Genomic DNA, 57,671 nt, shown 5'->3' with positions numbered 1-57,671 from the left:
ATCGAGCTTGACGCAAATAAACGCTGTTTGAACATATTGAACGAAATAATCGGCTCGGCCGCTCTCGTCTCGATGAACAGAAATACGGCGAACAAGACGGCGAACCCGGAGAATAAGCCGATAATGACGAAGGAATCCCAAGCATACTGGTTGCCGCCAAGCTCCAGGGCGAACATGAGGCATACGACGGCGCCGACGAGCGTAAACGCTCCGCCCCAGTCGATGCGCTGCTTGGAATGTTCCACCGATTCCTTATAGAAGAAGACGATGAACACGAAAGAAACGATGCCGATCGGCACATTAATGTAAAATACCCAATGCCAACTGATCGAGTCGGTAATAAACGCACCCAACAGCGGTCCGAATATGCTTGAAGTGCCGAATACCGCGCCGAACAGGCCGGACATTTTGCCGCGTTTCTCCGGAGGGAAGATGTCGAATACGATCGTAAACGCGATTGGCATGAGAGCGCCGCCGCCTATCCCTTGAATCGCCCGGAATATGCTGAGCTGCACGATGTTTTGCGAAAGTCCGCATAAAGCCGAGCCGATTAAAAATACGATTAAACCGAATATAAAAAATCGTTTGCGTCCGTACATGTCGGACAGTTTGCCGAAAATCGGCGTCCCCGCCATGACGGCGACCATATAAGCGGAAGTGACCCACACGAATTTATCGAGCCCTCCGAGATCGGATACGATCGTGCCCATCGCTGTCGCGACGATCGTATTGTCCATCGCAGCCATCAAAATGCCGAGCATTAAGCCCGCGACGACGAAGCCGATTTTACTGTTGTTAGAAACCATAGCTTATGTACTCCTTTTCCAAAAAATGAATTCAAATTTGAATAGAAAATAACATGAAATTATTATATTCAAATTTGAATAAAAAGCAAGCGATTTTTTTGCCGCCCCGCTCAATGCTTTTATTTTTCCGTATTTTCTTTCATAATAGATGTTGTGCGGTAAAAAGTGATTTAGCAATGTATGACATGACAGGTTGCATTAAAAAGGAGGATACATATGCCAACACATTTGCAGGATACGACAACGCTTCATAACGGAGTGAAGATGCCTTGGCTTGGCTTGGGCGTTTATAAGGTTCAAGAAGGGGAAGAGGTTGTAAGCTCGGTGAAGGCGGCGATCCGCAACGGATATCGCAGCATCGACACGGCGGCCGTTTACGGGAACGAGGAAGGAGTCGGACAAGCGATTCGCGAGTCCATTGCGGAACTCGGGATCAAACGCGAAGATTTGTTCGTTACTTCGAAATTGTGGAATGCGGATCAAGGGTTCGATACCGCCCTGCAAGCGTATGAGGTCAGCCTGAAGAAGCTTGGGCTCGATTATCTCGACTTGTATTTAATCCATTGGCCGGTAAAGGGCAAATATAAAGAGTCGTGGAAGGCGCTTGAAAGCATTTATAAGGAAGGGAAGGTACGGGCGATCGGCGTCAGCAATTTCCAAATCCATCATTTGGACGATCTGATGCAAGACGCGGAATTGAAGCCAGTCGTCAACCAGGTTGAGTTTCATCCGCTGCTCACGCAGAAGGAATTGCTCGATTATTGCAAACGGGCCGAAATCCAATTGGAGGCGTGGTCTCCGCTTGCGCAAGGGCAAATTATCGATAACGAGCTGCTTCGCGGGATTGCCGCGAAATACGGCAAATCCGTCGCCCAAATCGTGTTGCGCTGGGATTTGCAGCATGGCGTTGTGACGATACCGAAATCCGTCAAGGAACAGCGGATCGTCGAAAATGCCGATGTATTCGATTTCGAATTAAGCGACGACGATATGAGCGCAATCGACGCGTTGAACGAAAATCGCCGCATCGGCCCGGATCCCGATCATTTCAACTTTTAATGGATATTTTCGACATCGCCCGCCTTGCGGGCGTTTCGCGCAAGACGGTCCAGCGGGTGTTGAACGGCGCGCCGAACGTTTCCGCACAAACGCGGGACAAAGTGCGCAAGATTATGGAAGAACATCATTACGAGCCGAACGCGGCCGCGCGTCGGCTGTCCGCCCGCAAAACGAATACGATCGGCATCTTTATCGTACAGGATGAAAGAAATTACAAATTGTATTCCGACGATTTGTTTTACGGCGCCGTGATCGGCTCCATGATTAGCCGCTGCGCGGAACACGGCTATAATGCGCTCGTTTCGATTCACGACATTTCGAATACCGATTCGTTAATAAGTCTGTACAAGCAAAAAAGCATCGACGCCGGCATGCTGGTCGGCTGGTTCGATTTGCAGGCGGTCGTCGACAGAATTGCCGGGGCGGGGTTTCATGTCGGCGTCTTCGACCAGAACACGATTCGCCCCGGAAACGACGGCATCCCCGTGCCAATATTGGACAATTACCGGAGCGCTTATGAAGCGGCGCAATATTTATTGGATATGGGCCATCGCGACCTTGGCATCGTGACCGGAGACATGAATAACCGAAGCGCTGCCGAACGGTTGCACGGATTTGCGGACGCTTTGCGGAAGCGTGGAATAGATTTGCCCGAATCGCGCATATATTACGGCAAATATACCGAAGAAGACGGCGCCGCGGCGGCGGAACGGTGGATCGCGGCGAATGAGCTCCCGCAAGCTTTGTTCTGTTCCAACGACTTAACGGCATACGGCGTTCTCAAAACATTGGCCCGTCATGGGGTTGCCGTACCGCGGCAAGTTTCGGTAATCGGATTCGACGACTTGCTTGTGTCGCAATATATGCACCCGCCGCTCACGACGATGAGAGTGCCCCGGGTCGAAATGGCGGTTTATATAACGGATGCCATGATCGACCGGATTGAAAACCGGGAAACCGCCCGATCGTCCCCTCAATTTACGGCCGAGCTCGTCGTTCGCGATTCCTGTTGCGGCCGCTAACGCATAACGAACCTTCATTGACAACGATGAGCGGTTCGTTATATATTTTAATTGCAATTGTCCCACGTGGGACAATTGCAAAAGATTCTTTAAGGGAGGGGAATTGCTTGGTAAAGCGGTATTTTAGGAAATATGCAATGTCGTTGCTCGCGTGTTTGCTTCTTTTTACGACGCTGCCGCAGGGAATGGGCTTGGCTGACGGATTAGAGGCAAGCCGATTCAAAGATTTGCCTGCGAATCATTGGGCGGGCGACGCGATGCGCCGTTGGACGGAGCTAGGCGTTATTCAGGGGTATGGCGATGGAACCGTACGCCCAAATGAAAACGTTTCCCGTGCGCAATTCGCCGCGATCATGAACCGGATGCTTGGCCTGCAAGGGGCAACGACGGAACCGATTGCGGATGCGCCGTCTGCAACGTGGTATGGCCGGGAAATGGCGAAGGCTGTGAAGGCCGGATATTTGATGCTGGACGGGGAACGCAAATCGGATCCGCACAAGTCTTTGAGCAGAGCGGAGGCGGCGCTTGCATTCGAAATATTGTTCAATTTCGGCCACGCGAAACATGAAAGCGGATACATGTTTACGGATGTCGGGTCGCTGAATCCGCAAACGGTAGAAGCGATCGGCGCATTGGCCGCAAGCGGTTATGTGCAAGGCTACGGCGACGGGACATTCCGGCCGGACCGGGCGATGACGAGAGCGGAATTGGTTGCTATCGTCGACCGGATGATCGGATTGCTGGCGAATGAAGCGGGAGAACGTACAGGGGGGGACGTTGCAAGCAATGCGATCGTGGCCCGCGCAGGAGTTATTTTGAAAGATAGTGTCATCGACGGCAATCTGTATATTACGGAAGGGATCGGAACAGGGGAAGTGACTTTGCAACGGATAACGGTAAAAGGAACAACCTATATTAATGGCGGGCGAGTCGTAAATTTGAACGATTCCCGGCTGAGTGGTGTCGAGGTGAACGCGACGGACGGCAAAGAGAGAACGCTGCATATCGCGGGCCATATCGGCAAGCTCGTATTGAACGGCAAGACGAAGGTGGTCTTGGCGGACGGCGCCGTCGTTTCCGAACTCATCGTGAATGAACAGGCGCAAGGGACGATCATTGAAGGAAGCGGGAACATCGACAGTTTAATCAATCATGCGCAACACGTATATTGGAACGGGAAAGCTGTTACGAGCGGGCAGAACGAATCGCCCGGGAAGACGCCAGGCGCCGCAAGCAGCGGATCAGGCAGCTCCGGGAGCTCCGGCGGATCGGGAGGAGGCGGAGGAGGCTCGCCGCAACGCCCGATGTGGACTCTCGTATGGAGCGACGAGTTCGAGGGCGCTGAAATCGACCGCGGCAAATGGACGTTTGACATCGGAAACGGCGAAGGCGGATGGGGCAATAACGAACTGGAATACTATACGGATCGCCCCGAAAACGTGAAGGTCGAAAACGGCGCTTTAGTCATAACCGCCAGGAAGGAAGCGTACGAAGGCTTCGACTATACGTCGACGCGCATTAAGACGAAAGGCAAGTACAGCCAGAAGTACGGCAAATTCGAAATTCGCGCCAAGGCGCCCGCGGGCAAAGGATATTGGCCGGCGATCTGGATGATGCCGGAACACGACGCTTACGGAACCTGGGCTTCTTCCGGCGAAATCGACATTATGGAAGGCTGGGGAAGCATGCCGCATAAGGTCGGGGGCACGATTCATTACGGGGGAAACTGGCCGAATAATACGTATTCGGGCAAGGAGTACGAGTTCCCGAACGGCGGCACGATCGAAGATTACCATGTATACAGTATCGAGTGGGAACCGGGCGAAATCCGGTGGTATGTCGACGGGCAATTGTATTCGACGCAAAACGATTGGTACAGCAGAAGCTTGTATCAACCGGCCAACAATACGTATCCGGCGCCGTTCGACCAGCCGTTCCATCTCATTATGAATTTGGCAATCGGCGGACATTTCGACGGCAATCCCGACGACTCTACGTTATTTCCGAAAACGATGGAAATCGATTATGTGCGCATGTACGAGTTGACGGGAAGGCCATACCGCGAACCGAAGCCGCCTGTCATTCCGAAGGAGGATTTGCCGCCAAACGCCAAAATGCCGCTGCCGGACGGGAATTTGGTCTATAACGGCAGCTTCGACGAGGACGAACCGGATGTTCCGAACCTCGACGACGTTCCCAATACGGACTATTGGAGACTCTTCCGAGGGGAAGGCGGTGCGGGAAGCGTTCAGATCGACCGAATTGGAGACGCCAACTATTTGAAAATGAATATCGCCTCGCCCGGCACGCAACCTTATTCCGTACAACTGCTGCAGGATGTTTCCGTCGCCAAAGGACGGTATTATCAATTGAGCTTTGACGCGAAGACGACTTCGGCGCGGGACATCGGCGTGAAAGTGACGGGAGGCGAGGCTAGAGGATTTGCCGCATATTCCCCTTCTTCCACGTTGTCGTTAACCGGCGAATTCAACCGGTACGAACTGCAATTTCAGATGAAGCAAGATACGGACATCGCCGCCCGCATCGAATTCAATGCCGGCTTGAACGGCGACCCGGTCTGGATCGGCAACGTCAGAATGGAAGAAATCGACGGCATCGAGTATGACCGCGACGCCCCGAAAACGCCGCTGAGCGGCGACGGCAATCATATTTACAACGGCACGTTCGATCAGGGCGATCCGGATCGCATGACGTACTGGCATGTGTATGCCGATTCCGGGGCGGAAGCGACGGCAAGCGTGAGCGAAGCGGAGCGCAGATTGAGACTGAACATCGCGAATCCGGGCGACGGCTCGAAGCAAAGCGTCCGCTTGTCGCAGAAGGGATTATATTTGATCGAAGGGCAGGATTATAAGTTAACGTTCGACGCAAGCGCGACTACCGACAGAACGATCGAAATCGAGCTCGCAAGCAAGGACGGCATGACATCGTACGGCAAACAAACCGTCGCGCTTGATCCTTCCTTTGCGCCTAGAACGGCCTCTTTCTCCATGCCGAATGCAACGGACCGCGAGGCGCAAATCGTATTTCATCTGGGCGGCGCCAAAGGAACGGTCACGATGGACAATATCAAACTGATCCGTACGAGCGCATATTACGATCCGGAACTTGAATTTTATCCGCTCGTTAACGGCGGGTTCGACCGCGGTCTGGAATCGTGGGAGGTAATCGCGGTGGACGGCGCCATCGCCGGTTCCGTTGTGGATGGGGAAGCGAAGCTGCAAATCGCAAACAGAGGGTCTGCGCCTCATGGCAATCTGATGATTCAATCAGGATTGAAGCTGGCGTCCGGTATCGACTATATTCTTGAGTTCGACGCGCGTTCCACCGCGAACCGGAAAATGCAAGTTACGGTGGAGAATGCGGGATACTTCCGTTATTTCGATCAAATCGTCGATCTCACGAAGGACATGAAGCGTTATCGGTTCGAGTTCCGCATGACCCGGGACGAAACGGTCGACTTGAAGTTTTTGCTGGGTAAAATTGCGGGAGACCCGGACTTGAACGCGCATGATTTATTTCTCGACAATGTCGTGCTTGAAGTGAAAGACGCGCCGGTCCAACGGCCGCCGGCTTTATATGCGGAACCTGCTTCCGCAGGCCGGCCGATTGCAATTACGTTTGCGGATCGGGAAGAGTGGCGTCAGGCGGTTACCAAGGTGAAAATTAACGGCACGGCGCTGCAAACCGGCGAATATCAATTGCAGGAAGGCGTGCTTACGTTCGCCGCGGATTGTTTCCCCGAGCCGGGAACGTATACGGTTGCGGTCGAAGCGGAAGGGTATGCGCATGCGAGAGTGAAACAGACGATTATCGCGGAGAGCGGCAACTTGATTCGCAACGGCGATTGGTCCGGCGGGAACGAGCATTGGAGCCATTGGGCAGGGAACGGCGGAGCGTCCGTATTTACCGTGGAAGACGGAGCGGCTAAACTCGATATTACTGCGATAGGAACGGAAAATTGGACGACGCAATTGTTCCAGGAAGGCATTCCTTTGCAGGCGGGCAAAACGTATGAGCTCCGTTTCAAAGCGTGGTCGACCGCCGATCGTCCGATTCGCGTCGAATTTACAAACACGTCTCCCGTACAGGATGCGAAGTTTGATATCACCGGCGATCGCCAACTCGTCTATACCCGTCAATTTACCGCCGCGCAGAACGTTTCTTTGAAGCTGAATTTCTGCGTAGGCAATGTCGTGAACGGGGCGAAGGCGACTCCTGACGAGCGGCATGCGGTTTATTTTGACGATGTGGAATTAACGGAGGTTGACGGTGGCGGAACGAATCCGGATCCCGTAGAAGGCTGGATCGAGGTCGGGGACAATGCGATTGAGAACGGAACGTTCGACAGCGGGCTGGACGGATGGAAAACGCATAACCAAGGCGACTATGAAGAATGGGCCGGAGACGCGAACATTACGGCGGACAATGGCCAAGCGAAGGTGGAGATCGCCGCGGAAGGCTGGGATTGGTGGCATATTCAATTCTATCAGGAGCCTGTCAGCGTCACGAGCGGCACCTACAAAATCGCGTTCGACATGCGCTCCGACTATAGCCGGCCGATCTATGTCGAATTGGTGGATTCCGGCGCGCCGAAGCAAACCTTTACTGTCGATCAAACGATGAAAACGTACGAGGCCATCATCCGCGTCGGCAATGACGGCTCGTACAAATTCATGTTCGGCTTCGGCAGAAACGATTCGGATGCGGTGCTTCCCGTTCCTTACAACATTGATATCGATAATATCAAGCTCGTGAGAGTCGAGAGGGACGGAAGCGGCATTTAGCATTCAATGCATCAATCAAAAAGCCATCATAGGGTAGATATTCTCCCTAGGATGGCTTTTCTAATTTATTCTCGCCCTTTTGTCGATATCCCTCTCGTTCAGAAGGCCGGGCTCCGGGGATCATGCCATGAGCGAGCGGGATACCGATAAAGGACGACATTACAGGAAGGCAAATCCGGGATCCAAGGAGGCCAAAACGCTCGCTGCGAGTATCTTGCCGGGAGGTTCCGGCCATTAACTTACCCGCAGCTAGCCTCGTGTTAAACTCATACCGCGCCGTGCGCCGTTTCCGCGCGACCGCCACCGCCCCCCCGCGTTTCGCGCATGACGGTACAGCTCCTCGTAATATCCGCGCCTAGCGAGCAATTGCTCATGCGTGCCCTGCTCCGCGATATGCCCGTTCTTCATCACGATAATGCGGTCGGCTTGCATTACGGTGGAAAGCCGGTGCGCGATCACGATCGTCGTCCGTCCCGCAGACACGGATTGCAGGGCGTTCTGTACCCATTGTTCCGTCTGCGAGTCCAAATTCGCCGTCGCTTCGTCTAAAATTAATATTTTCGGCTGAAATACGACGATTCTCGCAAAGGAAATCAACTGCCGCTCGCCTGCGGACAGTCCGCTTCCCCGCTCGGACAAAACCGTGTCATATTGGCGGGACAAGCGCATAATCATCGGATGGGCCCCGACGAATTCGCACGCTTCGATCACTTTTTCCCTCGATATGTCCTCCCGGAACAGGCGCACATTATCGACGATCGAGCCGGAGAACAGAAACGGCTCCTGCTGGATCAAGCCCACGATCCGGTGCAGCGTCTCCTGCGGAATACGCCGGATATCCGTACCGTCGATTTCGATGCTGCCCCGATTCACATCGTAGAACCGGTTCAGCAAGCCGATCAACGTGCTCTTGCCCGCTCCCGTCGCGCCGACGACGCCCACCATTTCTCCGGCCTCGAGATGCAAATCGAGCTGCCGGATGACCGGACGGTCTTCCCGATATCCGAACCGGATTCGGTTAAAATCGATTTTCCCCCGAACATGTTCCGGACGAACGTCAATCGTTTCTTCGGGATTCGGATCCTTCACTTCCGGCGAGACGCTTAAAATATTCCATATCCGGTCCATCGACACGATCGTCGATTGGAACGTATTCCATTGCATCGTAATTTGGTTGATCGGTTGAAAAAATTGGCGGATATAGCTGATGAACGCGTATAACACCCCAAAATGAATCTGTTCATGAAATACCGCCATCCCGCCTAACCATACCATAAGCACAAGGGCCACATTTCCCAAAATATCGAAGGTGCGGTTGAAGAATACATGGGCGCGTATTTCCCGGATATTGGCCTCCCAGTAGTTTTTATTTTGCACCGCGAAACGTTTGACTTGCTCGTCCTCTTGATGGAACGATTGGATGAGCCCCATGCCGGATAAGTTTTCGGCGACAAACGCGATCAGCCGCGATAGCCGGCTTCTCGCCTGTTGATACGTTTGGCGCAAATATTTGCGAAACAAGAAGGCGATCGTTGCGATAACCGGAAGCACAAGCAGACAATACCAAGCCAAAGTGGCGTCCAGATGAAACATGAACGCGATGATAAGCACAAGCATCATCCCGTCGCGAATTAAACTGAGAAGGACCTGGGTGAAAAATTGGCTGATCGTCTCCGTATCGCTGGATACGTTCGTCACCAGGCTGCCGATATGAAACCGGTCGAAAAAAGACATCGACAGCTTTGAGATATGGGCGAACAACTCTTTTCGTATGCGGGCGACGATATTTTGCCCCGCATATTGCAGCAAATTGTTTTGCAAATAAGTAAACAGGAAGCTGACGGCGGAAAGCCCCAAATAAACGGCCGCAATGACGATCAAAAATTTCATTTCCGCATTGCCCGCGGCAAGATGATCGTCAATGGCGATTTTCACGAGATAAGGCTGAAGCAGCTCCGCCGATATGCCAAGGATAGAGCAAAGGAAAATCGCCAGAAACGTCAAGCGATGCGGCTTGGCATACGACAATACCGCTTTGAAGGAGGCGGCCCGCCCGCTGCCGGGCGCATGCGGGGCCGAATCGCCGCCGGTTCGGTTAAGATTCGGCATGCTGCAAGCCCTCCTCTTGAATTCGGTGCAAGGAAGCGTAGATGCCGCCCGTTTCCATAATCAGTTGCTCATGCGTGCCGCGTTGCACAATTCGGCCTTCGTCCAAGACGATAATTTCATCCGCATGCTTTACGGCGCTAATGCGGTGCGAGATGATGATCGTCGTTTTATTTTTCCGTTCTTTCTTGAGATTGGCGATAATGTTGCTTTCCGTTACCGCATCCACCGCGCTCATGCTGTCGTCCAGAATGAGTACCGGCGCTTTTTTCATCAGTCCCCGCGCCAAGCTCGTGCGCTGGCGCTGCCCGCCGGACAAGGTGACGCCCCGCTCGCCCAGCTTCGTGTCAAAGCCTTCCGGAAATTGAATGACATTATCGTAGATCATCGCCTGCTTCGCGCCCTTTTCGATTTCGCTTAGCGGAGCATCGCGGTCGCTGAACGCAATGTTGTCCCGGATCGAAGTGCTGAACAGAAATCCGTCCTGCGGCACGTAGGCGAGCTTGGAGCGAAGGCTTTCCAACGTAATGTCGCGAATATCTTGGCCGTCGATCCGAATCGTATTCCGGGGCGGCTCGTAAATGCGCAGCAGCAGCTTGACCAGCGTCGTTTTGCCGCTGCCCGTTTTGCCGACGATGCCGAGAGTGCGGCCTGGGCGTATGGCAAGATCGATATCGCGCAGCGAAGGCCCATTCGCGTTCGGATAAGCGAACGACATGCTTCTGAAGCGGATTTCGCCGACTTTCTCAAGCGGCGTAGCCATCTCCGACTCGCGCACGTCCGGCACTTCGGACAGCAGCCGGTTCACCCGTTCAAGCGACGCGCGCGAACGCTGCATCATGTTGATGACGTTGCCGATTTGCTGCAGCGGGCCCATAATGATGCGCAAATACAGAGTCAGCGCGACGAAGTTGCCTAGCGTGATCGTATGTTGAATCGTCATATATCCGCCTACGAGCAAAGAGGCGATCAACGATAACGCGCCGAGAAACGGCAGCATAGCTTGGAAAACGGAAGACAGCCGCACCAGACGAAGCTGCGCGTCGCGAACCCCGTCCACCGGCCCGGCGAACCGGCGTTTGGCGATCTCTTCGGCGGCGAACGTTTTCGTCACGCGGATTCCGCCGAGTTGTTCTTCCGCCGATTCCGTCATCGTGGCCAGCGCTTCCTGCACGTTCATGGACCGTCTGCGGATTTGCGGACCGAAATAGACGACAAGAAACGGAATGACCAGCAGCGGACAAATGCTGATCGCGATTAACGAGCCCGGAATGGAGCTTAACGCCATCATGACGATGCATGAAAGAAGCAGAAACAGCGCGTTCGTCATTTGATTGACGCCGTTCGAAATCGATTCCCGCACCGACGTGACGTCGTTCATCACGTAACTGAGCAATTTGCCGGTTCCTTGTTTGGAGAAATAATGCTCGCTTAAATCGGTAAATTTCCGGAACAGCTTTTGTCTCGTTTGAAATTCGAACTTGCGCCCGAGCCTCATGACCGTATACTGTCCCAGGCCGAACAATACGCCGTACGAAACGCCGATCGCCAGCAGCAGCAAGCTGTACTTGACGATCGAGGACCGGTCGGCGGTTCCGTCCTTCAAAGCGTCGGTAAATTGGCCGAGGACGCGGGGGAGGGCGGCTTGGTCGACGTTCGACGCGATAATAAGAGTTACCGCTAATAAGTAATAAGGCCAGTTCGCTTTGACATAACTGATAAGCAAGCCCCGATCGTTCAACAGCATCATCCCCTTTTCACGTATTTACGGGCATTGCGCCGGCAACCGTTAGTTTTGCGCAGACGGTTCCTTGCTTCGAATGCGCAGCGACGAGAAGAACAGGGCGAGCAGGCAAATCGCCATCGCCGTCCAGAACACCCAATGAAGCGCGCTTAATACGGCTTGCGGATCGGCGGCGGGGTCCGCGCCGGAGATGGTTCCGCTTTGATATAAACGGGTGGAGTAGAGCGACACGGACAAGGCGATGCCGAGCACCATGCCGATATTCCGGACCAAAGCGTTTAATCCGCCGGCGGTTCCCAGTTTGGACCGGGGAACGGCTTCCATGACGCTCGAGTTATTGGGCGATTGGAATAATCCCGCTCCAAGCCCGAACAGGGCAAGATGCAGTCCGACCGTCCAGACGCTTTCTTGCGTAGTTAACGTGTTGAGCAGCGCGAAGGCTGCGGCATTGACGGCAAGCCCCGTTGTCGTTAACCAAATATAGCCGATCTTATCGGACAGCCATCCCGACAGCGGGGCAATAACGGCCATCGTGAGCGGATACAGCATCATCGCGTAACCTGTCTTCTCCGGCGAATAATGAAGCACATTTTGCATATAGAACGGCATCATCACATTCGTGCAGAAAAGGGCGACGAACGACAACAATGCGGCCATATTGCCGAAGGCAAACGCACGGATGCGGTATAGCCCGAAATCGAGCATCGGATAGCGCGTTTTCTTTTCCCATAGATAAAACCAGCCGAGCACCGCCAATGCCCCGAGGCCGAGCACCCATGTAGCCGGAGAGGACCAGCCCCAATCTTGGCCGTTCGATACCGTAAACAGGAAGGCGACGATGCCGACGATAAACAGGACGGAGCCGCGGAAATCGAAAGGTTCCTGCGCTCTCTTGCCCGAATGCCGCGGCAAAATGAACCATCCCGCGATCATGCCGGCGATGCCGATCGGAACGTTGATCCAGAAGATGGACGGCCACCCCAGGCTGCCGACGAGAATGCCGCCGATGGCCGGGCCGGTTAGCGATCCGAGAGACACGACGGTGCCGACGATGCCCAACGCTCGGCCTCGTCCCCCGCCCGCGAACAATTCCGCTACGATCGCCTGACTGTTGGACATTAAACAAGCGGCTCCCGCCGCCTGCACGATTCTTGCCGCGATTAACAGAGCCAGCGTATCCGATAAACCGCAAAGAGCCGATCCCGCCGTGAAAATCAAAAAGCCGAAATTGTAAATCCGGCTTCTTCCGAGCAAATCGGATATTTTCCCCATGATGGGCAGCAAGGCGCAAATGGTGAGCAAATAGGAGGTCAAAACCCATTGCACGACATGTACCGGACTTTGCAGCTCTTCGGCAATGGTAGGCAGCGCCACATTGGCAATGCTCCCGTCCAGAGTTGCCATAAAGGTGCCTACGGAAACATTCGCCAATACAAGCCAACGATTTACCCGTTTTGGTGCTGCGTTATCTTCCACGATCACTGCTGCAATCTCCTTTACCTTTGTTTCCTCGTTCCACACAATATCCATATTATAGCACGGAAAACAAGGCGAATTCGGGGGAGGGGGAGCAATGGTTCGGAATTGGAAGTTATCGTAAGATTTGGAGTGAAATGAAGAGGTGACTTTGCATAGAACGGAAAGGAAGCGGGATTATGGGCGATTATCGGTCGAAAATCTTTTTTTCTTAAAATCTCGGCTTTTTTCTTCATCGGGAGGCATGTCCTATTCTCAAGCGAATATAGTCATGTTACAATAGGCGGCGAGTAGAATTGCAGCGGAGAAAGGCGGAGAGGGAATATGCCGATTTTGAAAAACGATTGGGCGGAGTGGCTGGACGAAGAATTCCAAAAGCCGTATTACGCCGAATTAAGAAGCTTCTTGAAACAAGAGTATTCGACGCAAACGATATATCCGAATATGCATGATATTTACAACGCGCTTCATTATACGCCTTTCGCGGCGGTGAAGGCCGTTATTCTCGGACAAGACCCGTATCACGGCGCCGGGCAAGCGCATGGCCTCAGCTTCTCGGTGAAGCCGGGCGTGGCGACGCCTCCGTCGCTGTTGAATATGTTCAAAGAATTGCGCGACGATCTCGGCTGCTACATCCCGAATAACGGCTATTTGCGCCATTGGGCGGAACAGGGAGTGCTGATGCTCAATACGGTGCTGACGGTAAGGGAGAGCAGCCCGAATTCCCATAAAGGGATGGGCTGGGAACAGTTTACGGACCGCGTCATTCAAACGTTGAATCATAAGGAAGAACCGGTCGTCTTCTTATTATGGGGGAGTCATGCCGGCAACAAGATGCAGCTGATCGACCGAACGAAGCATCTGGTGCTGCGGGCGCCGCATCCGAGCCCTTTGTCCGCGCACCGCGGATTTTTCGGGTGCAAGCATTTCTCCCGGGTGAATGCATGGCTGCGGGAGCAGGGCCGGGAGGAGATCGATTGGCAAATCCCGAATTTGTAGTTTTCTGCCGGATTCGCCGATTGATAAGCGACCGAACTGCAATCGTCTTGAAGCAAGAATACGGCGGTTGCAGTTCGACAACAAATTTGAACGTTGCATTAGCCTCATTCCGCTTACCGGATATTTCGCATGCGCCGGTATTCATCCTCCAGAATGCTCATCATTATCGAGTCGTGATATTTATGATCATAGAACAGCGCCTCCCGCTGCACGCCCTCCTGCTTGAATCCCAATTTCTCGTAAACATGCTTGGCCCGGCCGTTATAGTCGAATACGTTCAGTTCGATCCGGTGCAAATTGAGGATGCCGAAGCCGTAATCAAGCATCAAGTGTAACGCTTCGCTCCCGTATCCTTTTCCTTGATGGCCGCTCCCGTCAATGGCGATGCGGATATTGGCGTTGCGGTTCGTCGCGTCGATATCCTGCAAAGCGATGTCGCCGATGACCTCGTCCGTTTCGCATAGCGCAATCAACAGGAGAACGGTGGAAGAATCATGCGTCTTTCCTTCGATATATTGACGGATCTGTTCTTTTGTGAAATGCTTCTTCGTTCCGGTCAACCTCCGCGTTTCCGGATGAAACAGCATACGGAAATAAAGTTCCGTATCGTCCAGGCCGATTGGCCGCAAGTAGACTTTGTCGCCTTCCAACAACTTTACGGCTTGCGATTGCATGTGTGTGAACCTCCTTAGTTTTGTATAGCCTACTATAGCCGATCATTGTATACTTGAAAATATGCAGTTTTGCAAAAATGAAAAGGACAGATTGGCAGGTGCGAATGCGATGCTCATTCCAAAACTGGACGGGAGCAGTCCGGTCCCTCAATATGTACAATTATACGAGCATATCAAACAGGAGATCGTCTCCGGCAGGCTGGAGGAGAACGACCGCCTGCCGTCGGTCCGCAAACTCGCCGATTTTCTTGACTTGAGCACGACGCCGATCGAACTCGCTTATCAACAGCTCGTTGCCGAAGGATTCGTCGAGAGCGAACAAAGGCGCGGGCTTTACGTCCGAAAGCTGCCCGAGCCTTATGCGCGCCTTGGAAATGACGACGGACCGGATGACGGATATAACGGGAAACAAGCCTTTCCGACCCGGGACAATAAGGTGTACGAATATGATTTCCATCTGTCCCAAAACGATTTTACGCACTTCCCGTTCCAAACATGGCGCAAACTGTTCCGACAAGCGCTGTCCCCGGAACGCTCCGGGTTGCTGTTCTATGGAGATCCGCAAGGCGAGCCCGGATTGCGGCAGGAAATCGCCAAGTACCTTCATCGCTTCCGAGGCGTCGCATGCTCGCCCGAACAAATTGTAATCGGGGCGGATCAGCATCTGCTATTGAATTTTTTGAGCATGATGCTGAAAGACCGGTCGGGGGAAATCGCGTTCGAAAACCCCGGATACGTTCTGTTTTCGTCTACGTTTCGGAAGCACGGCTACCGGATCGTTCCCATCTCGCTTGAGGAGGACGGCATCGATATTCGTGAACTGAATGCCAGCCGCGCCAAGCTTGTGAGCGTTTCACCGTCGCATCAGTTTCCGCGAGGCATGATCATGCCGATTTCGAAACGGCTGCAGTTGCTGGAATGGGCGGATGAAACGGGCGGATATATCATTGAGGACGATTACGACGGCGAATTCCGGTACCACGGCAGGCCGATTCCGTCTTTACAGGGATTACGGCGAAACGGAAACGTCATTTATTTGGGAGGATTCTCGCAAGTGCTGGCGCCTGCATTGTGTGTCAATTACATGGTTCTTCCCTATTCGCTGGTCGAAGATTATCAGAGGCTGCAATACGATCTTTTATTCGAGCAGTCTTCATCTCCTTTGCACCAGACGACGCTCCAGCTTTTTATGGAGAAAGGCTTGTTGGAAAAACATATCCGCAAAATGCGCAACGTTTACCGGAAAAAGCACGATCTGTTGATCGATTCGATTCGGACGCACTTTGGGGAGAAAGCGAACGTCATCGGCAAGGATGCGGGATTCCACATTTTATTGGAGGTCGACAGCCCCAAGCCGGAGGAGCAAATGGTGCGGGAAGCGAAAGAAGCGGGCATAAGAGTCGCTTCGGCGGCGTTTACCTGGCTTAGCCCTCCCGCGACGGCGCGAAAAGAATTTTTTATCGGCTTCGGCGGCATTCCGCTGGAGCGGATTGACGCGGGAATCAAGCTTTTGAGCGGAATTTGGCTGTAAAATATGTTTTTTCCTAAAAAAAGAAGGTTCACATGTTTATTAATTTTATTGTATAATAATGTATACGCAACATTTTTTCGCTCTGTGAAAGTAAAATCTGAGTAAGCGCTTTATTTCGCAACGGAACGAATCCGACGCTTCGCCCAAACGATTTGTCGCATCGTTGAAGTGTCGCTCACAAACTTTTAGGAGGGGATAGTATGTATGAATTGAAGGATCGCGATTTCATTTTTGCTTTTACCGGCCCGGACGGCGTTGGTCGCAAAACGGTAGCGCATTCGATTGGATCGACATTGGAAATAAAGAGAGTCATATCATACACAACGAGAAAGCCTCGTCCTAGCGAATTGAACGAGCAAGATTATCATTTCGTGACATTGGAGCAATTTAAGGAAGCGGAAGCGAACGGAGAATTCCTGGAGAGCGTTGAAATTAACGGGAATTGGTACGGGATTAATAAGCGCGATATCGAAGAAGCGTTCAAGCAGAACGGATCGTTTTATCTGGTAGTTAATCCGCACGGGGCGGAGATTCTGAAGCAAATGTACGGAGAACATGTCGTGCGGCTGTTCATCTTTGCGGACCGCGATACGGTCGTGCAAAGGCAGCGCCGGCAAGGCTTGTCGGAACAAGAAGTGGCGGATCATCTGACGCATTACGACGCCGATATGGCTTATAAAGAACAATGCGAGCATGCTTTCCCGAACTACGAATTGGCGCATACCGTCTTTCGGGGAACGAACATATTGGAAACGTATTTGAATCGGGATTTAATCGAAGAAGATTGATAGGAACGGCCTTAACTTGAACGATCGAGTTAAGGCCGTTGTTATTTATCTCTCATTCCCCGAACCTAAATAAAGCGTACCGCTCCGCATTTTTCAGGCTTGCCCATATGTCCGGGCTTTCCGCTCCCACATGCCAGTAGGCGAATCCCGCGATTCCGTATTCCGATGCCATCGCGGATTTGGCGGACAAGGAGCGGCCGTCCTCCAGCCATAAGCGGTGTTCGACGCTGCCGACCTTATATCCGGCGACATATTGCCCGAGCGTAGAGTTCCATACGGACTTGGCCCGCGTTGCCCGCATCAATTCATTTTGCCCCTCGAGCGTCATATCCGTCGCCTTCACTCCTTCTGGTTGCAAGGCCCAATCGCGCGTATAGAAAGGGAGCGCCAGTATCGTTTTCCCGGCGGAGACGTTCCCCAGCAATGTCTCGATTCCTTGGCGGAGCCAAGGGAGAGAAGAGACCGATCCCGCGGAGGGCGCGCCGTTCCAATGCTCGTCGTACCCCATTAATACGATGTAATCGGCCGCTTCGCCCAATGCTTGATAATCGAACGCCGCGGTCCAATCCGATCCTAAATCGGGCGAAACGTTAACCGACAACGTCGCTTGCAGCGCATGCAGCGCTTCGGCAAGCTCCCGGATGAAAGCGGTCATTCCGGTGCGGTCCGCCGGAGCAACATTTTCAAAATCGACGTTGATGCCGTCCAGCCCGTAACTTTGTACCCGGTCCGCGATCGTGCGGACTAATGCGGCTCTCCGTTCATCGTCCGACAGCATGTCATGCGTCAGTTCCGCGTCGGAACGGTTGCCGAGCATCGCCCATATTTCCATGCCGCTCTGCTTGGCCCAAGCGTATAAAGTTTGATCCGTTTCCTCGCGAAACCATTCGTTCCGGTCCAGGAAAAACCAGCGGGGCGATATGACGTCGAGATTGGATTGTTCCACTCTTCGGATAAATTGTTCCGCCGGCTCATTATACTGCCAGCCGATCTGCAGCATGGAACCGGCTTCCCGATCGAATTGGGTTTTGAGCCGGGGATGGCGCAGGATGCGGGACAATACGGCAGCCGTTTCCTCTCGGGTGATCGGATCATGCGGGCGGAATCCGCTCTCGTCGCCCGACATCAGATCGAACTGCCGAATTGATGCGACAAGCGGCTTCGCCCAACTGGAAATATTGTCCGCATCCGCAAAAGGCAGGTTATCGTTTGCCGGCTGACCGCCATCCTGTTTCAGCGCCCGCGCGACGAGGGCTGCGGCTTCTTGACGGGTAATCGGCTTCATGGGACTTGCCGTATTCTCTCCCGTTCCGTTTGCGATGTTCAAATGCAAGGCGGCGTATATCCATCCGTAATACCATGCGTTTGCCGGCACATCGGAGAAGGCGGGGACGGCCGCGTTCACAGGCTCCATGCCGAACATTCGCATCAATAATGCGATAAATTCGGCACGGGCGATCGGTTTCTTCGGTTCGAACGTATGATTGCCCGTACCGGTAACGATGCCCCGTTCATACAAATCTATGATTTCATCTTTGGCAAAACTATTGGAAATATCGCCGAAAGGCGGATCCGATTGCGCCGCCGCCAATTCGGGAAATAGACCGGCTGTTCCGGAGCATATAACGAATAACATGGCAAATATATGTAAAATTTTCAAAATATTCGACTCTCCACTCAAAATATGAAATTAATACTATACTACCAAAAAGGGAGAATCTTCGTGATGTTAAAATAATGGAAAGCAAGCGCTTCTACAGGCTCGCCGCAACTTGAAAATCGTGCTGCATGTTTAGAGGGATTGCATCTTTGATGTCGAAATGTTTAGACTAACAGTTTTTTATGCGGAGGGGAATGCTATGAAAGCGAATGAGAATGAAATATTTGTATATGTCGGCTCCTATGCCGACAAGTCGTCGCCTGGAATCTATTTGTTTTCGTTTCGGGCCGAGACGGGAGTTTTAACTCTTATTGAAAGCTATTCGAATATAGCGAATCCCTCGTTCTTAACGTTGGATCCGAAACGCAATCGTCTGTATTCGGTCAGCGAAACCGCCGAAGGCTCCGTCGTCAGTTATACGATCGATCCCGAGTCCGGCAAGCTCGCTTATTTGAACGAACAGCCGACGCTCGGCGCCGATCCTTGCTATGTCATGACCGATTCGCAAGGCAAGCGGTTATACGTGACGAACTATTCGAGCGGGAACATCTGCCATTATCCCCTCAGCGACGAAGGGATCGGCGCCATGACGGAGAAGATCGATCATATCGGCATCAGCGTACGGCCCGATCGACAGGAGGCTGCGCATCCGCATTCCATCGTCGCAGATAGGTCCGAGTCGTATCTATTCGCGCCGGATTTGGGCATGGACCGAATCGTCGTGTACCGTACGAATTCGGCGGGCGGCGCGCTTGTCCGCCATGACGCCGTCCCGCTGAAATCGGGCGCCGGGCCGCGCCATTTCGCCTTCCATCCTTCCGGACGATTCGGTTATGTAATCAATGAGCTGGACAGTACGGTTACAGCCTTCGCTTACGACGGGGGACATGGTTCGCTCGCGGAGATTCAGACGATTTCCACTCTTCCCGCCGATTTCGCCGGGGAAAGCTGGTGCGCGGATATCCATATTTCTGCGGACGGGCGGTTTTTATACGGATCCAATCGGGGGCATGACAGTATTGCGGTCTATTCGATCGACGCTAAAACGGGAGAATTGTCGCCGGTTCAATTCGCTCCGACGGGCGGTTCGTTTCCCCGCAATTTCGCCCTTATGCCGAACGGAAAGTTTCTGATCGCGGCGAACCAAAACACAGACAGTCTTGTTACGTACGAAATTGACGGCGAAACGGGACGGCTGCGGCAAGTCGGCGAGGAAGTTTGCGTCGGCAAGCCGGTGTGCGTCCAAGCTTGGAGATGAGCGGGAACAACAAAAGATCGGAGGCGCTAACGCTGCCTCCGATCTTTTGAGTGGTAATATAAATCTATCGCGCCCTGCCGGTGCTCTCTTCGGCGAATTCGATCAGCTGCCGCGTGCGCTGGGTAATCGTACCTTCCGATATATCATATTTCTCGGATAAATACGAGCGTGTCACGAATTCGAAACCGTATGCCTGACCGACAAAATATTCGAGCGCTGCCGGGAAAACTCCCGCTTTTTTAATATTCGGCTTCGTTTTGTGCGCATACATATGCCAGAAGCATACCGTCGCGCCGATGATGTCCCATTCGTACGTTCCCGCCGTATTGTCGACGAAGAGGCGGGCAATCAGTTGATATAGCGGACTCTCCCAGTTCAATTCATCTTCGATAAGTTCTTTCACGCTTTCGGGTTGAAAGCTCGGCAATTGCGGCTCCGCATGGCCGTCGCTATTCTCTTTCTGCGAGGCGCGGCTCCCGGAAGTAATAGGTATGACATTGCTGGCTTTATCTTTTTCTAAACAGCAACGCTTGTATTTTTGACCGCTGCCGCAAGGGCACGGATCGTTTCTTCCTACTTTACGGATAAAGCATTCCTCCTTATGATATACCCCACTATTCAAAAATTATATAATATGTGGGGCAATTGCTCAAATCCAAATCATTGCTTTTCGGAGGAATGGCGGCCGTTTTGCTAGAAACGCAGTTACTTTGCTTGGGCGAAATCGACGAATTGACGGACGATTTTATCCAGTAAGGCGAGCGTAGGCTCATCGGTAAACCGGCCGGATTCGTCGAATTTTTGCTGAACGTTGTTGATCAGAAACTCGCTGGCGCCCGTCGGCATTAGACGAGCGCCTACGCCGGAACTCGCCAAAATTTCGCGCAAATGAAGCTGCGCGCGGATCGTGCCCAGCATTCCCTGCGTCGCGCCGATGACCATTGTCGGCTTGCCGATCATGACTTTCTCAACGCGGGACGACCAGTCGAGCGCATTTTTCAGAACGCTGGGAATCGACCAGTTATATTCAGGCGTTGCAATCAAAACGGCCTCGGCCTCGGCGATTTGGCGTTTAAAGGCGAGAACCGTTTCGCCGGGGGCGTTCTCGTCATGCCGGAACAACTCAAAATCGATTGGAGGAATGAACATGAGACCGATTCGATTCGGATTGATCGGCGCGGGCTGGCGCGCACAGTTTTACAGCCGGATTGCTTCGTCGCTGCCTGAACGGTTTCAGCTTGCGGGCGTAGTCGTCCGCGACGAACTGAAACGGCGCGGGATCGAACGATCGTGGAACGTGAAAGGGTATGAAACGGCGGAGGAACTGATCGAAGCGGCCAATCCGGATTTCATCGTATCCGCCGTCTCCAAATCGGCGGCAGCCGACATGCTCGTCCGGTTGGCCGGGCTGGGCGTGCCGTTGCTTGCGGAAACGCCTCCCGCCGCCGATACGGCGGGCATTTGTGCCCTGCGGGAGAAGATCGGCCCGCAGGCGCGAATCCAAGTTGCCGAGCAGTACCCGTTTCAACCGCTCCATGCGGCGCGCCTGGAAGCGATCCGCTTGGGACTGCTGGGCGAGATTACGCAAGCGCAAGTTTCCGCGGCGCACGGATACCATGGCATCGGCCTAATCCGCGCTTATGTAGGTATTCCTGCCGGCAACAGGATGGAAGTGTCGATAACCGCTTCCCGTTTCATATCGCCGATCGTCGAAGGGCCGCACCGGGATCGAATGCCGACGGAAGCGGGATTGACCGATTCGGTGCAGGATATGGCTTGGCTGCAATTCGGCGGGGGGAAGCTGGGCGTGTTCGATTTTGCGCGGGATCAATATTTTTCCCGGATACGGGGAGAGCGGATTTTGATCCGCGGGGAGAAAGGGGAGATCGTTAACAACGGCCTGCGGTATTTGGCGGATTACGATACCCCGATCGAAACGGAATGCAAGCGAATGTCGGCAGGAGCGGGCGGCAATTTGGAAGGCCATTATTTGAAAGGCATTATTGCCGGAGAGCGGTGGCTGTACCGCAATCCGTTCGCGCCCGCGCGGCTGAGCGACGAAGAAATCGCCATCGCCGAATGTTTGGAGAAGATGGGCGATTACGCGCGGAACGGCGTCGGCTTTTACAGTTTGCAGGAAGCTTTGCTGGACGTATATTTGGCTTGCCAAATTGAAGAGGCGATCCGAACGGGCCGCACCTTGCAAGCGGTGTGGGAATGTTGATCGGAGGCAAGCGCACCAATGAATAGAAAAGCGGTTAGACAATGGCGGTAACTCCCGAGGGAGCTGTCATGCTTTCTATTTTTCGGCCTAAATGAATAGGTGGAGAATTGCTCCGATAAGGGGATGTGAAAAAGGAAAAAATATTTACCTATCCTGGGAATAGTGCTATAGTGGAGTAGGAGAAAAGATTACAACTTTTGCAGAGGATTGGTTAACATGAGTCTGAAAAAGAAACTATTGGGTAAGCCTAGAAGGGCAGGTCGAATCGGGCATGAAATTTGTAGCGGCGGATATCGGCGGAACATCAACCAAGATTTGCATCAGCGACGAGAACGGCCGAATCGAGCAGTTTCAAGAGTATGATACCGAAAGCGAAAAAGGCGGCAATTATGTAATCAACAAATTGATTCGGAAGATCGGCGAATTTCGCGATTTCGATGCGATCGCGATCAGCACGGCCGGACAAGTGAACCCCGATGAAGGATATATCGTCTACGCCAATGAGAATATACCCGGATATACCGGAACGAGAATAAAAGATATATTAACGGAAGAATTCCGCAAGCCGGTCAAAGTGGAAAACGACGTAAACGCCGCGGCGTTGGGGGAAGGATACTTCGGCGCGGGCCGATCGTTTCGAGATTTCCTGTGCTTGACCTATGGAACCGGCATTGGCGGCGCCATTGTCATCGACCGTCGAATCTATAGAGGGGCCGAGGGCGTTGCGGGCGAATTCGGCCATATTATTACGCATGCTTCCGCCGGCAACGGGGAGAGAGCGCATTTTTACGAGAAATACGCGTCAACGACCGCTCTCGTGCGAAATGCGATGCTCGCAGATCCGGAATGCGTCAACGGGAAAATCATTTTCGATAAAATTGACAGGGGCGACCTTAAGCTGGAAGGCGTTTTAGAGCGGTGGGTGAATGACGTGGCGGTAGGTTTGGCCTCATTCGTTCATATTTTTAATCCTTCCGCTATCATCGTCGGAGGCGGCGTCATGGAACAGGAACGGCTCGTCGATATGGTCGAGCGAAGAACGAAGGAATTGGTGATGGAAAGCTTTGCAAACGTCAAATTGGTGAAGGCGTCTCTCGGCAATAAAGCCGGCGTCCTAGGAGCCGTTTCACTTTATTTGCAAAAGGCGGTAAACTAATGGACTTAAGGGCGAGCCATTAACAGTTAACAGTTCTTATCCGTCGCTCGTTGGCGAGATGACGGTCATTCGCTTTTGCCGAAAGGTCGGATTTAAAGGGTATCAGGTAACGATTGAGATAACGCTGCGCAACGCTTCAACATTTGCGGGAGGGGACGATATGTTCGGAGAGAAGCAAGAGGCTACGCAAATTAAAATAGGAATCGTAGGAACAAGCGCGATGGTCGCAAAAGTGATGAAGGTTATCGAATGGTTCCCGACGTTTCTTCCTGTCGCGAGAATGGTGGAGAACGAGCAGGCCTCCTCTTTCCTTGCCGAGGAGTTGGCCGATCAAGTGGAGGTTCTTCTTGTCTCCGGCGCGCGGCAGCATCGGCAAGTGAAAGAAAGGGGCGTAGCCGTTCCGGTTCATTACATCCCAGTAACCGATGCCGCACTGTACGGAGCGTTGTTCCGGGCGTACCGCTCGGGCAAATTGGTCGGCGGCATCTCTGTCGATACATTGACGAAAACGATGGTGATGAGGGCTTTGCAAGATCTCGATCTCCAATATGCCGATGTTGCCGTTTACGATGGACCTAATTATTCCCATCCCGACAAACTGGAGGCTTTTCATAAACAGCTTGCGGCCGAGGGCAAGAGCGCCGTCGCTTTTACCGGAGTGGAAGAAGTGGCGGAGGCGCTGACCCGTTCTTCGCTCGCGAACGAATGGATGGTTCCTTCCGAACAGGACATTGTCGTCACGCTGGAACGGGCGCTTCTGTCCACGGCTTCGCGCCGGGACAAAGAATCGCAAATCGTGGTCGGCGTCATTAATGTCGACAATTTCAACTCGCTTGTGATGAAACGCGAGAACGAGCACGAGATCCAGAAACTGAAACTCGATATTCACCGCATGCTGCTCGAATATGTTGAATCGCTGGACGGATACTTGACGTCTCTCGGCGGTGACGAGTTCCTATTTTTTACGACCCGGGGCGTATTCGAACGGGAAACGGGCGGCTATAAGACGATACCTTTAGCTAAAGACGCCAAGAAAACATACGGAATCACCTTAAGCTTGGGGATTGGCTTCGGCATGACGGGCAACGAAGCGGGTACGAACGCGCGCAAGGCGCTCCGTCAAGCGAAGGAAGCGGGAGGCAACGTCTGCTTTATCGTCCGTGAAGACCAGACTCTGATCGGGCCGCTCGAAATGGCGGAACCGATGCAAACCGTTCTGTCGCCGACTCATGCCGAACTGATCAAGCAAGCGGAGGACGCAGGAATGACGAGCTCGTATCTCAGCAAACTTCTTCATCAAATGGCTCGTTACGGAAGAACGGATTATAACGTTCACGAATTGGCATCGGTGCTGCAAATTACGGACAGAAGCGCGCATCGCCTTCTGTTGCTGTGGATGGACAACGGTTTAGTCGATATTGCGGGCATCGAAAAAGTGGCGAAAGGACGGCCGAGACAAATTTTTCGTTTTTCCTTTTTGCTGAATAAATAAACAAGCGACTTAAAAGCTTCTCAACACCGCAAGGGGGAAGCTTTTTTCGTCTCATTAGGTCAGCAGGATATTCTGATTGGCTTTTTTGTTGCCGGTGCTGACTTTCGGTTGTTTATGACGTTTTCCCATCCCTTTGTCGATATCCCCTTCGCTCATGTTGCCGTACATGGCGTTTCAATCTGAATGACGAGACTGTCGATTCGCGGCTTCGGTACGGGGAGCGAGGCATGATCGACAGCTCCGTTGAACTAAGCATTGATTCATCTACATTAAAGACGATTAAAAGACTTGTCTCTTTATAATCGGGGCATTATGATAAAGGTAGCGGATGCACCGGAAAGGAGAGAATTCAAGTGAAGAATGTAGAAGATTTGGAACAAAAAATGGCGGAGCCGTCCCAAGCGCTGATCGACGATTTAAACTCTATCGATGGAGATATTCTTCTGCTTGGAGTCGGAGGGAAAATGGGGCCGAGCATCGCGCGAATGGCAGCCAATGCCGTTCGTTTCGGCGGCCGGGCGAAACGGGTGATCGGCGTATCGCGCTTCTCCGACCGGAATGTAAGACGGCAATTGGAGGCAGCGGGGGTCGAGACGATTTCCTGCGATTTGATGAACGAAGAACAATTGGCAGCGCTCCCGGAAGCGCGGAATGTCATTTTTATGGCAGGCAATAAGTTTGGGACGGTTGGCAGGGAATATTTCACCTGGGCGATGAACACCTATATGCCCGGCAAGGTGGCGGAGAAATTTCACGACTCCCGTATCGTCGTATTTTCTTCCGGCAATTTGTATCCGCTTACCAAGGTCGGGGGTGGCGGAGCGGACGAATCCGTGCCGCCGGAACCGGTCGGAGAATACGGACAATCTTGTCTGGGCCGCGAGCGAATATTCGAATATTTCGCCCGCGAGCACGGCACGCCGATGCTTTTCTTCCGCTTGAATTACGCCGTTGAAATGCGCTACGGCGTCTTGCTGGAAATCGCCAAAGCGGTGCATGAGGAGCGGGCCATCGACCTGACGATGGGCCACGCGAATGTGATCTGGCAAGGGGACGCCGCCGAAATGGCGTTGCGGAGCCTGACGAAATGCGCGAATCCGCCGCAAATCGTCAATATAACGGGGCCGGAAACGATATCGGTGCGTTGGGCCGCTGGCGAATTCGCGAAACGGCTCGGCAAGCAAGCGCGTTTCACCGGAACGGAAGCGGATACCGCCCTGCTCAGCAACGCCTCCAAGTCGTATCATTGGTTCGGATATCCGCGCGTACCGTTGCTGCAAATGATCGACTGGATAGCGGAATGGATTCAAGCGGGAGGAATCACTTGGGATAAGGCTACGTACTTTCAGGAGAGAGAGGGGAGGTTCTAAAATGGCCCTTCGCGGGACGGTTACATTCGAACAGCGGCAAGCGCTGCATGCCGGTCTGGTCATCCCCGCCCATCCGCTCGCACTGGACAAACGCCGCAAGCTTGACGAGCGCCGTCAGCGCGCGCTGACCCGCTATTCTTCGGATTTTATTTGCAGCCTTCCGTCGGTTTCGCCGGCTGTATTCCGGGCATTCACGAGGTGCTGCGAAGACAAGGGCTATTTGAGGGAACATGGTGCTTGAATCCGCAAGAAACGTTGTCGCCGGGACAGTCGGAAGAAGTTAGCCGCATTTATAAGCAGTACCCGGAACTGAACGACGACGAGTTCGTTTCGAAGCATCTTTAGGAATGGCTAATGCCATTGACATAAGGAGAATTGTCTTATGACGAAACGTTTAAAAATCGGTTTAATCGGGACGGATTCGTCCCATGCGATCGCATTCGCCCGGCTATTGAACGTTCCGTCCGATCCCTTCCATGTGGCCGGAGGCGAAGTCATGCTGTCTTGTCCCGGAGGTTCGCCCGATTTTGCGCTAAGCGCGAGCCGCGTGGAGGAATATATGGAGCTTCTACGTACACAATACGGAGTCGCGCGTGCGGACACGCCGGAAGAAGTGGCGCAGTACTGCGATGCGGTGCTGTTGACGGCCGCGGACGGCCGCGCCCATCGGGAACTGTTCGCGCGCATCGCTCCTTACGGCAAGCCTGTCTTCATCGACAAGCCGTTGGCGTTGTCGTATCGGGAAGCTAGCGAAATCAGGCGCATCTCCGAGGAACGGAACGTTCCGGTTATGAGTTGTTCCGCGTTGCGGTATGCGGAATACCTTGTTCGCGAACTCGAACAAAGGGAGCGTGCGGATATCGCCGGCGCGGATGTGTACGGGCCGATGCCGATCGAGCCGACGCAATCGTATTATTTCTGGTACGGAATTCATACGGCGGAAATGTTGTTCGCACTGATGGGGCCGGGCTGCGTCCAATGCTCCGTCGTGTCCGCCCGGGAGCACGAGTTTATTACCGGCCTGTGGCGGGACGGGCGTATAGGAACGATCAGGGGCAGCCGGTGCGGCATCGGCCGTTTCGGTGCGCTGGCGCATCGCGCCGACGCGTCTGTCTCAATCGACATTGGGGCGGGCCGCAAGCCGTTTTACGCCAGTATGCTGGAACGGGTCATGTCGATGTTCCGCACGGGCGAGCCGCAGCTTGGCTGGAATGAAATGTTGGAGACCGTGCGCTTTCTGGAAGCGGCGGAGGCAAGCAGGCTGCGCGGAACAGCCGTATCGCTGGCGGAAGTTGATTGATTTACTGGAAAATAACCGGGGGAGGAAAGGAAAATGAGCCAAGTGAAAGCGGCGGTCATCGGAGCCGGAAGCATCTCCGACGTTCATCTGAACTCGTACAAAAATAATAAGGACGCGGAACTGGCGGCGATTTGCGATATGAACGAAGAACGGGCCAAGCGGAAGGCGGAAGCGTACGGGATCGGCAAAGTATACGTCGACTACCACCAATTTCTGGAAGATCCGGAAATAGATGCGGTCAGCGTCTGTACATGGAATAACAGCCATGCGGAGATCAGCATTGCCGCTTTGCGGGCGGGAAAACATGTATTGTGCGAAAAGCCGCTTTGCAAAACGGTGGAAGAAGCGCTGGCGGTGGAAGCGGCGGTGCGCGAAAGCGGGAAAACGCTGCAGGTCGGCTATGTGAGACGGCTGGGTATGAATGCGCAGGTATTGAAGAAATTTATCGATGCGGGTGATTTGGGGGAAATCTATTATGCCAAAGCTTCTTGTTTGAGAAGGCTGGGAAATCCGGGCGGCTGGTTCGCGGATCGGGAACGTTCCGGGGGCGGCCCTTTGATCGATCTGGGCGTGCACGTCATCGACCTCGCCTGGTACATGATGGGCAAGCCGAAAGTGAGCTCGGTGACCGGCAATTCGTACCGCCGGCTAGGGAATCGGAGCAATATTCGTAATTTATCCTATTATAAAGCCGCCGACGAAGGCGATCGCAACACGGTCGAAGACTTGGCCAACGCGCTCATCCGCTTCGAGAACGGAGCTTCGCTGTTCGTGGACGTCAGCTTCGCCTTGCATGCGAAGGAAGATCGGATTTCCGTCGAGCTCTACGGGGATCGGGGCGGAGCGGAATTGGAACCTAGACTGGCGATCGCGACCGAAATGCATGATACGATCGTGAATCTGGCCCCGCAAATCGATGCGCCCACATTCGACTTCGCCGACGGGTTTCAACGTGAAATCGACCATTTCATCGAATGCTGCCAAGGCCGCGGCAAGACGCTCAGTCCGGTGGAAGACGGCGTCGAAATGATGAAAATATTGGGCGCCATTTACGAATCGAGCGCCAAAGGCGAGGAAATTCGATTCTAGGAGAACGGGCATAAGTTCGAATATCGGAGGAGGAACCGGCATGAGGAAAGTTAGGGCAATATTGCTCGGGGCGGGTGCCAGAGGAGCTTTGGCTTACGCTCCGTACGCCCGGAAATACCCGCATGAGCTGGAAATCGCCGCTGTCGCCGAACCATGGCGTGAGCGACGCGAAGCGTTTGCGGCCGAACATTCGATTCCGGCCGAATATGTATTCGCCGATTGGGAGGAGGTGTTTCGCAAGCCGAAATTCGCCGACGCGGTCATCATATGCACGCAGGATCGCATGCATTTCGCGCCGACGATGAGAGCGTTGGAGCTTGGGTACGACGTCTTGTTGGAAAAGCCGATGTCGCCCGATCCGGCGGAATGTTTACGGATGGAGCGGGCGGCTGCGCACTATGGCAGAAAACTGACGATTTGCCATGTGCTCCGCTATACGCCGTTCTGGTCGGAACTCCACGCGACGATCGCGAGCGGGGCGATCGGCGACGTCGTGAGCTTGCAGCTAAGCGAGAACGTAGGCTACTTTCATATCGCGCACAGCTTTGTTCGCGGAAAATGGCGCAGTTCGGAACAATCCAGTCCGATGATTCTGGCCAAATCATGCCACGACACCGATTTGATAGCCTGGCTTGTCGGCGAGGAGTGCGTACGCGTCTCTTCGTACGGCTCATTGTTCCATTTCCGTGAAGGGAACGCGCCGGAAGGTGCTCCTCTGCGATGTACGGACGGCTGCCCTCATGAGGCGAAATGCGCTTTCTCCGCATCCCGTTTTTACTTGGGAGAAGGGAAGGACTGGGCGCTGCATTTCACGGACGCGACCGATAACGGCAGCATTCTGCAGGCGTTGCGGGAAGGCCCTTACGGGCGCTGCGTCTACCGCTGCGACAACGATGTCGTCGATCACCAGGTCGTCGCGATGGAATTCGCAAACGGGGCGACGGCAGTTTTCTCGATGTCGGGCTTTACTCATGACTGCTCCCGCCATGTCCATATCATGGGAACGAAGGGAGAAATTCGCGGCTGCATGGAAGAACGGAAATTTACAATTTACGACTTTGCGACACAGCGGCAGAACGAGGTTCGGGTACATGCGACGGAGGAGGGCCACGGAGGAGGAGACGAGGCGCTAATTCGCAGTTTCATCCGCGAATTGGCGGGAGATCCGGACGTATCGTCGCTTACTGCGGCCCAAATTTCCGTACAGAGCCATCTGATCGCGTTCGCCGCCGAACGGTCACGCCTTCAAAACGGGGAAGCGGTCGCGCTAAGCGGGATGAGAGAAGAGTTCAAGGCGTTATTGCAGGCGGATCTTCGACAAGGAACCTAACCGGGAGGGATACGGGATGAAAATCAGTTTAAGCATTTGGAGCGTGCACGATTATATCGACAGGAAGGTGATGGACAATGTCTCGTTTATCGATTTTGCCGGCACGACGAAAGTGCAGGGCGTCGAATTGCTCAGCGCCTACTGGAGAGATCCGGACAAGGAAGTGCCGTTAGTTCAAGAAGCGCTCAAACGGAACGGGCTGGAATTGGCCTGTTTCGGCGCTTGCAACAATTTGGCCGTTGCCGACCCGCGGAAACATCGGGAGCAAGTAAGGGATATCCTCGATTCAATCGATATGGCGCAACGGCTTGGCGCTAATGTCGTGCGAGTTTTCTCCGGAGACCAGGAGCGGGGTTCGACGTTCGATGCGGCGATGCGGCGTATTATCGACGGATTAAGAGAAGCCGCCGCATATGCAGAGGCGAAGGGGATTGTGCTTTGTCTGGAGAATCACGGTTTGTTCGCGGGCAAGGCAGGACAAGTGCTTGAGATTATACGCGAAGTCGATTCGCCGGCTCTGCGCAGTACCTTCGACACGGGTAATTTTCTGCTTGTAGACGAAGACCCGAACGAAGCCTTGTCGGAACTGATCGATTATATTTCGCACGTTCATTTCAAAGATTTCTTGCCGGTAGACGATGAACAAGGGGGTGTCTACGTTTCTGTATCCGGGCGCCGTTTCGTCGGCAAAGTTTCCGGCGAAGGAATTGTCGATTTGGAACATATTTTGCAGGTATTAAAAGACAAAAGTTATGACGGTTGGCTGACGGTGGAATATGAGGGAAGCGAGGAGCAGAAGGAAGGCGCGATTCGTTCGATTGAGCGAATGCAAGCTATTCTCGGAAGTTTGTAACAATCAGTCTCTCGTTTATTTAAAGACGATATAAAGTCCTTGTCTTTAATTTTACTGCCTTTTAAGATAAAAATGTAAGCTTTACAGTTGTAAAACAACGAAATGAAAGCGGTTTATCTTGCCGTGCAAAAACGATTACGATTGGGGAGGGTTCACTATGAGCATGACAAAATGGGGCAGACGCTTCTCGGCAACGATGCTGGTTATTCTGATGCTTGTCGTCGCTGCCTGCAGCGGAGGAGAGAAAGGAGCGCGAACGGAAGCGGGAACGCAAACGCCGACGACGGATGCCGGTTCGAAGTCCGGGGATGCCGACAAGAAGCCCGAAGAGAAATCGTACACGCTTGAATGGCTTACCTACCAATATGGGCCTGTCGACGAAAATGCGGTCAACAAAAAAATGCTCGAAGACCGCTTTCACGTCAAGTTCAACATTTGGTACCTCGACGTCACGAAGCGGGAAGAATTGCTCGGCACTAGACTCGCAAACAAGGAATTTCCGGATTTTATGACCGTTTACAGCGCGGCCGATTTGCGCAAATTTTACGAGGACGGCGTAACGGTCGGTTATACGCAGGAAGAATTGGAAACGTATATGCCGAATTATAAGAAACTGGTCGATTCCTACGATCCTAATATTTGGAAATATGTAAAATATCAAGGGGAATATATCGGGATTCCGAGCATTAACGCCGAAGGGGTTCGCAGCGACGCGGTCGCATGGCGCAAAGACTGGCTGGATAACGTCGGCATATCGAAAGTGCCGGAAACGTTGGAGGAATGGGAAGAAGCGATGTATAAGTTCCGCAATAACGATCCCGACGGCAACAAAAAGAAGGATACGTACGGCATGTCCGTATCGAGCTTCAAAAATATTTACGGGGCGTTCGGCCTGTATCCGGAATTTTGGTTCGAACGCGACGGCAAGCTGGTATGGGGCGGCGTGCTGCCGGAAACGAAGCAGGCGCTTGGAGTTCTCGCCAAATGGAAAAAGGACGATCTGATCAATCCGGAATGGGTATTGAAAACAGGCGAAAACCAAGGCGATTACTGGGCGTTGTCGCACGACTTCATCAACGGGAAGATCGGGGTATCGAGCCACGGGATGAACTACCATTGGACGCCCGGGGACGAGAAAACCGGTTCTGCAGGCGGCAACAACTGGATTGCCGTGAAGGAAGCGAACCCGAAAGCCGAAATCGCTTACGGAGCGCCGCCGAAAGGCCCGCAAGGCAAATTCGGCAACATCACTCCCGGCGTGGTTGGACTAACCTACATGTCATTTGGGAAAAACACCGGGGACGATCCGGACAAGAAACATCGCATCATGCAAATCTGGGATGCGATTTATGGAGATTTCGAACTATGGAAGCAGATGAAGTACGGTACGTTCGGCGAGCATTCGGAATTAGCGCCGGATGGGGTGTCCATCGCCTGGAAGGAAGAGTATCAAGGCAACAACGAGAAACAAGCTGCGATTGGCGCGAATATTACGTTCGCTCCGTTCGATCAGCCCAAATTCCGCGAGCAAGTGACGAACCCAACTGCGCTTAGCATTGCCGATCAACTGTATAAGCATGAAGGCGCAGGATATGAGAACGCGTTGAAGACGTCGCTTCCGTCCGATTCGAAATATTACGAGAGCCTGTTGCAATTGCAAAAGGAGACGTTCGCAGCCATTATTAACGGCGAGAAGCCGCTCGACGAATTCGACAATTTCGTCAAGGAATGGTATCAGCGCGGCGGCGAGACGCTAACGAAGGAAGCGAACGAGTGGATGGAAAGCTTGAAGTAAGCGCATTTTGTTGGGCGGTCGGTTCCCCAGGCATTGACCGCCCTTTCCGATGGAGGGATGGACATGAATACGGCGCTTGAGGATACGGCCCCTTCTCTTCCGGTGAAGCAACCAGGGAGATTCAAGCGATGGCTGAAATCATATTACAGGCATCGGTATTTGCTGCTAATGCTGCTGCCTTGTCTATTATTTTTCATTGTCTTTAAATATTTGCCGATGTACGGGATTACCCTTGCCTTTAAAGATTATAAAGTAGTCAAAGGCATTTTCGGCAGCCCTTGGGTCGGAATGGAGAACTTTCAATTTCTGTTCGAAGGCCGGGAGTTTCCGCGCGCGTTGAAGAATACGCTCATTCTAAGTTTTTACAAACTGATTTTCGGCTTTCCGGCGCCGATTATTCTTGCGCTTCTATTAAATGAATTGCGCAAAGTTTTTTTTAAACGGTTTGTACAGACATTAAGTTATTTGCCCCATTTTCTGTCCTGGGTTATACTGGCCGGTATTTTCATGGAGTTGTTCTCACCGACGAGAGGGACGATCAACTATATTATTTCTTTGTTTGGCGGGGATCCGATTTTTTTCTTTGGAGATAAACATTGGTTTCGAACATTGCTCGTTTCCACCGAAATATGGAAAAGCATCGGTTGGGGTTCGATCGTATACCTGGCCGCGTTATCGAATGTAGATACGACATTGTATGAAGCGGCGGTCGTTGACGGCGCTAACCGTTGGAAACAGATGAGGTATATTACGCTGCCGGCGATTATGCCGGTCGTGACCATTATGTTTATTTTCGCCGTAGGCGGCATCATTAACGACGATTTCGATCAGGTTTTTAACTTTTATAATGAAAACGTATACGAGGTTGGGGATGTGCTAAGCACCTACACATACCGTATCGGAATTACGCAAATGAAATACGGATTGTCGACCGCTTCAGGATTGTTCGTCAACTTGATCGCTCTCATTTTAATAATCGTCACCAACTCTATCACTCGGCGTTTCAATGATTACGGAATCTGGTAAGGATAGGAGAAGAGGCCATGTCATTGACTATAGGTAAAAAATCGCTCGGCAGCAAGTTGTTCGATCTGTGCAACGTTGTCTTGTTAACTATATTTGCGGTCACTTGCGTATATCCGTTCCTTAATGTAATCTCGGTTTCTTTCAGCACACCGTCGGCTTCCAATACGTTCGGTTTGCGTTTATGGCCTGAACAATTTACGCTGGAAGGCTACAAGATGGTGCTTTCCAACAAGTATATATGGACTGGTTACTACAATACGCTTTTCCGCACTTTGGTTGGGACGCTGCTAAACGTCATTTTCTCCGTGCTATGTGCGTATCCGCTTTCCAAAAAATATTTGCCGAACCGTAACGTGTGGACCCTGCTCATTATATTTACAATGTTCTTTAGCGGCGGTCTTATCCCCAATTATTTGCTTATCAGCGAGCTTGGCTTGATGGACAGCCGCTGGTCGCTAATTTTACCGGGGCTGATCGCTCCCTTTACGATGATTATCGTGCGTAATTATTTCATGTCACTGCCTGCCGAAGTCGAAGAATCGGCCAAAATCGACGGAGCCGGCGACCTGCGTATCTTGTTCCGGATCGTGCTGCCGATGTCGCTCCCGATCATCGCCACCATCTCGCTCTGGTACGCGGTCGCGCATTGGAACGCCTGGTTCGACTCTTTGCTCTACATTCGCGATCCCGACAAAACGGTGCTAGGCACCGTGTTGCGGAAAATCGTCATCGAAGGCTCGCAGCAATTCGAGCAGTACGAGCAAGCGTTCAATAAGGACGCTGCCAATGTCAATCCGAGCATTATTAAAGCGGCCACGATCATGGTCGCCACGATTCCGATTATTCGCGTCTACCCGTTTATACAGAAATATTTTGTGAAAGGAATTATGATCGGCTCGTTGAAAGGGTGAGGTTCGTAAGATGAAAACGATCAAGCCGAAGTACGGAATCTGCTTTACTTCCCGGGACGTAAGCAACGCCTGGCGCAATATCGGACAATTTCATTGGGCGCAAAAGGCGTACGAGCGCATGAAGCGCCAATGTGACGAGTTCCTCGAGTACTCCGACGAACAAATCTACGATTGCGTCTTGGGGATGCAAGGTCAGACGTTCGCTTACGGCATCTCAGGCTGTCCGGTATGCGGCCGGCCGTTTCCGATGGAGCCGGAGCAGCAGCGTCCGCTGTTTTCGAAAATCGAAGATTTGCCGGTCAAACAATTAAAATGCCCGTCATGCAGCACCGTATTTCCAAACGAACAATGTCCGGACGAAGGATTGGGGATTGAAAGGGATCGGAAAGGATACTACTTGATCGGAATGTGGAATTTCTATATGGGCGGCGAATTGCTGGGCGGAGTGAGGAACCATGAAGGCATGGCAACCAAACTAACGTACATGTACATGCTGACCGGGAACGAAGCTTACGCGCATAAGGCGATTGTCATTCTCGACGCATTCTCTGCCATCAATCCGGGAACGAAGGGCCCACGCGATTTCACGCCGTTCGGCAGCGATTTCGAGATCGGCCGGCTTCATCTGTTAACCAGCATCGTTCACCGCGTGAAGGTGTGCCTCGCTTCGGATTACGATTGGCTGCATGATCTGCCGGAAATGGATGAGCCGTCGCCCGCCTTGGCGTCGCTCGGCCGAAGCGGAACGATTCGCGCCAATATTGTGGCGATGCTGGAAGACTACCAGCTGTCCGAAGCGGGCGGTCCGGAATACGATTTGCGGGACGGGAATTTGACAAACTTGCAAAACCACGAGTCGGACGGGGTAAGGGCTATGCTTGCGGTCGGACTCGTGCTGGACAAGCGGAATTATTGCGAGTGGGGCGTTCGCGCTGTTGAAGCGTACTTCTATAACGCGATCGGCCGCGACGGCATGTATTACGAAGGTTCATACGGCTACTCGCTGTTTACCGGCACAGTATTTCTCGACATTGCCATGCTGGCGCTGCGCGCATCGAACGGCGAACAGCTTGCGGAGTTCCATCCGTTCGCTTGCGGCCGGTTCTTCCGTTTTGCGGTGCAAAACCCGCTGGAGATGATGTGCCAAGGCCATTTGCCCAGCTTCGGGGATTGGGGAAGGGACGGGGCGGCCAGCCGCGAGGCGAATCCGAAGCTTATCGCGGAGACGTACCGCGCAGCCCTGTATTTCTACCAGTTCACGCCGGATGAGACGATGAAGGCGGAAGCGAAGCGGGTGCTCGTCCAATTGGCCCCGCTGCTCGAGTCGCAATTGGGGGATCGCGGCGTCGATCTGTTCTTCGCTCATCCGGACGAACCCGCGCCGGAACCGTTCGCATTGCCGCAAGATAACACGATCATGGGGCAGGCGGGAATAGCCGTCTTGCGCGACGCGAACGGCACGACGGCGCTCATGCGGGTCGGTCCGAACCGTACGCATGCGCATGACGACATCCTGGCCTATCAATACTATGCGTTCGGCAAGGAGATCAGCGCCGACATCGGTTACGGCATCTACGGCACCAACGGCCACTACGGCTGGGCTTCCAAAGCGGTTGCGCACAATACGGTTGTCGTCAATTGCGACCGAACGATGGAGCGAAATCGGATTTACAAGCCGTTCGCCGGCGGGGAGTTCTCTTTCGTATACGAATCGGATCGGGTCGCGGCAATGGAGGGGAGAACTCCGGAGCTGCACGGCATCGAGGCGTATCAGCGTATGCTGGCGATCTTGCCGGCAGGCGGGGCGTCCTATACGGTCGACTTCTTCTACGTTGAAGGGGCGGAAACGGCGGATTACGCCTTCCATGCGTTTCATGAGCGGAGCGAATTGGAATTGAAGGAGGCGCTTCCCGTTGCAGCCGGGCATTGGACGCTGGCGGGGGTCGACGAGGCGGAGAAACCGGACTACGACGCGCCCGGCCTCAGCTTCGGCGAGCGCCTGACGACAGGGGAAACCTTCGCTTCCTTGCTGGAAGGGGAGGAAGAGCGTGAGTGGACGGCGGAACCGAACAACGGATACGGTTATATTCATCGCGTCGAGGAGTTTCGCGCACCGCACGGAGCGGCGCATGCCGTCTGGACATCGTCCACCGGCTTCGAACATCATTGGCTCGGCTTGTGCGACAGGGAAGACCGTCTGTTTACCGGGCTTGGGCCCAGTCTGGAAGGAGAGACGCAGCACCCCTTCCTGATCCAGCGGAGCGTCCGGCCGGTCAAACAGTTCGCGGCCGTATCCTTTACACGCGAGGCTAACGGGGAAGCGCCGATCTTTCGCATGCGGCCGCTGCTTTACGGCGATCCGGATGTGACGGCCCTGTGCGTCGAATTCGGCGACGGAAAGACCGATTTATGGGCTTACCGTCCGCAAGACGGCCGGATCAAGCTTGATACCCAATATGGAGAATGGAGGGTGTACGGACGATGCGCCTGGGTGCGCCTTGACCGCGGCGGCGCGGTGCTGGACGCCGCTTGCATTCACGGAGAAGAGATGACATTCCGCGGACAACGGTATGCCGGACGGGACCGGACGTGGCATACGATCGAACGGCTGGACGTTGCGGCAGGAACGTTGACCGTTTCCGCACATCTGCCCCCCGAGGAACCGAAATATGTGAGGATCAAAGCGCCGCATCGGTCAGGAAGCGTCTTTTATCCTGTCAGGAGCGTCAGGGAGATGCAGGGGCGCGTGACGATCTCGTTGAAGGATTCGGTCGTCTTGTCGAAAGGAATCGTGAAAAACCTGGACGGCTGCATTTTGGAATCTTATTATCCGCTGCCGCTCGGAATCGACGCATCGACCGACAAGATCGCATCTCCTTTCAGCGGCAAGAAGATTAAGGGAGAGTTCGGCGGCGAGGCCGTTATTCGCAAAATGCTCGATTTGAAGAAAATGGAGATCGAGTTGCTTAGGCCGTTTCGATCCGGGGAAAAATTCGACATCCTCGATATCGAAGCCGGATATGCTCTGCAGTGGGGATAAAATGACGCCAAACTCAAACTTGGGGAGGAATGCGCGAATGAAGCAATTGGTTGCTTCCGGCGGCAAGGCGAAGCTGGCGGATACGCCGGAACCGGGGCTTGGGCCGGAACAGACGAATAGGGCGCTTGTCAAATTGCGATATTCGGCGATTAGTCCGGGGACGGAACTCGGGCTGTTGAACAATCCGCACACCCCCGACGGATTCGCCCTGGGGTACAGCGCTGCGGGAGAGGTCGTCGAGATCGGGCCGGAAGTGGCGACTTTACGGAAGGGAGATTTGGTAGCCTGTTACGGGAGCCCTTACGTATACCATGGCGAATTGCTCTCCGTGCCCGAACGGCTGTGCGTGAAGTTGGCGTCGGCCGAACGGCTGCGCGAGGGCGCGTTCGTAGGATTGGGAGCGATTGCGATCCATAGCGTGCGCAGAATGAATCTGCAATTCGGCGAAACGGTATGGAACGTGGGCTTGGGACTGCTCGGACAACTGATTGCCCGCGTATGCGCCAATGCCAATTATCGGGTGTTCGCAACGGATAAGAATGAACAGCGCGTGGAATTGGCGCAGCGGAGCGGAATTCGAGACGCTTATACGGCCGACGATGCCCGCCTGGACGAACGAATGCAGGCATATACCGGCGGCTGCGGCTTCGACGCCGTATCGCTTAACGCGCATACGAAACGCGAAGGCATGTTGGATATGTGTCTCGACCGGCTGGCATTTCGTGGAGTACTATCAATCGTGGGGAACGTGCCGACGGCGTTCGACCGCGAGAAGCTGTTCCGGAAGGAAGCCGATATCGTTATCGCCCGAGCCGGCGGGCCGGGGCGTTATGATGCAACTTATGAAGAGAAGGGCGTTGATTATCCGCAAGGCTATGTCAGATGGACCGAGGCGCGGAATATGGCGGAATATGTGCGGCAGCTTGAGGCAGGGCTGTTGAACGTATCGTCTTACATTACGCATGAAATCGAGTTGGAGCGCGCGGCGGAAGGATACGAGATGCTGCGGCATGAACGGGGTGTTGCGCTCGGGGTTGTAATTCGTTACGGAAGTTAGCGATCGGAGGATATCGAGCTTCATTGACTTTTCACCCGCACGGTCATTGATCGGAACCGCCGAATCGTGCTATGATTTTCCCGAGATCTGGTAAAATCTAATTCATGGGAGCGGGCTGATCGTATGAATGTCAACGTAGGAATAATCGGAACCGGATGGTTTGCGGGAACGCATGCCGAAATTTTGTCGCGCATGGACGGGGTGAAAGTGAGGGCGGTCTGCGGTTCCGGCATGGAGAAAGCGGAAAGATTTGCGGCGGACTGGCCGGACGCGACGGCCTTTGCGTCTGTCGAGGAAATGTTGGACCGCATCCCATTGGACGCGGTGTATATTTGCGTGCCCCCGATGGCGCACGGCAAGATCGAGCGTCTTCTAATCGAGCGGGGCATTCCTTTTTTCGTGGAAAAGCCGCTTGCGACCGATTTGGAAGTTCCGTCGCAAATTTTGGCGGAATTGCAGCGCAAACCGGTTATCACATCGGTCGGATACCATTTTCGTTATATGGAGTCGACGACGAAGGCCATTTCGCTGTTGAAGACGATGAAAACGGGCTCCGCGCTCGGATTCTGGATGGGAGACATGCCCAAAGTTCCTTGGTGGCGCAAGCAAGAAGGATCCGGCGGCCAGTTCATCGAGCAGACGACGCATCTCGTCGATCTGCTTCGCTATACGCTTGGTGAAATTCGCGAGGTGTACGCCGCTTACGCCAATCGCGTTATGCATGAAGCGGAAGACGGAGTGACGGTCGCCGATGTGGGGACGGTTACGTTGAAGCTGGCCAGCGGCGCAATCGCTTCGATATCCAATACATGCATCCTTCCGATGACGGAGAAGATCGGACTGCATATTTATACGGATCGGGGCGTGCTGCAGCTCGGAATGAACAGCCTAACGGAGATCGGCAAAGATCGGACCGAGGAATGGCGTAATACGGCGAATCCTGTAGTCGCCGAGAATGAAGCGTTCATCCGCGCGGTTCGAACCGGAGATGCGAGCGGCATCCTGTCTCCCTATGAGGACGCCTTCAAGACGCAGCAAGTAACGGTCGCCGCGCTGCATTCGGCGGCGTTGGGACAGCCTGTGCCTTTGTAGGAGAGGCTTGCCACAACTCGCCATGAAGCTTTTATCATTGTAACGGTAAAAACTGGGGTTGTTTTGTTCTCATGGAGTGTTGTGCGAGATATACCGGTATTTTGCGGAGTCAATTTCAGTCGGGTTTGGCGAATCGGATGATCTTCAACAGATTAGCGCCGGTTATTACCTCTCATGACCGAGTTCTGTCGATAAATCGGTAAATTAGCGCCAGATTTCGGAACTAATCCGAAATAGCGACGACCATCTTGTCAGGTGAGATGAATGTTATGATGGACGACAGCTCCTGAATGACCGGGATATCGGCAAAAGGCGATATAAAAGAAAATGTCCGGGATCTCGCAAGTTCCCCGACATATTTTTGTTACCCCACATGAAATGTCTCGATCCGCTTCTTCAAGTTAGCGGACTGTTCCCATAATTGGTCGGATGCCCCGGAGATGCCTTCCATGATCGAATTTTGCTCCTGGGTCGATGCGAACACTTCCAAAGCTCCGGCATTAATCAGAGCCGCAATATCGGATACGGAGCGCGCTTCCGCGAGTGTGCTTCGGACTTGCTCGGTTTGGACGGAAATCATGGCCGAAATGTCGGTAACGGCCTGCGCCACTTGATTGGCCTGCTCGGTCATCAAGGTCAGCGCCCGTTCCGCCGCTTCCCCATGCGTATGCTCCTTCTCGGCCAACTCCATTTGCTCCGTTATTTTCTGCACCGTATTTCCGACTTTGATTTGCATTTGATCGATAATTTGATTAATGTTGTCGACCGCAAGCGCGCTCTGTTCCGCCAGTTTCTTCACTTCGCCCGCCACGACCGCGAAACCCCTGCCGTGTTCGCCGGCGCGCGCCGCCTCGATGGAAGCGTTCAACGCAAGCAAATTCGTTTGCGTTGCGAACTCTCCCACAACGGACGAAATCTCGCTAATTTCGTTAGCATTATGCTCCAAATCGCGCACAACGTCAATCGATTCCCGGCTCGAGGCTGCCAGTTTGCCCATACCGCCGACCAGCGATTGAATGGTACTCGCATTGGAGTCGATGGCGTTTGCCATTTGATCGGTCAGGGCGGTCGTCTCGCTTATTTTGCGATGGATTTCTTCGGCCGCTTCCGTCATTCGCTCGACGGATCCGAACATATTGCGCGACGATTGAGACTGCCGCTCGGCTCCGTCGGACATTTGCTCGACGGTGGAGGCAATCAATTGCACATGCGCAGTCGCCTGATGAATGGACGTTTTCAATTCGTTCATTCTTGTATCCGTCACTCGGTAATTCGTCGATATTTCCACGATCATATGCCGTAAATTGGCGATCATCGCGTTGAAGGAAAGGCATAAAGCTCTAAGCTCGTCGTCGGAACGGCTTGGTACGATTTCAACTTGCAAATTGCCGGCCGAAGCCCGATTCGCCGCGTCCGTCAACTGCAAAAGCGGCCTGATGAACCATTTGGCGGCGATCCAGCCGAGAAAACCGGTCCAGAAAACGCCGAGCGACAACGTCAATAGTATAAACAGCCATTGCGGCATGAGGTGGGCAAACGATCGCATCAATACGAAAATAAAAAAAGCGCTCGTTCCATAAGTAATGATCGATACGGTCGTAATTCCAAGTACGATTTTTTTCATGATGCCAAATTTGAATTTCATCTGAACGCTCCTCTGATCGTTATTGCGATAGGTATTTATAATTATTATAATTGAAAATTGTAAATTGAAAAGGCAAAAAAAGGAATTTTTTGGCCGTTTACGGTAAAATCCGAAGTTGAAAAATAGGCGCAAAATCTTTAGCATGGTATATATGTGGAGAGGGGCTGGAAATCGATGATTATCGATATCAAGGACGTATCATGGAAACGGGACAACAAAACGATTCTGAACGGCATGACATGGCAAGTCCGTCCCGGCGAGCATTGGAGCTTGCTGGGGCTAAACGGCTCGGGAAAAACGACGCTGCTGAATTTGGTCAACGGATACATGTGGCCCACGACGGGTGAAGTTTCCGTGTTAGGCGAAAAATTCGGCGAAGTGGATTTGCGGGAATTGCGCAAAAAAATCGGATGGGTCAGCACGTCCTTGCAGCAAAAACTGTACGGCCATCAAACGGCGGAGCATATCGTGCTAAGCGGCAAATTTGCCACGATCGGCTTGTACGACCGAACCGACGATCAGGACCGCGGCAAGGCGTTGGAATTAATGACATTTCTCGGTTGCGAAACCCTTCTTGACCGAACATACGATACGCTGTCCCAAGGCGAACGCCAGAAAGTGTTAATCGCCCGGGCCTTGATGGCCGAGCCGAAATTGCTTATTTTGGACGAGCCGTGCACGGGTCTCGATATTTTTTCCAGAGAACAATTGCTGCAAATGATCGAACGGATTACGGAACAGCCGGACGGGCCGACTTTAATTTATGTTACCCATCATATCGAAGAGATTGTGCCGTGCTTCACCCATACTCTTCTTATCAAAAAGGGAGAAATCTATAATTCGGGCGCGACGGCAGACATGTTGACCTCCGCAACGTTAAGTTCGTTTTTCGGCGCTCCGATCGAGGTGCAGCGCCGCGGCGGACGAATGTGGCTTATGCTTGGCGAATGAAGGGTATGCGACGGCAATCGATAGAACATCCTATTCCTATAAGAGGCAGTTCAAAAAGTCAGTTGACCTTTTGAACACGCATTATAACGAATAAGAAATATAATGGAAGGGAGTTCGTCGATTCGTGCATTACCGTACAAAACTGCGGTCGGCGGCGTTCGCCGCCGTAACCTGCGGGGCGCTGCTATGGACTTGGGGCGGGACGGCAACGGCTGTGTCCCCGATGGCCGCCGTGCCGCGCAATCTATCGAACGCGCAAGTATTGTTGACAACCGAAACGGATGTAACGGGGGATCGGGTAAAGGATAAAATTTGGCTGCTGGGCGAGCGATCGGGCGAATCGAATAAAGCGTTGTACCACAACCTTTATCTTGTGGTGGAGGATGCGAAAGCGCCGGAGTCGAACGGGGAAAACGAGGCTATCATATCGGTGCGGGGCGGTTATGTGCCGAAAATGAAGTTATGCGACTTCAACGGCGACCGGGTTACCGACATATTAGTATCGGTAAGGACGGACGAAAAAACGGGCGCGTCGGATTACTACATCTACTCGTTTAAGGACAATAAGCCGGTAACCGTACCGGCTCCGCCCGTTATTCAGGTGTCGGGTCGATTCGCGGACAACTACAAGGCGGAATTGACGGTGGACGGCCGTCAAACCTTCACGGTGGATTTGCGGGGCCGCAAAACGTTGTACGATCAAATGGGCGTGTACCGGGACGGCAGCCTTGAACGGCAAGTGGCGGTCATGCCGGGTCCGTACAGCATGTTGAGTCCGACCGATATCGATCAAAACGGATCGTGCGAGCTGCACGGCGTTCAGCGGATCGGCGGTGTGTCGGAGCTCGATACGATCGCTTTCATTCAATCGATCTGGTCATGGGATAACGGACAATGGAGGCTCGTGAAGGTCGACGCCCGCCAGGCGGCCGGGTAAAGGGGATAAGGAGTTGACAGGGTGGAACAAATATTGGTGGAAGAATATCGCGGCCCGATTGTAGAATGCGTCCACAGAGGACATATTTGCGGCGTCGGGCTCGACGGCGCTTTGCGTTATCAGTTAGGCGATGCGGACTATGTCGCCTATTTGCGTTCCGCGGGCAAGCCGTTTCAGGCGATACCCGCAATCAAGCGCGGGATCGTCGAAGCTTTTGAATGGGACGAACGCGCGATCGCGCTTATGACGTCGTCCCATCGCGGCGAGCCGTTTCATGTGGAGACGCTCGAGGGGATGGCAAGCAAGGCCGGTCTCGACGAAGAGCGGTTAGTATGTTTGCCGGCCTATCCTTTACACTCGGGTGCGCGCGAACGGCTCATTCGCGACCAAGGCGCCAAACGGCGATTGTATCATAATTGTGCGGGCAAGCATTTCGGCGCGCTCGCCCTCTGCAAGTTATTACAATATCCGATAGACAATTATTGCGATCCCGGGCATCCTGTGCAACAAGAAATTTTACGTACATTATCCGACATGGCCGATTGCCCGGTCGAACGGATGGGAGCGGGAACGGACGGCTGCGGATTTCCCGTGTACGCTATGCCCCTCAAACATTTGGCATACGCCTATCTTAAATTGGCCTGTCCCGAGACGATTGCCGACGCCGAGACGCGCGAAGCGGTCGTGCGCATTACGAAAGCGATGCATGCGTATCCGGAATTGGTCGGCGGAACGGGGCGGATCGATTCGACGCTGCTCGAGGATCCGAATATTATCGCCAAAGGCGGATTTAAAGGCATATTCGGCTTCAGTCTTCGCAACGAACGGCTCGGATTCGCGTTTAAAGTGCTGGACGGCTCGGACGAAGAGGCGGCCCGTATCGCGGTGTCGATATTGGAACAGATTCAGTATGCAAATAAGAGCACGATCGAGCGCATTTACGAACGGTTTCCGCCGGAAATACGCAACGATGCCGGGGACGCGGTAGGAATTAGCAAAGCCGCCTTCCGCTTGGCGCGGATCGACTAGGACTTATAACGACAAGCCGCATCCCCGTTTTCGCGCTCGCGACGTACGGTGGGATGCGGCTTGCTTCTTTTTGTATGATTACTCTTTGCGCAGCTTGCCGAGCTCGGATACGAGCGCTTCGACTTCGCTAATGCTGAAGTTCGATTTGCTGTTTACGATTTCGTACAATTCCTGAATTTCCTCGTACTGTTCGGTCGAAAAAGCCGATGCTTGCATGGCGGCGGCCGTAGCCATTTTTAATTTCGATTTGATCGTTTCAATCATATACTCTACGTTTTCTTGCGTCGGTTTCGTTAAATCCAAACGAATCATCCCTTCCGTCAATCTGCTTCACATTCATTATCATACTTGTCCTTATGTATTGTAACACGATTCCCGGCAAATGCCTTGCACTTTATTTTTCGGGTAAGGTACAATCGAATCATCATTCGCATGAGGGGAGCGTAAAACCGTGTCGTTGCCATCATCCCGGACGGAAGGCGTGAAGCCGCCGTCCCGCCGCAAACTGTCCGCCGCCGGGCTTGCCGGCTTTTTCCGACATATTGCCGGCTTTCATCGCCGCGAAGACATCGTATTCGTCTGTATCGGAACCGACCGTTCTACGGGCGACGCGTTGGGGCCGCTGGTCGGCACCTATTTGGAGCAGCGCGGATTCCCGCATGTGATCGGAACGCTTGCGAGCCCTTGCGATGCATCCAATTTGGAGGATCGGCTGAGCGCGATCCCGACAGGCAAGGTGACGATCGCCGTGGACGCTTGCCTCGGCCATCCGTCCTCGGTCGGCAGCTTTCTCGTTTCCGAAGAGCCCCTTCGCCCCGCAGAATCGGTGGGAGGGAACTTGCCTGCCGTCGGCCGGTACAGCGTGGCTGGCGTCGTCAACGCAAACGGACCGAAAGCCTACTGGACGCTGCAAGCGACATCGCTCTATCATGTCATGCAAATGGCGGAGCAAATCGCCGATGCGGCTAAGGACGGTTTCGAAGTGGAAAAATTGTGAAAAAATTCATTGTATTCCTTCCGAACATCCGATAAAATAAAAAGCGGAGTGAGAAACTCACTCCGATACTAGACAACCAAAGCGAACATACACCATACTTAATCCGCTCCTTCCCCACAGGCGCGGATTATTTTTTGCCGTCGCGGTCGATCAGCCGAACAATGAGCTGAATGAGCGCAATAATGAACATGCTCGAGGCAAAAAAAACTTGGAACAGTTCCATCACTATCACCTCCTCACATTTTTCATTCATGAAAAATATTGCGGAAGCGTTGCAGCATCGTTTGCCGGAAATCGGATTTTTGCGTTTCTGCGTGCAGCAAGTGACGAATTGTAGCGCCTATACTTTATTCTATGTTTTCGATGCGATCACTAGACGAAACCTATGCATGAAAATGAAAAAAATTACTCGATTCGAGCCGAATTTGGAACGACAACGCCGAATCGGAGGATTTTTCCTTATGTTTTTGATATCCTAATAAATATAGAAACGAAGTTTGGACCGAAAAAGGAAAGGCGGTTGCATAATATGGAGTATTTTCAGGACGAATCGGGCCGAAAAATAGCCTATATCGACCAAGGCAGCGGACTGCCGATCGTACTGCTGCATGGATTTTGCGGAAGTTCTTCCTACTGGAGCGAAGCGTTGCCGCTGCTTGCGCGGTCATACCGTGTCATTGCCCCGGATTTGCGCGGCCACGGAGCGTCGTTTGCTCCGGAAGGCCCATATACGATCGAGGAGATGGCGGATGACATCGCCGCTCTGCTGGATCATTTGCGCGTGGAGCGTGCGGTGCCGTTCGGCCACTCGCTGGGCGGATACATCGCGCTTGCGTTAGCCGAGCGGCATCCCGGGCGATTGCGCGGCTTCTCGCTTGTCCATTCCACCGCTTATCCGGACGGAGAGCAGGCGAAGGAAAATCGGCTGAAGGCCGTTCGGACGATCCGGACGGATGGAATCGGCGCGTTCGTAGACGGGCTCGTTCCCAAGCTGTTCGCGCCGGAACATGTCGATTCCATGGCCGACCGGGTTCTTCGCGCGAAGGAGATCGGGTATGCGACGCCGCCGCAAGGGGCGATAGGCGCGAGCCTCGCGATGCGCGAGCGCCCCGACCGCAATCGCGTATTGGCGGAACTGGAGCCCCCGATATTGCTCGTGGCGGGCGAGCGCGATCAGATCGTTCCTCCGGAACGAACGTTTACGGCTGCAGGGCCTAATGTGTCGCAGGCGACGATTTCGGGCGCCGGCCATATGAGCATGATGGAGGCGCCGGACGCGCTCGTGTCCGTCATGGCCGCGTATTTGGACGCCATCAAGGAAGAGAGAGGCTCCGCTCCCGAATCGTAACCGGGCTATGTTGGCGCCCTTATTAACGAGGATGAGGAGGTACGACGCACTATGTATACCCGCGATTATATTATGCGCATGATCGAACAAATGGCGCAGTTTATCGGGCGCGTATCGGGTTTAAGAAGAGAAAATAAACATACGGAAGCGCTATGGGAGATCGACGAGCAATATTTGCGGCTGTTCCGCCTGAACGGCAGGCTGGCGCGATCCATGCCCCCCGAAGATCTGATCGGAATGTTTACGACTAACGGCGTTCCGGAAACCGAGCAATTGCAATGTATCGCCGCCTTGTTGAAGGAGGAAGGGGAGATCTACCGGGAAATGGGCAAGATGGAGGAAAGCGTCCCGCGCCAGGTCAAAGCGCTGCATCTGTTCGTCTATAGCGCCCTTCACGGCGCGGACGCCAAATTATTCCCCACGAATAAGGAAATCGAGCGCCTTGTTGCGGAACTGCGCATGTACTTGCTGCCTGCGCAGGTGCAGCGATTGTTGCTGGCCTATTACGAGCAGCGGGGACAGTTTGCCAAAGCGGAGGATATCCTGTTCGAATTGCTGGATCGAAAGGAAGATGTGGCGGAAGCGGGGTTAACCTTCTACGAACGGCTGTTGTCGCGTGACGACGATGAACTGGAACGGGGCGGTTTGCCGCGCGGCGAAGTGGAGATGGGACTGAACCAATTTCGCCAATATATAAAGGCTTAACCTTGCTTAAGCAGGTTAAGCCTTATCCTTTATGTTTCGGTTATAGCGGAAAATCCGATTGTTGCCTCGCGGATCGATGGCTAATAATTTGATGCAAAAGCTGTTGTTCCAATTGCGCGTTCCATTCCCGGATCATCCCCGGGACGAGAAACAGGTCCACGATAATCCACACGAATATGGCAAACGCGAACAGTACGCATAATAAGAGGAAAAAGATCGACAGCCCTTCCGAAAAAACGCTCGAAGCGATACCCATAAGATAGAAGAATACGGTCAAAGCGGTGAGCACAATTTGCCCGATGCCCGAGGCGTATCTCTTTAAGTAGAAGCGGTGAATGCCCAAATGGCCGCCGATTAACATCAAATAAGCGATGGCCAGTGATTTTTCCCGGTCGCGCAGCTCCGAATTAAGCAGCAGCAATTCGGTAATATCAAGGTCTTTTTTACTATACATCATCTTGCATTACATGTTCGGCATATAGCCGGCTCCGTTCATATTGTCGTACGTCTGATAGCCTTTGCTGGCAAGAATATCGTGCAGCACGCGAGTTTCGATTTGACGGTTATGCTCTTTCACCCAAGTGTGTACCAGGAATGCATCGACGATCCACCAAATCGAAGTAACGATCAGGCCGATAAACGTAATGGACAAGATCAATTGCGCGATGGCGGAACCTGTTTTGCCCATATAAAAACGGTGAGCACCGAATATGCCTAGAAAATACCATAATACATAGGCGATCACCATGTTTTTGCCGGCGTTTTTCACTTCCGATTCCAATAAGAGCAATTCTCTTGCATCCAGTTGCGCTTTGGCCTGGAAATTGTAATCCATTGATTTTCCTCCTCCATTTTCTTCACTAGAAGTTAATATAAGCGGGAACAGGCATTCCGTCAATATATTTTTTCACAATTTATTCACATAATCGCAACATCAAACAAGCTTTCACAAAGTTTTTACAACCTTTTTCAGATGGATTACAATTGATGTATTGTATGTTATAGAGGGGATCGGACATTACAAAAATTTGGAGCGTGTAACGGCAATGGCAAACATAGAAAACTACGAAACGGTGTGCGAGCTGCTCTCGGACGCAATTGCTCAAGGCGAATTCATTACGGCAACGTTAAGTCAAATGCGGCGCAAGGATCCGGAAGGTTATGCGAAGGTGACGCTGAAACCGGTGGAGCTTCGGAACAAGCTGCATGTCCAGTTCACTTATCATTACAGCAATAAAGTGACGCATGAAAATATCGAGGGCGAGCAGGCCGCCGCGCATACGGTCAAGCTTTTGAAACAATCTTTCCGGCAAGCGCTCGTTCGCACCGTTTCGACGGAATATCAAATTTTGATCAGCAAAAAAGATAAATTGGCCGTTTTGCGAAAGCAGCAGAAGGCCAAGGCGGGGCACGCGGATTTGGCGCATAACCGCAAGAAGCGCTATATTCTGGAGGAAGGGAAGCCGGTGCCGTTTCTTGTCGAGCTTGGCATTATGAACCAAGAGGGAAAAGTGCTCGCGAAAAAATACGATAAATTCAAGCAGATCAACCGTTTCCTCGAAATGATCCAGGATGTCGCGGCGCATTTGCCGCAAGACCGGACGGTCACGATCGTCGATTTCGGCTGCGGGAAATCTTACTTGACGTTTGCCTTATACCATTTGCTCGCGATTGAGCAGAAACGTTCGCTGCAAGTGATCGGGCTGGATCTCAAGGCCGATGTCATACGGGACTGCAGCCAGCTTGCGGAGCGGCTCGGATACGATCGTCTGCGGTTTCTGATCGGCGATATCGCCGAGTACGACGAACTGGAGCAGGTCGATATGGTCGTCACGCTGCATGCTTGCGATATCGCGACCGATGCGGCGCTTGAAAAAGCGGTTCGCTGGAACGCGGGCGTCATTATGTCGGTTCCATGCTGCCAGCACGAGCTTTATCGGCAAGTATCCAATCCGCAGTTGGAGCCGCTGCTGTCGCACGGTATTTTGAAGGAGCGATTCGCGGCGCTCGCGACCGACGCCGTCCGCGCCAAATTGCTTGACGTTATGGGCTACAAGACGCAGCTCCTCGAATTTATCGATTTGGAGCATACGCCCAAAAATATTATGATTCGCGCGGTCAAATCCGCCTCCGCGGATCGGGAGAGCCGGTCGGCCGCCTATGCGGAATATGCCGCGTTCCGCGACACGCTGCACATTGCGCCGTACCTGGAGAGAGTATGCCAAGACCTTTTGCCCATCCCAACCTGACGTTCTTTCATCCTAATTATTGTTGGGGAAAAGTTGAATGTGGTAAAATAGAAGCACTTGTCAAACAGCATGTTCGACACCATGGAGACAAATTTCGATAGAGGAGGCAAGGCATGCCTTGGCTGGAGCAAACGCAAATCCAAACGGTTTATATGGAAGCGACAGACCATCCGTCAATTCCAAAGTACTTATTCACAGCAGGACGGTTGTAGAACGAAAGGACTATGTATCTACCGGCATATTGATGCATAGCGAGGGCGATCTTCTGGAAATTGAAATCTCGGAATATAAAGATTTCCAATTGGGCGAGCCGGTAAAAATTACGATATACTCCCCGGCCGGGATCCATGTGCTGCAAACGACAGTCATCGGCAAATACGAAGGGTCGATCATGGTTCTTCATCCGCCGAGCCATCAGCTGCAATTCGAAGACAAACGACAGTCTCCGCGCGTGGACACGAAACAGACGGGGTCCATACATACGGTGGTGGCAAACGGGAACGTTCGATATTACGAGGAGGAGCTTCCTTTCGCGCTCAAAAATATTTCTTTGCAAGGGGTCGGCATCGTTTTCGATACGAAGAACACTTTCCGCATCGGCACGACATTGCACGGCAGCCTGGAACTCGGATTTCCGCTTCCTTGCGAATTGAGGGTAGTACGCGAAGAATACTGGGAAGAGGGCAACTATTACGGCGCGGAATTTATCGGTTTGAGCCCGGAGCATATCCGCAACCTGCGGGCCTTCATCCTGAAGCAACAGATTGAGAACCACGCGAAGTTCAGAGGCGAACTGTTGAAGCAGCGCGAATTCAAGTGACCGAATTCAATACGAAAGGGGAAAATAATGTTACTTTAAGATCGATGGCGGGATGGGGAGGGGCGGCCGTATTCGCTATCGTTGGCATGGCGGGCGCTTTCCGCTCGGGGCTGTTCTTCGACGAATCGTTCTATCCGTTTCAGATCGCCTTGTTTCTGTTAGCCGCCGCATTCATCGCATATCGCCTCCTGTCGCGGAGATCGCCCGATATCCCCGGATGGGCGTGCGCTCCTTTCGCGATCGGTTTGCTGTATGCCATTCCGCTTATGCTCGGAGCGGCATCGGTGAAGGGGACGATCGACCAAATGCTGCGCTGGTGCGCATACGGCAGTTTTTTGATGCTGTTCGCCGCCATTGCGCGGAAGAGGGACGACATGATGCCCTATCATTACGCGTTTCAATCGATAGGCGTTTTTCTCGGATTGGGGGCGTTGGCCGGCTTTTTCGGCCTATTCCATTTTCCGGAACTGCTTATGGTAACGGAGGACGAGCAATTGTCGGCGGCGGGCGTTCGTCTGGCCGGCTTCTTCCAATATGCCAATACGTTCGGCGCCGTTATGGGGGCGTTTGCGCTTTATCAGCTCATCGCGGCCGTGCGCGCCCGGACGCAGGGAGCGTTTCTGCTCGCATCGCTGCCGGTGATGCCGCAGCTTGCCTCGCTGCTGCTGACGGAATCGCGCGGCGCATGGTTGGCGCTCGCGGCCGGCCTGGTTGCCGGGCTCGTATGCGCGGGGCGCGGACGCACGCTCGCTTTCGCGGTATACGCCGCCGTGTATGGCGGCTTTGCCGCCGGCGCTTACCGTCTCATGCTTGCGTATGCCGTCCGTCAAGAACAGCCGGTTTTCGCATGTATCGCCTTTGTTGCGTTATGGGCGGCCGCCCTTCTGCTCGGAAAGGTACTATGGCGAATGAATCACCGTGCGCAGACGGAACGACGTTACTTTGCGATCGCCGTTTCCTGGATCGCCATTACGGCGAGCTTCGCTGCGTGCTTGGCGTTCGTATTAGGCGCCGCTCACGGCCGTCTAACCGGCAACTTCGCTACCGTAGGCGCACGCGGCCTGTTTTATGCGGATGCGCTCCGCATATTTCGCGATTCGCCTGTCTACGGTTTCGGCGGCGGCAGTTGGGGCGCGCTGTTCCGCCAATATCGAAGCGAGCCTTACGTCGGCAGCGAAGTGCATAGCGGCTATTTGGAAATATTGCTCGATTTAGGCGCGCTTGGCTTCGTTCCGTTTATCGCGCTTATCGCCATATGCTTATGGCGAATTTGGCAAACGAACCGCGCGTTCCTGCCCCCTCTGCTCGTCCTGTTCGGGCACAGTGCGGTTGACTTCGACCTGTCCTTCGGTTTTGTCGGACTGATGATCTGCTATTTGATCGTAATGGGATTGCGTTCGAACGAAGCGGCCGGGAGGGGCGTCCGTCATCGTTTTGAGGCAAAGTATGCATTGCGCTATGTATTTCCTGTCGTCCTGATGCTGTCTATTTGCATGGCCGGAGCGTATTCCGTGCGGTTTGCCGCGGCGGCTTGGAGCGCGCATGCCGGTTTGCCGCTTGAAACGGCGCTGCGTTGGAATCCGTACTGGAGCGAGCCGCGGATCGTTCTCGCGCAGCACTTGCCCGCGGATCAGGCCGTAACCGTTTTGCGGCGCGGATTGCAATACGATCCTTACGACCGCAAACTGAATTGGGAGCTCGGTTCCGCCTATGTCCGCGAACAGGATGGAGACGCCGCCGTTTATTATTTGCGGCGCGCCCTCATATACGACCGGTTCGATGCGGACAAACAAGTTCAGGCGCTGCAAATGCTTGAGCGGCTTGCTTTTCGCCAGGCAGCCGAAGGGAAGGCGCAGCAGGCGTTCCGTACGGCGCAGGGCGCGCTTGGCCTGTACCGCAATTATGAAGAAGCTTATCGGCAATATGCGAATTTGGCCCCGCATGCAACCGGCCGCAAATTCGTTTTGAGGCCGGAAGCGCGCCGGGCTGCCGCAAATTTGCGGCAAATAACCGATAGGGCGCATGAATAAAGCCTGTATGCGAAGCTTTGCTTCGCGATACAGGCTGCTCTGCCATTAGCGTTGCGTTGAATATTTTACTGCACTGCGTTCCAAGCCGTTGATTCCGATAGAGATGAGCTAAAGTTAAAGGACTTTGGAGGCCTTATTTGATCAAATAATGCTGTTTTGGCGGGATTAGCGGATTTTGAGGGCTTTATTTTTGTCGAAACTGCCCAAAACCAAGGATTCTCAGGCAGATCGCGACATGTTAACGGTTCGAAAATCCGTTAATTCCAAAAAATCGACTTGAATTTGAAAAATAAGACCTTGGAAATCCGCTATATTTTCATGGCGCTGCAGCTAGAAGGTTTAATGTGCGCAAAGCTAATGCTGCTCTTCATTAAGGACTATCGTTCAAAACGATTTCCGCTTGCCTATCCTCCGAACGCCTCACGGAACGCTTGCGACAACTGCTCGCGATCGACGCCCCATAACGCTGCCAGCGGCTCGCTCACCTCGTCATGCCACCAATCCGCCAGCACTTTGCGGTTGCTGCTATTTTCCCCGATCCAGACCAGATTCCCGATGACCTTTTTGTAATACATTTCTTCGCCTTGCCGGACGAGATCCGGAGCGATCCATATTTTTAGCCGTTTGACCGTGCGATACAGTTCTTTGTTGCAAGCCCGGCGGATTTTCCGCGCCGTCGGAAGGTTCTCGTTATGCTTTTCCGTCTTTGAAAATGCCATGCCCACCGCCTCCTCTACCATCCAATGTATGCAGACAGGGGCGTATGAGCGACGGCCGCGTTATTTAGTCGACAACGATATAGCCGATCATCGGCGGCGTTTGTACCGACGCTTGTTTGCCGTCATGGGCATGAGCTTGACCGGAACCGCCCGGATGCGTCAGGCAAACGATGCGGTAAATGCCTTCCTTCGCTGTAAATTCGACGACGGTTTCCTTCCCTTTATGCACTTCGCCGCGTATGTTCAAGCCTTCGATGACGAAGGAATGGGTAGCTCCGTTCACGCCGAATATGCTCAGCTTCACATGTTCTCCTTCGTTCGCGAATACGGTGCCGGGGTCGAAACGGTATACTTCGATTTCTTCTCCGCTTGCCGTCTTCGTTTTGAATTCGCCCGTCACCATGTGAAGAACTCTCTCTTCCACGACCGGAGTCGAAGCCGGACGGGATTGCTCCCAACGAAGAAACGCGATCGTAACCATGAGCACCAGCATCGCGACGGCGAACCATTGAATTTGTTTTTTTGCCGATAATGAGTACTTTAGACAACCGTCTCACCTCATTCATATTTTTACTTTATTGATATGCGAATGCTTGTCAGGACATGACTTGTACTTCTCGTCCCGCAGCGGCTTCCGATGGAAGGAATGTCCCAAAGTATGATAGAATACAATGAAATCATATACGTTATAGGAGAGGTAGAGAGCGGGAATGGATTTGATCCACCAAATCATCGATCAATTGTTTCAATGGGTTCAAAGCCTGGGCTATTTCGGCATCGTGCTCGGGCTAATGCTGGAAGTGATTCCGAGCGAAATCGTTCTGGCGTATGGAGGATACCTCGTATCTACCGGGCAAATCAGCTTTATCGGCGCTGTTATATTCGGTACGATCGGGGCCGTCGCCCAGCAATGGATTTTATATGCGATCGGCCGCTTCGGAGGAAGACCGTTTCTGGAGAAATTCGGGAAATATTTGAAAATCAAGCCGAAGCATCTGGATCTGTCCGAGCGATGGTTTGAAAAATACGGGGCGGGAATCGTCTTTACGGCCCGGTTCGTTCCCGTAATGAGACAAGTCATCTCGATTCCGGCGGGAATTACGCGCATGCCGCTGGGATTATTTACGATTCTGACGCTTCTCGCTTCCATACCGTGGTCTTTGTTGTTCGTATACCTCGGCTGGAAACTTGGCGATCAATGGGATAAAATACATGAGAAGGCGGCGCCTTATGTACAGCCTGCGATTTTAATCGCGCTTGCGCTGTTGATCGTTTATTTTGTCATTAAATTTACGAAGAACCAACGAAAGAGAGGGAATAAGGATGAGTAAAAACGTATCGCATCAATTCGGTAAGGGTATCAGCCCACAGCAGTTTATCGATGGAATGCAAAAAAATAAAGAAACGTTTCTATCGTGGCACGAGCAGTTCGCATGGCAAAACGAGGAGGACCGCGAGTTTTTCGAATCCTTGAACAACCGCGACGATTTGCGTTGCTTGATCCTCATGGCGGATTGGTGCGGCGACGTTGTGCGCAACGTTCCGGTCGTTTTCCACGCGATGAAAACGGCGGGGATTCCGACAGAAGTGTTCATTCTTGAAGAACATTTGGATTTCATGGATCAATTCCTGACGATGGGGGGCCGTTCGGTGCCGATCGTCATTATTGCGGATACGGGCGGTTACGTGCTCGGCCAATGGGGACCGCGTCCGCAAGAAGTGCAGGAGATCATGATCAAATTTAAGCAAGAGAATCCGGATCGGGAGGCGCCCGATTATAACGACAACATCCAGGTGGCCCGTCAGCGGATGATCGAAAAATACGGGGAAGGCACGGGATACCAAACCGTTATCATTCAAGAGCTTCGCGAACTGCTGGCAGGGGTGTAACGTATGCTGACGATCGAATCATTTTCCTTGGGACCGCTCGAGACGAATGCATACTTAATATTGAACCCGGAGCGGAACAAAGCGATTGTCATCGATCCGGGCATGAATCCCGCGGCGTTAATCCGCCGCATTCAAGATATCGAAGTAGAGGCGATCTTGCTGACGCACGCACATTTCGACCATATGGGCGGCGTGGACGAAGTCCGCAAGCTGAAAGGCTGCCCGGTCTACATTCACGACTTGGAAGCGGAATGGCTGACGAATCCGAAGCTGAACGGATCGGTCATGTGGCCGCAAGTGTCACCGCCGTTAACGACCGATCCGGCCGAATACGCGCTGGACGACAGGCAAACGTTGCAACTGATCGGGCATACGTTTGCCGTCATGCATACGCCGGGCCATTCGCCGGGCAGCGTCAGCTTCCTATGCGGGAACGATTTGTTCTCGGGCGACGTGCTGTTCCGCATGTCCGTCGGACGTACGGATTTGCCGGGAGGGCGAGAGACTGATTTGTACGATTCCATACATAACAAGCTGTTCGCCCTGAGCGACGACGTGAAAGTCTATCCCGGACACGGTCCGCGGACGACGATCGGCTATGAGCGCGCCAACAATCCGTATGTTTGATGAGCGGGGCGTACGGTGTGCCAAAGCGGAGCGTCATTCGACTGCTCTCACCGTCTCCGGCTAAAAGTATGGTCCGGCCTGAAGCAGGTGCTAGTTTGAGGCATGGTCTGGCTGAGTAAGGTCATGAAGTTTCGCAATGGTGGAGTGTACCGGGTTTCAACAAAATGTGACAATTTTATGACATGTGACGATATTCTTATAGACTTTAGACTTAGTATCTGGTAATATAACAAGTAACTTAAACAATATTTACTTGTTGCGAAGCACGCAAGCTGTGGAATTAGGCTCCCGGTTTGCGTTCTTTTTTTTCTACGATCCGGTTATAAGGAGGAGGGTTCGTTGAAGGATTTGCTGAGTTTCCATTTCGATCAGGGACAACTAGACGAACGATTCAGACAACTGGACCAGGCCAAGACGGAAAAAAAAGAAGCGTCATTCAAGATGGTGACCTGGAATGGGGTTCGTATTCGCGAAGACGGCATTGATCAACCATGGTACCGCAGACTGCTCACTCATCGCAACTCGCAGCGATGACCGCGAAAAGCGCCCCCTCCTTACGAGGGGGTCTTTTTCTTTCGGGGACAATTTCCGTTTTCGAAGGAAACGAACGTATGAAGAGGCGCGCTTAAGGGTGGAGGTGATGCTAGTTTTTTATGCTTGAAAACGAAGGTAGGAGCGCTTAGGTTCCCCTATGCAAGAAGGCTTGTGCTCCCGTTGAACGGGGGAGGGAAAGAGGCTGGGATTCCGCTATGTGGGGGGGATGAAGGTTAGTTTTTCGTTGTGCGGGGATGGAAAGTTGAGTTTCCTCTGAGCGATAGGCTGCTGAGGAGATAAGATCTTCCTGTGCGACAAGATCCTCTGTGCGATTGGATTTCTTCCAATGGGATTTCCATAATTTGATCTAATTCGCAGAGGTGGTTGGATTTCGTCCAATGGATTTGCACGCAGTACCGCATTTTTACCCGATTCTGTTGTAAACGATTGGACGTTTTCCAATAAAATCAAATACGTACATCACAATTCGTCTTTTTGGTTGGATGAAATCCAATGAACAGATGACTGTTGGATCGAAGTAGACCCGAATGTTGAAGAAGTTGAGCAGGTGCATACGGAGCACGCTAAGGGCAGGTTTCCGCTATGCAGGAGATGCAGGCTCTGTTTAGTCTATGCCATAGATGGGGACTGGGCTTCCACTCTGTGAGAGATGTAAAGTTGAGTTTCTGCTGAGCGATAGGCTCCCCTGAGGAGATTGGATTTCTTCCAATGAGATTCCAGAATTTGAACTAATTCGCATAGTGTGGTTGGATTTCGTCCAATGGATTTGCACGTATTACCGCATATTTGCCCGATTCTGTTCCAAATGATTGGAGGTTTTCCAATAGAACTAGATACGTACATAACAATTCGTCTTTTTGGTTGGATGAAATCCAATGAACAAAGTGGTTGTTGGATCGAGGTAGGCCCGAAAGTGGAAGAAGTTGAGCAGGTGCATACGGAGCACGCTAAGGGCAGGTTTCCGCTATGCAGGAGATGCAGGCTCTGTTTAGTCTATGCCATAGATGGGGACTGGGCTTCCACTCGGTGAGAGATGGAAAGTTGAGTTTCTGCTGAGCGATAGGCTCCCCTGAGGAGATTGGATTTCTTCCAATGAGATTCCAGAATTTGAACTAATTCGCATAGTGTGGTTGGATTTCGTCCAATGGATTTGCACGTATTACGGCATATTTGCCCGATTCTGTTCCAAATGATTGGAGGTTTTCCAATAGAACTAGATACGTACATCACAATTCGTCTTTTTGGTTGGATGAAATCCAATGAACAGATGGCTGTTGGATCGAAGGAGACCCAAATGATGAAAAAATCGAGCAGATGCATCCGGAGCAAGTTTTGTTACATACGTTGTTACCAGGAAGCTACGCTTTACAAACAATAGTCCAGCGGTAAGATGTCAAGCCCCTGATTCATGAGAATTGGAAATTTACTTTAAGGAACAGGTCAATGAGTCAGGAAAAAAGACAACACCAAACTAAACCCAGTTCAAAAATCGAGTTTTTACCA

The 57,671-nt window shown here is 52.9% G+C and carries 50 protein-coding genes and 2 pseudogenes (1 of these 52 running past the window's edge); 36 read left to right on the top strand and 16 right to left on the bottom strand.

Features of this window, described 5'->3' with window-relative positions; genetic code table 11:
• Positions 1 to 806: the 5' portion of an MDR family MFS transporter gene (locus LQ229_RS08455; RefSeq protein WP_230191425.1), read on the bottom strand. Its footprint begins 715 nt before the window's first position; 806 of the gene's 1,521 nt are visible here — the first part of the coding sequence; the start codon lies at positions 804 to 806; its stop codon lies off the left edge, out of view.
• Positions 807 to 1,022: 216 nt separating this feature from the next.
• Between LQ229_RS08455 and LQ229_RS08450 the strand changes: the two genes are divergently transcribed.
• From LQ229_RS08450 to LQ229_RS08440, 3 genes are all read left to right on the top strand, one after another.
• On the top strand, positions 1,023 to 1,865 hold the full coding sequence (locus tag LQ229_RS08450) for an aldo/keto reductase (protein ID WP_230191424.1): 843 nt from the start codon (positions 1,023 to 1,025) through the stop codon (positions 1,863 to 1,865).
• A complete protein-coding gene (locus LQ229_RS08445; RefSeq protein ID WP_230191423.1) occupies positions 1,865 to 2,887 on the top strand; it encodes a LacI family DNA-binding transcriptional regulator in 1,023 nt (340 codons plus the stop codon). Before LQ229_RS08450 ends, LQ229_RS08445 begins: the two co-directional genes overlap by 1 nt.
• A 137-nt stretch (positions 2,888 to 3,024) precedes the next feature.
• Positions 3,025 to 7,695, top strand: coding sequence for a carbohydrate binding domain-containing protein (locus LQ229_RS08440; protein ID WP_230191422.1), 4,671 nt, complete (start codon positions 3,025 to 3,027; stop codon positions 7,693 to 7,695).
• A 249-nt stretch (positions 7,696 to 7,944) separates the two neighbouring features.
• On the opposite strand, the gene LQ229_RS08435 is transcribed toward LQ229_RS08440, so the two are convergent.
• From LQ229_RS08435 to LQ229_RS08425, 3 genes are read right to left on the bottom strand one after another with little or no spacing between them, the layout of a single operon-like run.
• Positions 7,945 to 9,804 (bottom strand): ABC transporter ATP-binding protein, encoded by a 1,860-nt coding sequence (locus tag LQ229_RS08435; protein WP_230191421.1) that lies wholly within the window; start codon positions 9,802 to 9,804, stop codon positions 7,945 to 7,947.
• Positions 9,791 to 11,542 (bottom strand): ABC transporter ATP-binding protein, encoded by a 1,752-nt coding sequence (locus LQ229_RS08430; RefSeq protein WP_230191488.1) that lies wholly within the window; start codon positions 11,540 to 11,542, stop codon positions 9,791 to 9,793. Before LQ229_RS08430 ends, LQ229_RS08435 begins: the two co-directional genes overlap by 14 nt.
• 48 nt (positions 11,543 to 11,590) lie before the next feature.
• Positions 11,591 to 13,075: an MFS transporter gene (locus LQ229_RS08425; protein WP_230191420.1), complete on the bottom strand. Its 1,485-nt coding sequence runs from the start codon at positions 13,073 to 13,075 to the stop codon at positions 11,591 to 11,593.
• Between the two features lie 270 nt (positions 13,076 to 13,345).
• On the opposite strand from LQ229_RS08425, the gene ung reads away from it, so the two are divergent.
• On the top strand, positions 13,346 to 14,020 hold the full coding sequence (ung, locus tag LQ229_RS08420; RefSeq protein ID WP_216538603.1) for a uracil-DNA glycosylase: 675 nt from the start codon (positions 13,346 to 13,348) through the stop codon (positions 14,018 to 14,020).
• Positions 14,021 to 14,133: 113 nt separating this feature from the next.
• On the opposite strand, the gene LQ229_RS08415 is transcribed toward ung, so the two are convergent.
• Positions 14,134 to 14,694, bottom strand: coding sequence for a GNAT family protein (locus LQ229_RS08415; protein ID WP_230191419.1), 561 nt, complete (start codon positions 14,692 to 14,694; stop codon positions 14,134 to 14,136).
• A 109-nt stretch (positions 14,695 to 14,803) separates the two neighbouring features.
• Here LQ229_RS08415 and LQ229_RS08410 point away from each other — a divergent pair, with 109 nt between their 5' ends.
• Both LQ229_RS08410 and LQ229_RS08405 read left to right on the top strand, forming a co-directional pair.
• Entirely contained in the window at positions 14,804 to 16,225 is a 1,422-nt protein-coding gene (locus LQ229_RS08410) for a PLP-dependent aminotransferase family protein (protein WP_230191487.1), read from the top strand.
• A gap of 200 nt (positions 16,226 to 16,425) precedes the next feature.
• Positions 16,426 to 17,013: a guanylate kinase gene (locus LQ229_RS08405; RefSeq protein WP_230191418.1), complete on the top strand. Its 588-nt coding sequence runs from the start codon at positions 16,426 to 16,428 to the stop codon at positions 17,011 to 17,013.
• Positions 17,014 to 17,065: 52 nt separating this feature from the next.
• Here LQ229_RS08405 and LQ229_RS08400 read toward each other — a convergent pair whose 3' ends face one another.
• Entirely contained in the window at positions 17,066 to 18,649 is a 1,584-nt protein-coding gene (locus LQ229_RS08400; RefSeq protein ID WP_230191417.1) for an S-layer homology domain-containing protein, read from the bottom strand.
• A gap of 223 nt (positions 18,650 to 18,872) precedes the next feature.
• On the opposite strand from LQ229_RS08400, the gene LQ229_RS08395 reads away from it, so the two are divergent.
• Positions 18,873 to 19,931, top strand: a complete 1,059-nt coding sequence (locus LQ229_RS08395; protein ID WP_230191416.1) for a lactonase family protein — start codon at positions 18,873 to 18,875, stop codon at positions 19,929 to 19,931.
• Positions 19,932 to 19,995: 64 nt separating this feature from the next.
• Here LQ229_RS08395 and LQ229_RS08390 read toward each other — a convergent pair whose 3' ends face one another.
• The 3 genes and pseudogenes from LQ229_RS08390 to LQ229_RS08380 form a co-directional block, all read right to left on the bottom strand.
• Positions 19,996 to 20,334, bottom strand: coding sequence for a hypothetical protein (locus LQ229_RS08390; RefSeq protein WP_230191493.1), 339 nt, complete (start codon positions 20,332 to 20,334; stop codon positions 19,996 to 19,998).
• 114 nt (positions 20,335 to 20,448) lie between these two features.
• Positions 20,449 to 20,553, bottom strand: a pseudogene (locus LQ229_RS08385) (SEC-C metal-binding domain-containing protein); the annotation flags it as partial.
• Positions 20,554 to 20,636: 83 nt separating this feature from the next.
• On the bottom strand, positions 20,637 to 21,080 hold the full coding sequence (locus tag LQ229_RS08380) for an NADPH-dependent FMN reductase (RefSeq protein WP_230191415.1): 444 nt from the start codon (positions 21,078 to 21,080) through the stop codon (positions 20,637 to 20,639).
• On the opposite strand from LQ229_RS08380, the gene LQ229_RS08375 reads away from it, so the two are divergent.
• From LQ229_RS08375 to LQ229_RS08300, 16 genes and pseudogenes are all read left to right on the top strand, one after another.
• A complete protein-coding gene (locus LQ229_RS08375; protein WP_230191414.1) occupies positions 21,079 to 22,155 on the top strand; it encodes a Gfo/Idh/MocA family oxidoreductase in 1,077 nt (358 codons plus the stop codon). The genes LQ229_RS08380 and LQ229_RS08375 overlap by 2 nt on opposite strands.
• Positions 22,156 to 22,426: 271 nt before the next feature.
• On the top strand, positions 22,427 to 23,311 hold the full coding sequence (locus LQ229_RS08370; protein WP_230191413.1) for an ROK family protein: 885 nt from the start codon (positions 22,427 to 22,429) through the stop codon (positions 23,309 to 23,311).
• Positions 23,312 to 23,369: 58 nt separating this feature from the next.
• Positions 23,370 to 24,803 (top strand): hypothetical protein, encoded by a 1,434-nt coding sequence (locus tag LQ229_RS08365; RefSeq protein WP_356710089.1) that lies wholly within the window; start codon positions 23,370 to 23,372, stop codon positions 24,801 to 24,803.
• Between the two features lie 353 nt (positions 24,804 to 25,156).
• Complete coding sequence (locus tag LQ229_RS08360) at positions 25,157 to 26,173, top strand: NAD-dependent epimerase/dehydratase family protein (protein WP_230191412.1); 1,017 nt, start codon at positions 25,157 to 25,159, stop codon at positions 26,171 to 26,173.
• 1 nt (position 26,174) lies between these two features.
• Positions 26,175 to 26,414, top strand: coding sequence for a hypothetical protein (locus LQ229_RS08355; protein ID WP_230191492.1), 240 nt, complete (start codon positions 26,175 to 26,177; stop codon positions 26,412 to 26,414).
• Positions 26,330 to 26,518 (top strand): annotated as a pseudogene (locus LQ229_RS08350) (dihydrodipicolinate synthase family protein); the annotation flags it as partial. The gene LQ229_RS08355 and the pseudogene LQ229_RS08350, both read left to right, overlap by 85 nt.
• A 37-nt stretch (positions 26,519 to 26,555) precedes the next feature.
• The gene (locus tag LQ229_RS08345; protein WP_230191411.1) at positions 26,556 to 27,473 is read left to right on the top strand and encodes a Gfo/Idh/MocA family oxidoreductase; all 918 of its coding nucleotides are present in this window, start codon (positions 26,556 to 26,558) and stop codon (positions 27,471 to 27,473) included.
• Between the two features lie 33 nt (positions 27,474 to 27,506).
• Positions 27,507 to 28,562 (top strand): Gfo/Idh/MocA family oxidoreductase, encoded by a 1,056-nt coding sequence (locus tag LQ229_RS08340; RefSeq protein ID WP_230191410.1) that lies wholly within the window; start codon positions 27,507 to 27,509, stop codon positions 28,560 to 28,562.
• 40 nt (positions 28,563 to 28,602) lie between these two features.
• Positions 28,603 to 29,892, top strand: coding sequence for a Gfo/Idh/MocA family oxidoreductase (locus LQ229_RS08335; protein WP_230191409.1), 1,290 nt, complete (start codon positions 28,603 to 28,605; stop codon positions 29,890 to 29,892).
• A 16-nt stretch (positions 29,893 to 29,908) separates the two neighbouring features.
• Positions 29,909 to 30,745: a sugar phosphate isomerase/epimerase family protein gene (locus LQ229_RS08330; protein WP_230191408.1), complete on the top strand. Its 837-nt coding sequence runs from the start codon at positions 29,909 to 29,911 to the stop codon at positions 30,743 to 30,745.
• Positions 30,746 to 30,902: 157 nt separating this feature from the next.
• On the top strand, positions 30,903 to 32,540 hold the full coding sequence (locus tag LQ229_RS08325; RefSeq protein ID WP_230191407.1) for an ABC transporter substrate-binding protein: 1,638 nt from the start codon (positions 30,903 to 30,905) through the stop codon (positions 32,538 to 32,540).
• A 63-nt stretch (positions 32,541 to 32,603) separates the two neighbouring features.
• Positions 32,604 to 33,566: an ABC transporter permease subunit gene (locus LQ229_RS08320; protein ID WP_356710082.1), complete on the top strand. Its 963-nt coding sequence runs from the start codon at positions 32,604 to 32,606 to the stop codon at positions 33,564 to 33,566.
• Positions 33,567 to 33,583: 17 nt separating this feature from the next.
• Positions 33,584 to 34,477 (top strand): carbohydrate ABC transporter permease, encoded by an 894-nt coding sequence (locus tag LQ229_RS08315; RefSeq protein ID WP_230191405.1) that lies wholly within the window; start codon positions 33,584 to 33,586, stop codon positions 34,475 to 34,477.
• A gap of 10 nt (positions 34,478 to 34,487) precedes the next feature.
• Positions 34,488 to 37,517, top strand: a complete 3,030-nt coding sequence (locus tag LQ229_RS08310) for a heparinase II/III family protein (protein WP_230191404.1) — start codon at positions 34,488 to 34,490, stop codon at positions 37,515 to 37,517.
• 37 nt (positions 37,518 to 37,554) lie between these two features.
• Positions 37,555 to 38,574 (top strand): zinc-binding alcohol dehydrogenase, encoded by a 1,020-nt coding sequence (locus tag LQ229_RS08305; protein WP_216538620.1) that lies wholly within the window; start codon positions 37,555 to 37,557, stop codon positions 38,572 to 38,574.
• Positions 38,575 to 38,697: 123 nt separating this feature from the next.
• Positions 38,698 to 39,666, top strand: a complete 969-nt coding sequence (locus tag LQ229_RS08300; protein WP_216538621.1) for a Gfo/Idh/MocA family oxidoreductase — start codon at positions 38,698 to 38,700, stop codon at positions 39,664 to 39,666.
• 364 nt (positions 39,667 to 40,030) lie between these two features.
• On the opposite strand, the gene LQ229_RS08295 is transcribed toward LQ229_RS08300, so the two are convergent.
• A complete protein-coding gene (locus tag LQ229_RS08295) occupies positions 40,031 to 41,311 on the bottom strand; it encodes a methyl-accepting chemotaxis protein (RefSeq protein ID WP_216538622.1) in 1,281 nt (426 codons plus the stop codon).
• Between the two features lie 174 nt (positions 41,312 to 41,485).
• Between LQ229_RS08295 and LQ229_RS08290 the strand changes: the two genes are divergently transcribed.
• The 3 genes from LQ229_RS08290 (at position 41,486) to LQ229_RS08280 (ending at position 44,228) form a co-directional block, all read left to right on the top strand.
• Positions 41,486 to 42,262: an ABC transporter ATP-binding protein gene (locus tag LQ229_RS08290; RefSeq protein WP_216538623.1), complete on the top strand. Its 777-nt coding sequence runs from the start codon at positions 41,486 to 41,488 to the stop codon at positions 42,260 to 42,262.
• A 124-nt stretch (positions 42,263 to 42,386) separates the two neighbouring features.
• Positions 42,387 to 43,199 carry a hypothetical protein gene (locus LQ229_RS08285; protein WP_216538624.1) on the top strand — a complete coding sequence of 271 codons (813 nt, stop codon included), beginning with the start codon at positions 42,387 to 42,389 and terminating at the stop codon, positions 43,197 to 43,199.
• Positions 43,200 to 43,220: 21 nt separating this feature from the next.
• Positions 43,221 to 44,228 carry an asparaginase gene (locus tag LQ229_RS08280; RefSeq protein ID WP_216538625.1) on the top strand — a complete coding sequence of 336 codons (1,008 nt, stop codon included), beginning with the start codon at positions 43,221 to 43,223 and terminating at the stop codon, positions 44,226 to 44,228.
• 78 nt (positions 44,229 to 44,306) lie between these two features.
• Here the strand turns inward: LQ229_RS08280 and LQ229_RS08275 are convergent, their stop codons facing one another.
• Entirely contained in the window at positions 44,307 to 44,531 is a 225-nt protein-coding gene (locus LQ229_RS08275; protein WP_216538626.1) for a DUF1128 domain-containing protein, read from the bottom strand.
• Positions 44,532 to 44,679: 148 nt separating this feature from the next.
• Here LQ229_RS08275 and yyaC point away from each other — a divergent pair, with 148 nt between their 5' ends.
• Positions 44,680 to 45,225, top strand: a complete 546-nt coding sequence (gene yyaC, locus LQ229_RS08270; RefSeq protein WP_230191403.1) for a spore protease YyaC — start codon at positions 44,680 to 44,682, stop codon at positions 45,223 to 45,225.
• Positions 45,226 to 45,352: 127 nt separating this feature from the next.
• On the opposite strand, the gene LQ229_RS27275 is transcribed toward yyaC, so the two are convergent.
• Positions 45,353 to 45,448, bottom strand: coding sequence for a putative holin-like toxin (locus LQ229_RS27275; protein ID WP_356710074.1), 96 nt, complete (start codon positions 45,446 to 45,448; stop codon positions 45,353 to 45,355).
• A gap of 306 nt (positions 45,449 to 45,754) precedes the next feature.
• Here LQ229_RS27275 and LQ229_RS08265 point away from each other — a divergent pair, with 306 nt between their 5' ends.
• Together LQ229_RS08265 and LQ229_RS08260 are read left to right on the top strand one after the other, a co-directional pair.
• Entirely contained in the window at positions 45,755 to 46,573 is an 819-nt protein-coding gene (locus LQ229_RS08265) for an alpha/beta fold hydrolase (RefSeq protein WP_230191402.1), read from the top strand.
• A 51-nt stretch (positions 46,574 to 46,624) separates the two neighbouring features.
• On the top strand, positions 46,625 to 47,278 hold the full coding sequence (locus LQ229_RS08260; protein WP_230191401.1) for a DUF6483 family protein: 654 nt from the start codon (positions 46,625 to 46,627) through the stop codon (positions 47,276 to 47,278).
• Between the two features lie 40 nt (positions 47,279 to 47,318).
• On the opposite strand, the gene LQ229_RS08255 is transcribed toward LQ229_RS08260, so the two are convergent.
• Both LQ229_RS08255 and LQ229_RS08250 read right to left on the bottom strand, forming a co-directional pair.
• A complete protein-coding gene (locus LQ229_RS08255; RefSeq protein WP_230191400.1) occupies positions 47,319 to 47,735 on the bottom strand; it encodes a TM2 domain-containing protein in 417 nt (138 codons plus the stop codon).
• A 6-nt stretch (positions 47,736 to 47,741) separates the two neighbouring features.
• Positions 47,742 to 48,113 carry a TM2 domain-containing protein gene (locus LQ229_RS08250; RefSeq protein WP_216538629.1) on the bottom strand — a complete coding sequence of 124 codons (372 nt, stop codon included), beginning with the start codon at positions 48,111 to 48,113 and terminating at the stop codon, positions 47,742 to 47,744.
• A 211-nt stretch (positions 48,114 to 48,324) separates the two neighbouring features.
• Between LQ229_RS08250 and LQ229_RS08245 the strand changes: the two genes are divergently transcribed.
• The 3 genes from LQ229_RS08245 to LQ229_RS08235 all read left to right on the top strand — a co-directional run bounded on the left by LQ229_RS08245 (position 48,325) and on the right by LQ229_RS08235 (position 52,377).
• A complete protein-coding gene (locus tag LQ229_RS08245) occupies positions 48,325 to 49,527 on the top strand; it encodes an SAM-dependent methyltransferase (RefSeq protein WP_216538630.1) in 1,203 nt (400 codons plus the stop codon).
• A 118-nt stretch (positions 49,528 to 49,645) separates the two neighbouring features.
• Positions 49,646 to 50,347 (top strand): PilZ domain-containing protein, encoded by a 702-nt coding sequence (locus LQ229_RS08240; RefSeq protein ID WP_216538631.1) that lies wholly within the window; start codon positions 49,646 to 49,648, stop codon positions 50,345 to 50,347.
• A 44-nt stretch (positions 50,348 to 50,391) separates the two neighbouring features.
• Positions 50,392 to 52,377 carry an O-antigen ligase family protein gene (locus LQ229_RS08235; protein ID WP_230191399.1) on the top strand — a complete coding sequence of 662 codons (1,986 nt, stop codon included), beginning with the start codon at positions 50,392 to 50,394 and terminating at the stop codon, positions 52,375 to 52,377.
• A 404-nt stretch (positions 52,378 to 52,781) separates the two neighbouring features.
• Here LQ229_RS08235 and LQ229_RS08230 read toward each other — a convergent pair whose 3' ends face one another.
• Positions 52,782 to 53,096 (bottom strand): dehydrogenase, encoded by a 315-nt coding sequence (locus tag LQ229_RS08230; RefSeq protein WP_216538633.1) that lies wholly within the window; start codon positions 53,094 to 53,096, stop codon positions 52,782 to 52,784.
• Positions 53,097 to 53,160: 64 nt separating this feature from the next.
• Entirely contained in the window at positions 53,161 to 53,589 is a 429-nt protein-coding gene (locus tag LQ229_RS08225; protein ID WP_230191398.1) for a cupredoxin domain-containing protein, read from the bottom strand.
• A 217-nt stretch (positions 53,590 to 53,806) separates the two neighbouring features.
• Between LQ229_RS08225 and LQ229_RS08220 the strand changes: the two genes are divergently transcribed.
• The 4 genes from LQ229_RS08220 to LQ229_RS08205 all read left to right on the top strand — a co-directional run bounded on the left by LQ229_RS08220 (position 53,807) and on the right by LQ229_RS08205 (position 56,147).
• Positions 53,807 to 54,427, top strand: coding sequence for a DedA family protein (locus tag LQ229_RS08220; RefSeq protein ID WP_216538635.1), 621 nt, complete (start codon positions 53,807 to 53,809; stop codon positions 54,425 to 54,427).
• Positions 54,420 to 54,986: a thioredoxin family protein gene (locus LQ229_RS08215; RefSeq protein ID WP_216538636.1), complete on the top strand. Its 567-nt coding sequence runs from the start codon at positions 54,420 to 54,422 to the stop codon at positions 54,984 to 54,986. Before LQ229_RS08220 ends, LQ229_RS08215 begins: the two co-directional genes overlap by 8 nt.
• 3 nt (positions 54,987 to 54,989) lie before the next feature.
• Positions 54,990 to 55,613 (top strand): MBL fold metallo-hydrolase, encoded by a 624-nt coding sequence (locus LQ229_RS08210; protein WP_230191397.1) that lies wholly within the window; start codon positions 54,990 to 54,992, stop codon positions 55,611 to 55,613.
• Between the two features lie 339 nt (positions 55,614 to 55,952).
• Entirely contained in the window at positions 55,953 to 56,147 is a 195-nt protein-coding gene (locus LQ229_RS08205; RefSeq protein ID WP_230191396.1) for a hypothetical protein, read from the top strand.
• The last annotated feature ends 1,524 nt before the right edge of the window (positions 56,148 to 57,671 follow it).

It is taken from the genome of Paenibacillus sp. CECT 9249 (assembly GCF_918697855.1).
Classification (GTDB): domain Bacteria; phylum Bacillota; class Bacilli; order Paenibacillales; family Paenibacillaceae; genus MSJ-34.
Note: the sequence above shows the minus strand (reverse complement) of the source record. Positions and strands in the feature narration are given on the sequence as shown.

Excerpts from the sequence above, each read along its gene's own strand:
- LQ229_RS08450 (WP_230191424.1), top strand. The coding sequence starts at position 1,023 with ATGCCAACACATTTGCAGGATACGACAACGCTTCATAACGGAGTGAAG.
- LQ229_RS08445 (WP_230191423.1), top strand. The coding sequence starts at position 1,865 with ATGGATATTTTCGACATCGCCCGCCTTGCGGGCGTTTCGCGCAAGACG.
- LQ229_RS08440 (WP_230191422.1), top strand. The coding sequence starts at position 3,025 with ATGTCGTTGCTCGCGTGTTTGCTTCTTTTTACGACGCTGCCGCAGGGA.
- LQ229_RS08435 (WP_230191421.1), bottom strand. The coding sequence starts at position 9,804 with ATGCCGAATCTTAACCGAACCGGCGGCGATTCGGCCCCGCATGCGCCC.
- LQ229_RS08425 (WP_230191420.1), bottom strand. The coding sequence starts at position 13,075 with ATGGATATTGTGTGGAACGAGGAAACAAAGGTAAAGGAGATTGCAGCA.
- ung (WP_216538603.1), top strand. The coding sequence starts at position 13,346 with ATGCCGATTTTGAAAAACGATTGGGCGGAGTGGCTGGACGAAGAATTC.
- LQ229_RS08415 (WP_230191419.1), bottom strand. The coding sequence starts at position 14,694 with ATGCAATCGCAAGCCGTAAAGTTGTTGGAAGGCGACAAAGTCTACTTG.
- LQ229_RS08410 (WP_230191487.1), top strand. The coding sequence starts at position 14,804 with ATGCTCATTCCAAAACTGGACGGGAGCAGTCCGGTCCCTCAATATGTA.
- LQ229_RS08405 (WP_230191418.1), top strand. The coding sequence starts at position 16,426 with ATGTATGAATTGAAGGATCGCGATTTCATTTTTGCTTTTACCGGCCCG.
- LQ229_RS08400 (WP_230191417.1), bottom strand. The coding sequence starts at position 18,649 with ATGTTATTCGTTATATGCTCCGGAACAGCCGGTCTATTTCCCGAATTG.
- LQ229_RS08395 (WP_230191416.1), top strand. The coding sequence starts at position 18,873 with ATGAAAGCGAATGAGAATGAAATATTTGTATATGTCGGCTCCTATGCC.
- LQ229_RS08375 (WP_230191414.1), top strand. The coding sequence starts at position 21,079 with ATGAGACCGATTCGATTCGGATTGATCGGCGCGGGCTGGCGCGCACAG.
- LQ229_RS08380 (WP_230191415.1), bottom strand. The coding sequence starts at position 21,080 with ATGTTCATTCCTCCAATCGATTTTGAGTTGTTCCGGCATGACGAGAAC.
- LQ229_RS08370 (WP_230191413.1), top strand. The coding sequence starts at position 22,427 with ATGAAATTTGTAGCGGCGGATATCGGCGGAACATCAACCAAGATTTGC.
- LQ229_RS08365 (WP_356710089.1), top strand. The coding sequence starts at position 23,370 with ATGACGGTCATTCGCTTTTGCCGAAAGGTCGGATTTAAAGGGTATCAG.
- LQ229_RS08355 (WP_230191492.1), top strand. The coding sequence starts at position 26,175 with ATGGCCCTTCGCGGGACGGTTACATTCGAACAGCGGCAAGCGCTGCAT.
- LQ229_RS08345 (WP_230191411.1), top strand. The coding sequence starts at position 26,556 with ATGACGAAACGTTTAAAAATCGGTTTAATCGGGACGGATTCGTCCCAT.
- LQ229_RS08340 (WP_230191410.1), top strand. The coding sequence starts at position 27,507 with ATGAGCCAAGTGAAAGCGGCGGTCATCGGAGCCGGAAGCATCTCCGAC.
- LQ229_RS08335 (WP_230191409.1), top strand. The coding sequence starts at position 28,603 with ATGAGGAAAGTTAGGGCAATATTGCTCGGGGCGGGTGCCAGAGGAGCT.
- LQ229_RS08330 (WP_230191408.1), top strand. The coding sequence starts at position 29,909 with ATGAAAATCAGTTTAAGCATTTGGAGCGTGCACGATTATATCGACAGG.
- LQ229_RS08325 (WP_230191407.1), top strand. The coding sequence starts at position 30,903 with ATGAGCATGACAAAATGGGGCAGACGCTTCTCGGCAACGATGCTGGTT.
- LQ229_RS08320 (WP_356710082.1), top strand. The coding sequence starts at position 32,604 with ATGAATACGGCGCTTGAGGATACGGCCCCTTCTCTTCCGGTGAAGCAA.
- LQ229_RS08315 (WP_230191405.1), top strand. The coding sequence starts at position 33,584 with ATGTCATTGACTATAGGTAAAAAATCGCTCGGCAGCAAGTTGTTCGAT.
- LQ229_RS08310 (WP_230191404.1), top strand. The coding sequence starts at position 34,488 with ATGAAAACGATCAAGCCGAAGTACGGAATCTGCTTTACTTCCCGGGAC.
- LQ229_RS08305 (WP_216538620.1), top strand. The coding sequence starts at position 37,555 with ATGAAGCAATTGGTTGCTTCCGGCGGCAAGGCGAAGCTGGCGGATACG.
- LQ229_RS08300 (WP_216538621.1), top strand. The coding sequence starts at position 38,698 with ATGAATGTCAACGTAGGAATAATCGGAACCGGATGGTTTGCGGGAACG.
- LQ229_RS08295 (WP_216538622.1), bottom strand. The coding sequence starts at position 41,311 with ATGAAATTCAAATTTGGCATCATGAAAAAAATCGTACTTGGAATTACG.
- LQ229_RS08290 (WP_216538623.1), top strand. The coding sequence starts at position 41,486 with ATGATTATCGATATCAAGGACGTATCATGGAAACGGGACAACAAAACG.
- LQ229_RS27275 (WP_356710074.1), bottom strand. The coding sequence starts at position 45,448 with ATGGAACTGTTCCAAGTTTTTTTTGCCTCGAGCATGTTCATTATTGCG.
- LQ229_RS08265 (WP_230191402.1), top strand. The coding sequence starts at position 45,755 with ATGGAGTATTTTCAGGACGAATCGGGCCGAAAAATAGCCTATATCGAC.
- LQ229_RS08260 (WP_230191401.1), top strand. The coding sequence starts at position 46,625 with ATGTATACCCGCGATTATATTATGCGCATGATCGAACAAATGGCGCAG.
- LQ229_RS08255 (WP_230191400.1), bottom strand. The coding sequence starts at position 47,735 with ATGATGTATAGTAAAAAAGACCTTGATATTACCGAATTGCTGCTGCTT.
- LQ229_RS08250 (WP_216538629.1), bottom strand. The coding sequence starts at position 48,113 with ATGGATTACAATTTCCAGGCCAAAGCGCAACTGGATGCAAGAGAATTG.
- LQ229_RS08245 (WP_216538630.1), top strand. The coding sequence starts at position 48,325 with ATGGCAAACATAGAAAACTACGAAACGGTGTGCGAGCTGCTCTCGGAC.
- LQ229_RS08235 (WP_230191399.1), top strand. The coding sequence starts at position 50,392 with ATGGCGGGATGGGGAGGGGCGGCCGTATTCGCTATCGTTGGCATGGCG.
- LQ229_RS08230 (WP_216538633.1), bottom strand. The coding sequence starts at position 53,096 with ATGGCATTTTCAAAGACGGAAAAGCATAACGAGAACCTTCCGACGGCG.
- LQ229_RS08225 (WP_230191398.1), bottom strand. The coding sequence starts at position 53,589 with ATGCTGGTGCTCATGGTTACGATCGCGTTTCTTCGTTGGGAGCAATCC.
- LQ229_RS08220 (WP_216538635.1), top strand. The coding sequence starts at position 53,807 with ATGGATTTGATCCACCAAATCATCGATCAATTGTTTCAATGGGTTCAA.
- LQ229_RS08215 (WP_216538636.1), top strand. The coding sequence starts at position 54,420 with ATGAGTAAAAACGTATCGCATCAATTCGGTAAGGGTATCAGCCCACAG.
- LQ229_RS08210 (WP_230191397.1), top strand. The coding sequence starts at position 54,990 with ATGCTGACGATCGAATCATTTTCCTTGGGACCGCTCGAGACGAATGCA.